Raw genomic sequence first — 57,671 nt, 5'->3', positions numbered from 1 at the left:
ATTCCGCCAAGCAATATGACTTAAGTGAGCAAATATTAAGAGCCATTACCCGGGCCTCGAAACGCAACCAGTTATCCACGAAAGCAGAACGTAAGGCTGCAGAGGAGGAAGAATTGGTGCCTGAAATAAATTACGAACTCGAAGAGCGGGAAAGGGCCTTACAACAGAAAAAAGACGAACGTGAAAGTGCCATAGAGAAACGAAGACAGGAAATACTGGCGGCACGGGAGGCTAAAAAGAAAGCTGCCGAAGAACGACGTCAGAAAATATTGGAAGAACGTGCACAGGCAAGGGAGGAAAAATTGGATGACCGAACGGTGAGAACGAGCGATAATACTGCCAATGTCTCTGAAAAGGAAAGTTCAGAAACGGTTAAAGACACGACCAGTACGGATGCCCCAAAAACAAGAGAGCAGATTATTGAGGAAAACAGACAAAAAAAATTAGCGGACAGAGAGGCGCGTAAAAAAGAATTGGAGGAACGCAAAAAGCGGATCTTGGCGGAACGTCAAAAGGCTTTAGAGGATCGCCAAAAAAAGAGAGATTCATTAAATAATAATTAACAATTTATTACATAACACATTCAATAACATTTAAAAAAATGAAACATTTCAAAACTATTTTATTTGCAGCGGCACTATGTTTAGGAACGGTGAGCTTTGCGCAAGCCCAGAGTAAGGTTGCCCATATAAATACCGCCGAATTGATTCAGGCCATGCCGGAAATGAAGGCAGCGCAATCTGAATTGGAGGCTTTAGGTAAAACATATCAAGCCGATATGCAAGCCTCTATTACCGAGTACCAAAACACGGTAAAACAATATGAAGCAGAGGCAGCGACAAAAACAGATGAAGAAAATCAAAAAAGAGGATTAGAGCTTCAGGAAAAACAACAGCGCATACAACAGTTTCAGGCAGATGCACAACAGGATATGCAAAAAAAGGAAATCGATTTGCTCAAACCCATTACCGAAAAAGCAAAGTCGGCCATCCTTAAGGTAGCCCGAGCCCAAGGCTTCGATTATGTTTTGGATTCATCACAAAATATCGTCATTCTATCCGATGGTAAAAATCTGTTGGACGACGTTAAAAAAGAATTGGGTATTTAATATTGCCTGCTTTAGCAGGATGCATTTGAGCAGCACAACTTTATACATCGCTATTAAGCCACTTTATAGTGGCTTTTTTATTGGGGTAATGTCATATGGGACCATATTATTCTAAACTCTGAGAAATAGGAGTGCTCTAAACTTCACTATGAACCTTCAGAGGAATAGGACGACCGAGGTTGTACTATTACACATGGTTATGTGCTTGTTAGGGTGAGCTCCCGCCTGACAGTCGAGCCTAGCAATGACAAAAATAATTCTAGTCTTAATTGGAATAATCCAATAGTAAGAATATAAGCTCAAAAGCTTGGAAATACAGGAGCGAAGCGACGCCAAGTTTTGAGCTTGGTTCACCACAGGTGAAATTCCTACTATTGGTGTCCTTTTTTTTTGGTTCATTTTTTTGGACAAGCAAAAAAAAGAACATGTCTGAGCTTTAAGGATCTATCCTGCGGATGGATTTAGCAAAGGGGCGAGCTGGCGAGTTGGCATATCGCGTGACAGGGAGTTTGACTCTATGTTTAGTTTGTTTTTTCATAACCCTCCGTCCCACACCTGCGGCGTGATCCACCTCCCTTAAGCTTAAGGGAGGAGCAAGATATAATAATATTAATTGTTCCCCTCTTCAGAGGAAGAGGGGAATGAATCCCGATGAGTATTCGAGAAGGAACTCGCAATTTTCCGACGCGCCACCTGGCTCCTACGCTAAAACAGTCTACCAGACTGTTTCTTTACGCTTGGCCCGGGAAGAATAGGATAGAATAAACTTCCGTCTTACCCTAACAAGTTGAGAAAGTCCATAGTAGCTGGCAGGCGAGTGTCAATCGATTGAAAAAGGCGTAAAAATCCATGTTGTTTGACGACCATAGGGAGGAGTTCATGGATTTTAGACTTTAAAATTGAAATTGACCGCCGAAGCTATGAGGACTAGACCTTTTTGGTTCTTTTTACGGCAATGGGAAAAAGAACAATACTTAGGATTAAAAATCTATCTATAATGGAACTACATGAGAAATTAGAATTCAGTACTCTGATTGTATCGACAACACTATTCTAGAATTTCTGAATTGAACCGGAAATGCAAATAAAGCCCGTTAAAATCGGAATTATATAACATCTTATGTCAAAAGTTACTTTTGATGCAATCCCTTTTTTATTTTTGTCAAGGTAAAGGCTAAAATAACAGCATTTAAATATGAGTATAGAACCTATAGGCATATTCGACTCCGGTATTGGAGGCACCTCCATTTGGAAAGAGATTCACGCGGTATTACCATTTGAGAACACCATTTATCTTGCCGATAGTATCAATGCCCCTTATGGCCTTAAAAGCAAACAGGACATCATTGATTTAAGTGTAAAGAATACGGAGTTCCTTTTGAATAAAAACTGTAAACTCATTGTGGTGGCCTGCAATACCGCCACCACCAATGCCATAGATTATCTCAGGCACAACTATAAGGTCCCATTTATTGGCATCGAACCCGCTATAAAGCCCGCAGCACTGAAGACGCAAAATCGGGCTATAGGTATTTTGGCCACCAAAGGCACCCTGAGCAGTGCCTTGTTTTCCAAAACAGCAACATTATTTGCAAGTAATATTCAGGTGGTAGAGCAAATTGGTGATGGTATCGTGGAACTTATAGAGGAGGGAAAATTACATTCAGATGAAATGAAATCCCTGTTGAAACTATACCTCAAACCCATGCTGGAAGCCAATATTGATTATTTGGTTTTAGGCTGTACACACTACCCCTACTTAATACCCTTGCTCCTGGAATTATTGCCTAATCATGTTAAAATTATTGATTCCGGTGAAGCGGTAGCACGACAAACAAAAGCTGTATTGGAACAAAAGCAATTAATCAACACTCAACGTACCATACCAAAAACCCTGTTTTTTACTAATGGACATCCGGAGGTGATGCAACAGCTTTTAGGGCCGGGTCTCAAAGTACAGCATCTTCATTTTTAGGTTCACAACAGGCCCTTTTTGCTCGCTTTGACCGATTATCACGTCCTGTAATCCCCTTAAATTGTCCTGATTCATTAATCCGAACTTTTCCCCTGTCCTAAACTGATCAAAGTATTGAATTTTTTACAACATTTGCCTGCGTAATCGAACAGCACATCTTGAAGTGACCCCAATTCGAATCTTTAAAAGTATGTTCTTTATAGTATCAGTTTTTTGTTAGTAGCGTTGTTCGCTAAATATCTCCTGCCCTTTGTGGCAGGGGGTGTTTAGTTTTTGTGTCCACAAGATGACCGATCGACCTGCCCATCCCTCCAAACCGATCAGTTGGCTGTAATAGCACCCAAACAGATCAGTCCCAAACCTAAATAAATGAAACCCTTTTTGCTTATCGTTTTTGCTCTCATTACCGGTATTTCCCTTCCACAGGAAGGCGTTTCATTTTTTGCCTTTCAGGATGTACGATTGTCGACCGTAGGTGACAACGACCACCATTATGAACCATTCACCCTGGACCTCTATGTCGGGGCAAAACTGCAACTCAAACAGGATCGTTACGGTTACGGCTACCTGCAGCCCAGCTTCGAGTATGCGGATCTGAAAAGTCCCTATAAACGGTATGCCGTCAATCTGGGTTATTGTTTCAATTCATTACTCATTGATCACCTTGAGGCCAGCCTCTCCGCAGGATATGGAAAAATAATAGTAAAATCAGCTTCTTCAAAAAGCTACGGTTTCGATGCGACCCTATCCTATAAATTGAACGCTAAACTAAAACTGTCTTCTTGTGCCCAGTTCGTCGATAGAACGGACCTGGCCTGGCAATGGAAAGAAGCAGATACCTTAAAGTTCAGCTGGTTCGCCGGTATCGAGATCAAGCTCAAGTGAATACTACCTCAAGTTAGCTCACTGTACAAGACCATCGTTTTTTGTCAAAAAAGCATTCTAAAACACCCCTTTTTAAACTTCTTGGCAGGACACCTTTTAAAGGATCCAGACGAAAATAGCAACAGGTCCAACGCATAAAAATACACCAAATAACGGGAAGTAAAGACGGTAACTTTGGCCGAAGAGACAAAGCTTAGGCATTGATTACATCATCAAACCTGTACGAATTCATGAATCCGAATTTTTTACCGGTTTTTTAAAGCCTTTACTTCCTCTTTTTTTTCAAAATTTGTATTTGTAAAACCCAGCGTATACCATTCTAATGAAACACAAACCACCCCCTTATGTTCCTGCAATTCCCGTCCTGGTTCTGGTTTTGAATTTGTTCTTTACGCGACCGGAATACGACATCCTTTTCGCAGCCTCACATTATATCTCAAAGAAGCCTACCCTGCCGCATCACCACAATCAGGGGAGCACAACGTTAAACATGAGTCCTAAATGTAACCGACCTCCGAAAATCTTGAAAAGGGCGAACTGCAAGCCTGAGGTTATTGACCTGAACAGCATACCAAAACCATCAAATCAGGGCCCAACTGCCCTTGACATCCAAAACCTTAAAAGCAAAGATCTCTCCCTCAAAACGTCAGTTATATAATTAAAAGTTTTAGTTAGTAGTGCTGTTCTCCAAATATCTCCTGCCCTTTGTGGCAGGGGGTATTTGGTTTTTTTATTGCAAGGTGCTTATTTACATTTAGTTTCTCCTAAATAATTTTGGTCTAAGTCAATCCAACCATTTCCCCTGAAGCCTCTCTAAAAGAGGTTGTAATAGGTCCATCACCATTCCAAATCAATCATTTGGATGTCTCGAAAGGATACGCTAAAATACAACTTCAACCTTCCAAAACACCAGTGTTTATGGGGCCTCAAAAACATGCTTGGGAAATATAATTTTATGCCATTGTTTTTAGCTTTTCATGCTTAATAAAAAACAATTTTGTGAGTATCCTTTTTGGAAGATCTCAGCAGGTTTCTAAAGTAATAGGAAGCCAATGGATAGCTTCAATATTCGGGTTTCAGGTTTTTAACATTAAGGGGCCTAAAATGATAGGGGAACCCATCGCATCAACATCCCGGACGGATATCGAGCTCTAAACGCCTGTCCGTTGAGGAAGGCAATTAATTGCATTAATCAAACACCAATTAGAACCCACATCTGGCTATTTGAACCAACTCGAATAGCGTATATAATTATTGGCTATTCTATGGATCTCACCGGAAATCAGGTCCTCATCTATATCCTTTATTTTCTTTGCAGGTACACCCGCATAAATACTTCCGGCCTCAACTCGTGTGTTCTGAGTAACCACGGCTCCGGCAGCTATGATGCTGTTGCTTTCTACTACACAATCGTCCATAATGATACTGCCCATCCCTACCAGGACATTATCATGTATGGTACAGCCATGTACTATGGCATTATGACCAATGGAAACATTGTTGCCAATGCGCGTCGGTGACTTCTGGTAAGTCGCGTGGATGACCGCTCCATCCTGGACATTGACCTTCTCTCCCATTTTAATGAAGTGCACGTCACCACGTACCACTGCATTAAACCAAATACTGCATTGGCTTCCCATGACCACATCCCCAACTATGGTGGCGTTTTCCGCAATAAAACAATCCTCAGGTATCCGGGGTGACTTTCCATTGACAGGTTTTATAATTGGCATAACTTATTATTTAACATTATCGTGTTTACCTTGCTTCAATCTGTTTCTCCTAACTTTTAAAATTTTTAAGACCTTCCCCGACTAACAGAGGGGCGTAACAGTAAGTGACAAAGCTATTTAAAAAATTGATACCTCGTAATAATCCTAAGAAGCGATACCCCTTAGGTTTTTAAAACACATTAAGGCATGTGGTTAAAATCATTAAAAATAAATCTTAACACTAAAACGAAGTGGACCTATTGTTAAGCGTTTTCCAGGTCTAATTCACTGCCGGGCAATGGCAATCGTATCGTTCGCGTCGGCAATTGAAATTATAACCCAGGGTAATCTGATGGAAGCCTCCATTTGTAAAGACCAATGAATTCGATTGGTAGGTGTAATTATAGGCAAACATAAACTGATTGTAGTCCACCCCTAATATGGGTGAAATGAGTTGCAGTTTCTGACTACTCACTCCCGAACCATCAAGGTATTCTGCACCGTCAAAACTTCGGCGATAAGACAGGCCTCCCCATATTTTACCAAACTCCATCTCCTTGTATACCTTGCCATTTAAATCAATGGATGCCTCCTGTGTACCGTCCTTGTACTGGAACATGATCGACGGCTCATAGCTCCATTCACTGTCCAGTTTTCCGAAAACACCGCCAACTGAAAGTAAATAACGTCGTAGGTTGCTGGTAATCTCTATATCGTTATTAATCCCTGAATTCTTCAGGACATTTTTTACCGTACCATGGGCATAAAAATCTAAAAAATGATAGGAAAAGCCAAAATCGATGTTAAAGTTGGTCTCACTCTCTACTGTACCTGAAATAATAGGATCGGGGCCGTCAAAGGGGAAGGTGGTCTCATCCAATTTATACTGAATGAATCCGACACTCAAGCCGAAGGACAACATATTAAGATCGACCTCATTCCGAGAAAACATGATGTGGTGTGCATAGGTGGCATAGGCCCCGGTCTGCGAATGGTAGCCATTCTTATCGGCATACAGAATACCGCCAAAAGCTGAAGGGGTATCACCAACCCGGCCATTGAGACTCAAGGTTAACAGTTTGGGCGCGTCTTCATGTCCAAACCATTGCTGTCTCGCTGTAAGACGCACTTTAGAGCAATTGGCAGCTCCCGCCATCGAAGGATGTATTAAATAATAATTATCGGTCAGGTAATCGGTGTACACCGGCAGGCCTTCCTGTGAGGAACCATATTTACAAAATAATAACACCGTTAACAGTGCTAGTACATATTTTAATTTCATTCGTGCTTTTTGTTGTAGGTTGTATGCAATCCAAACGCTAATAAAGTAATTAAATTACATTAACTATATCATCATTTCCATTCAGATATCCTCAGATGTCATTCAACAAGTCTCAAATATATGGATATCTACGTTTTCTTTTAGTATTTTTGCAAAAAAATAGCCAAAATGCAGACATACAAGGTTTCAATACGAGAAACAAGCAATAACGCCATCATTAAATTTGAAGTCAATCAATTTATCACCAATCATCAATCTTTTGAATTTGAAAATATTGACGATGCCAAATCATCACCCCTGGCCCAGCAGCTGTTTTATTTGCCTTTTGTTAAAAAAGTCTATATCTCGGGGCATTTTATCGCGGTGGAACGCTTTAATATTGTGGAATGGTCGGATGTACAGGATGAGGTGGCCGAACAAATTGAGGCCTATTTAAATGACGGCGGTATTGTTATAACCTCCTCGGAGCCTCCAGGTAAAAAGGTCCCGGTTACCATTTATGCCGAAAGTACCCCTAATCCTTCGGTGATGAAATTTGTTGCCAATAAAAAAATAGTAAATGCACTTTTTGAATTTACGTCCATTGATGAGGCTCAGCATTCGCCTTTAGCGACAGCGCTTTTCCATTTTCCATTTGTTAAAAGTGTTTTTATTGAAGAAAATTACGTCTCGGTTACCAAATACGATATGGCCGACTGGCAAGACATTACAATGGAACTCAGAGAGTTTATTAAAAACTTCATTGCAGATGGCAAAGAGGTAATAAAGGCCCAAGCAGTAGAAGCCATGCAGCATAGCCATGCGCAGTCGGAACAAAAATTCGAGGCCTTGGATGATACCTCCAAAGCTATTGTAAATATTCTCGAAGAGTACGTAAAACCTGCTGTTGCGAGCGACGGTGGCAATATCCAGTTCATCTCCTATGACGCTTCGCAAAAAAATGTAAGTGTCTTGTTGCAAGGGGCTTGCAGTGGATGTCCTTCGTCTACCTACACTTTAAAAAGTGGTATTGAAAACATGCTAAAGCAAATGATGCCGGGCAAGGTAGAGACCGTTGAAGCCATTAATGGTTAAACCCATGAAGTACAAAATCTATTTCAACTTACTTTTATCGATCGCATTAATAAGCTGTAAAGGAGAGCACCAAGCGAATATGGAACACAAATACACCAATGCCCTGATAAACGAAACCAGTCCTTACCTCCTGCAACATGCACATAACCCTGTAGATTGGCATCCATGGAATAATGAGACCCTCGAGAAAGCAAAAACCGAAAACAAATTAATGCTTATAAGTATCGGTTATGCAGCCTGTCATTGGTGTCATGTCATGGAACATGAAAGCTTTGAGGATAGCCTAGTGGCACAGGTTATGAATAAAAACTTCATTAACATTAAAGTGGACCGTGAAGAACGTCCGGATGTCGATCAGGTTTATATGAATGCCGTACAACTCATGACCGGTAGTGGCGGTTGGCCTTTAAATGTTATTGCTTTGCCAGATGGAAGGCCGGTTTGGGGTGGCACCTATTTTAAAAAAGAACAGTGGATTAAGATCCTTGATCAAATCTCTACACTATACGAAGAAGAGCCTGAAAAGCTTTACGAATACGCCGAAAAGTTAGCGAAAGGCATAAAATCTATCGATGTGGTTCAATTAAATTCGGAGGCTCCAAGTTTTGATAAGGCATACATCGAAACTACCATTGAAAATTGGTCGGAAAAGTTCGACTATAGTTTTGGAGGTCCAAACAGGGCTCCAAAATTCATGATGCCTAACAATTACCACTTTTTACTGCGGTATGCCCATCAGAACAACGATACGGCTCTTATGGATTATGTTGATCTAACACTGACTAAAATGGCCTTTGGTGGGATTTTCGATCATGTAGGTGGCGGGTTTTCGAGATATTCCGTCGACACCAAATGGCATGTACCACACTTCGAAAAAATGCTCTATGACAACGCACAGTTGGTTAGTTTGTACGCAGACGCTTACCTCTTAACCAATAAGGCATTGTATAAAGACGTCATTGAAGAGACCCTGGAATTTATTGCCACAGAAATGACCAACGAGGAAGGCGCATTTTACTCTTCACTGGATGCCGATAGCAACAATGCTAAAGGCGAACTTGAAGAAGGGGCTTTTTATGTGTGGACCAGGGAAGAACTCGAGACGGTTTTAAAGGAGGATTTCCAACTTTTTTCAGACTACTACAGCATCAATGATTACGGGCTGTGGGAACATGGTAATTATGTTCTTATCCGACAAATAGACGATAGCACACTCATTGAAAAGCACAATCTCGATGCGGTACAATTAAAAGAGAAAAAAGAACTCTGGGAGGCGAAACTGAACGACCTTCGCAATAATCGGGACAAACCACGATTAGATGATAAATCCCTGACCTCATGGAATGCCTTAATGATAAAAGGCTATACCGATGCTTATCGCGTGCTAAACCGAAAGGAATACCTTGTATCAGCCCTAAAGAATGCCAATTTCATTTTGCAGAAACAGCTGCGCCCGGATGGAGGATTATACCATACCTATAAAGACGGCAAGAGCACTATTAATGGTTATCTTGAAGATTATGCGGCCACAATAGCTGCTTTTTTAAGCCTGTATGAATCGACCTTAGATCGAAAATGGTTGGATGCATCGCGGGATCTGGCGAATTATACCTTCGATCATTTTTTTGATCAAAAAAGCCGAATGTTCTTTTTTACATCTGATGATGACCCTTCCTTGGTTACCAGAAGTATTGAATATCGGGATAATGTCATCCCGGGAAGTAACTCGATCATGGCGAAAAACCTGTTTCGACTCGCGCATTATTTTGATAACGCATATTTTGCCAACGCGGCCGAAATCATGCTAAACAATGTAAAACCCGAAATGCAGACCTATCCTTCGGGGTTTTCGAATTGGTTGGATTTAATGCTTAATTATACCAATCCGTTTTACGAAGTGGCCATTGTCGGCACAGCGGCTGAAGAAAAGATTTCAGAGCTGAACAGGAGCTACCTCCCCAATACGTTGATTGCGGGAAGTACCGTGAGCAGCAACATGCCCTTATTGGAAAATCGCTTTAACCCAGAGGACACCTACATTTATGTTTGTGTCAATAAAGCCTGCAAACTACCGGTGACTCAGGTTGATCAGGCCTTGAAACTTATAGAAAAATGAATACCATAGCCGTTTTCTTAATAGCTCTTGTGGCCTTTGAGCATGTGTACTTCCTCATACTTGAAATGTTTCTTTGGACGACTCCCAGGGGCATTAAAGCATTTGGTCTAAAATCTAAAGCCCATGCCGAAGACACGAAAATATTAGCGGCCAATCAGGGATTATACAATGGCTTTTTAGCTGTAGGTTTGTTGCTATCGCTTTTCGATAGCGATTTGAAAATGGCCGTATTTCTTTTGATTTGTATTACTGTAGCAGGTGTTTATGGCGCATACACAACAAAGAAAATAAAACTATTGTACATACAGGCTGTACCTGCCATACTAGCACTAGCAGCAATTTTAATTTAAACCTTATATAACAAGACACTATGGATTTAGAAAATGTAGACACTGAAAAATGGCTAAACCTCGCCACGGATTACGGATTAAGAATAGTAGCGGCAATCATCATTTGGATTGTCGGTATGTGGATTATTAAACGTCTTCTTAGAGGTACCAAAAAAATCATGGCCAAAAGCAATTATGAAGAAAGTCTTCAAAAGTTTTTGTTGAACTTGCTGAGCTGGATCTTAAAAATATTACTGATCCTTGCCATATTGGCTGAATTAGGTGTGGAAACGACCTCTTTCGCTGCTATTTTAGCGGCAGCCGGTCTGGCGGTAGGCATGGCTTTACAGGGATCTCTGGGCAATTTTGCCGGTGGTGTTTTAATCATGATTTTTAAACCTATTAAAATAGGAGATTTAATTGAGGCGCAAGGTGAAATTGGTGTCGTTAAGCAAATTGAAATATTCACCACCAAACTCACGGGACTTTCCAACAAAGAAATCATCATTCCCAATGGGGCACTTTCCAATGGGAATATTATAAATTATACGACAGAAGGCACGCGTCGTGTGGATTTAGTTTTTGGTGTTGATTATGATTCGGATATCAAAAAAACCAAGGACGTCTTGATGGGTGTTTTAACGGCTCACCCCAAAGTCCTCAAAGAACCTGCTCCGGCAGTAACGGTCCTGGAGTTGGCAGACAGCTCAATAAACTTCGCGGTTCGACCCTGGTGTGAAACCGCAGACTATTGGGCCGTATACTTCGACGTGACCGAGCAGACTAAAGAAGCTCTTGATGCCGCTGGTATTGAAATTCCATACCCGCATCAAGTGAACATTCGAAAAAACGAATAAGCTTTTTCACTAATAGACCCAATACAACCCCGAACAGGTCTAGCGGGAAGAACCCTTGGGTTTAATAGCCACAAAATCCTTTAAATAATAAGGCTCAAAATAGGCGACATCTTCATGGTCGCCTTTTTTGTATTTGTCATAGGCCAGGCGTCCCATGGTATTTGCCGAAGGCAGTCTACCTTCAATGAATACCGCATTCGAATGATGAATGAGGGCTTTTGTTTTTTCAACTCCATTACCTATAAAAGACACCTTATCCCGTTCTAAGTAGTCCCTGAATGCGACCGCGTCTAGAATTTGAGCTTGAGTCTCCCTAATCTGGTTGTGCCGAACATCAAAAACTGCCGCATACACTTCCTGTCTTCTTGCATCTAACATGGGCACAATAACCCCATTCGAAGGATCCACCTGACAGGCTAAGGCTTCTAATGTCGGTACGGAAATTAATGGAATATCCAGGGCATAACAGAGTCCCTTTGCCGCAGAAACCCCAATCCGCAATCCCGTATATGAACCGGGTCCTTTACTTATGGCAATGGCATGCAATTCATCCTTCTTAAGGCCACTTTCTTTTAAAACAGCCTCAATATAGACATGTAACCGTTCGCCATGAGAATAGCCTTCATTATAATCTTCCTTAAGAACAATGGTTTTGCCATTTTCACTCAGGGCAACAGAACAATTTGTCGTTGCCGTTTCAATACTTAAAATATATGCCAATTAATCTAAGGTTATTGTTTTTCCGATGTAAAAATCCAAAACTTTTGTCTTAAAAACAAAATCATACTTCGCATTTATTAAAGAGGATTGAGCATTTATAAGCTGTACCCTGGACTGTTCCAGATCAAAAGCTGTCATGTTGCCCAGATCATATCGCTCCTTGGCATTATTAAAGGCCAGTTTTTGAGATTCCAGGGACTTGATGGCCGCCTGATAGGCTTTAAATGCAGCTTGAGCATCGGTATAGGCGCTTTGAATTATGGATTCTAGGTTAATTTTAGCCTGTTCTAAGTTGAGCTTGCTGTTTTCTTCCTGAATCTTCGATTTGGCCACGGAGGTTTTATTTTGATATCTCGAAAATATGGGGATATTGACATTCAGATTAAAGCTGTGGCCTTTGTTCTCATTAATCTGTTGAAAAAAGGAATTAGAACTATTCAAATTGGAGAAATTTGCTCCCGTATTAAATCCATAACCCAGGCTTACACTGGGGTAATATCCGCTTTTAGATATTTCGGTATTCAGTGCTGCATTTTCAATATTCTTTTCAGCAACCTTTATTTCCACCCTGTTGGCCATGGCATATTCTAAAATCGGCGATACATCCGAATACAACAAGGTTTCCGATGGTGTTCCAACATCTATCACCTCAACATCGAATCCTTCGAATGGGAGCAGTAATAACTGGGACAAGTTAAGCAATGCCAGTTTGAGATTGTTTTCTGCAATGGTCACCTGCTGAGCATCCCGGCTCAAGGTGGCTTCAGCATCATAGATATTAGCTTTTGGCTGTACCCCGGCGTCAACCAATACTTTTACCTGATCCAATTGTTGTTCGCTAAAGTCGTATTGTGCTTGTGCCGTTTCCAAATTTTCCTTGTTGAACAATACATTTAAATAGGCATTGACCACATTTAATGATATGTCATCTTCTATGCGCTCCAATTCCAACTGATTGGTTTCTAAGTTTAACTGCGATTGCCTGTAAACGTTGCTGTTTCTAAACCCGTTGAAAACAGTTTGTGACACACTTAATCCGGCACTTGTCGAGTGGAAGGTTCTGTCTACAAAATTACCCGGAAACAACTCGGCCTGACCAAGGCTCAGGGATTGCCTGAGTCCCACCCCCACAGAGGGCAAAAAATTACCTTGAGATGCTTTGATATCCTGCTTATTTAAGAGCAGGGTGTTTTCGGCTTGTTTCACTGTTATGTTATGCTCGAGGGCATAATCAACACATTCCTCTAAGGTCCATTTCTTTTCCTGGGCATATGCCATCAGGCCTAAGAACAGTGCCATGAGTACCAACCTGAAATTAGTCATTGTCTTCCTCCTCTTCATCGTCTTTTGATGCTTTATTCCACACTTTGATTTTGTCGCCTTCTTCAACACCATCTAATATTTCTACTATGATGCCGTCTGAGGTACCAAGCCGAACCTCTTTCTTTTTAAAAGTCCCGTCCTCCTCTAGAACTTCTACAAACGGATTATCGGTAAACCTGTTAAATTGGACAAGGGCCTCTTTAATAACCAAGACACTATCCTTGTTTTCAACTTCTATTTCGGCATTGGCGCTGTATCCCGCCCTTATATTTTTCGAGGACGCCACTTCAACATCAGCCTTTATGGTAAATTGTACGGCTCCGTTCTCTTCTACGCCTTTAGGTGCCACAAAGGTTAATTTTGCGGGAAATTCCTTTTCGTTAATTGCGCCCAATACCACCTTAATGTCTTCCCCCTCCTCTATTTTACCGACATCGGCCTCATCTACTTTTCCTTCAAAAATCATAATACTCATATCTGCAACCGTGGCGATTGTCGTCCCCGCATTGAAATTATTACTCTGTATGACCTGATCGCCTTCACGAACCGGTATTTCCAATACAGTTCCCGATATCTGGGCCACAATATTCGTATTGGCAGAACTTCCACCGGACAGGGATCCTTGTTTAATGATTTGAAAATCGTTCTGAGCCTGTAACAAATTCTCTTTAGACTGGTTAAAGGACAGTTCACTATTCTCGAAATCCTGTTGTGAAATCACCCCTTTTTCAAATAAGGCTTTATTGCGCTTAAATACGATTTCAGCATTGTTAGCTGCCAATTGCGCGGTCTTAATACGACTGGCAGCACTGGCCAGATTCTGTTCGTTGGGGACCACCCTTATTTTGGCAATTAAATCCCCTTTCTGTACGATATCGCCCTCTTCCACAACGATTTGATCAATGATACCGGACACCTGTGGTTTCAATTCGATTTCTTCTTCCGGATTTAATTTACCGGTGGCCACCACCTTAGTTTTTACCGAATCGTAATACGGTGTCTCCGTAGTAAACTCTTCAACTCCCTTGGTATTCGATTCTTTAAAATATTTGAGTACGTAGGCCAGCGCCAAAATGGCAACGATAATCAGACTAATCTTTAAGGTCTTATTCATTTTATATGGATTGATTTTATTATTCTTCTCTCAGCGCCTCAATGGGTCTCACACTTGTGGCTTTAAATGCAGGTATCAGTCCGATTAGTGTTCCCAATATGATCAGTATCAGCAGTGCTAAAAAGACAATGGCTATGGATACAGAGGCGTTGACCAAAGTGGCATCATCGCCCTGACCATAATAATAATCCAACAGGATGAGGATCCATCCCCCTGATATGATTCCGAAAATACCGGCAAAAAGGGTCAAAAATACAGCCTCAGTTACGATTTGCCTTTTTATTTCAAATGGTGTTGCACCAAGGGCACGACGCACACCAATTTCCTTGGTGCGCTCTTTAACGGTAATCAATAAGATATTGCCAATGGCAAAAACACCCGCAATCAGGGTCGCGATACCCACAAACCAGGTTAAAAACTGCATACCGGTTAAAAACCCTGTCACCTTATCGAAATTCTCACCTAAATTAAAACTGCCAAAGGCACGATTGTCCTTAGGATGAATTTGGTTTAAATTTCTTAGCAGTAACTTCGCATCCAGTTCGATCTGCTTTATATTGTAATCCGGTTTCCCGGTGACCATAATCCATCCGATTTGATCCCCCTGATTATATACCTGCTGGAAGGTAGTAAACGGAATATGGATATCGGATCCGGGACCCATCCGCACATTACTCTCTTCAAAAACCCCAATAACGGTAAAATTCATCCCGTTAATTTGCATGTAGGCCCCAACGGGATCTTCTTTTATTTCGAACAGCTGTTTATAAACATCCTCTGAGATAACCGCAACCTTCTTTTTATGATCAATATCGTTCTGGTTGATGAACCTGCCAAATACTAATTTCTTCTTTTGAACAACATCTAATAAAGGATAATCGCCCGCTACATTGAACCTGCCCGACAAAAAGTTCCTCACAACGGTACCCTGATTCTGATTTCTGGGTACTACAAATTCGATGCCTTCAATATTGTCTTCCACCTTTTTGGCATCGGTCAGGGATAGCCTCACGCGCCTTCCTTCCTGGAAGCCTTTAAATGGTCGGCTTGTACTTTGTCCCCAGATAAAAACACTGTTGGTGGCAAAGTCTCCAAATAATCTGTTAAACGAATTTTCCATCCCACGCGCAGATCCCAGCAATCCGATAAGTAGTAAAATGCCCCACCATACCCCGATCATTGTAATAACGGTACGCAGCTTATTTTTACTCAAACTATCGTAAACTTCCTGCCAGGTGTCCCTATCTAATAAATATCTGAGCATGGTTAGTCATTTCTTAATGCTACAATCGGTTTAATATTCGAGGCCTTTTTAGCAGGTAAATACCCGGCCAAGGCTCCGGCGCCAATCAGGGTTAATGTTGCCGTGATGATGATGGACGGTTTAACGGCGGGATCCGTAATAAAATAGTCCTTTAGGCTCGGCCCTATCCATTCTAAGACGCCGACGCCTATTAAAAGTCCAAGGTAGCCTGCTACCGTGGTAATGATTATGGATTCTATGAGGATGATAGAGACTATAGATCCCGGAGTGGCACCAAGTGATTTCCGAATACCAATTTCCTTGGTGCGCTCCTTAACTATAAAAATCATTATGTTACTGATACCCACAATACCCGCTATTAAAGTCCCTAAACCGATTATGAGAATAATGATACCCAAAACGGCATTCATCTTGCTCACGCCTTGAGTTTGACTGGCCATATTAAATACGCGTATGGCTCTTTGATCTGAATTGGCCACTGAAAACCGGTTTTTTAGTTTCCTGGTGATATCGTTCCCGAATCTAATGGCCTGATCAAAATTCATTTCGGGCTGATAGGTCAGGTTTATCTGGTCTATATAATCGTTATTGCCATAAATTTGTTGCGCTGTGGTTACCGGCATGTAGATGAGCCGTTCTTCGTTATCGTTGCCCTCGTCTTTAAAAACCCCAACGACTTTATACTGAATCCCATTGAGGTTTAAATACTTTCCAATAGGATCTTCCTTAATAAATAAATCCTTTGCCACTAACCTGCCGATAACGACAACCTTGGTTTTATTATTAAGATCATTCTGATTAATATAGCGCCCTTCTTTCATTATGGTGCGCTCTAAATACTGATGGTCGGGATGTACGGCTCTAAGATTATAGGTATTGTGTTCATTCCTGTAAATGGCCGATACGTTTTTGTATATTCTTGCAGTAATGAATTCGATTTTCTCATCAAACTCATCGATCATATAATCGAAATCCTCATTTTTAAACTGAATTCGCCTTCCCGCCTGCAGGCCTTTATGAGCCTTGGTCGTTCTTCCCGAACGCACAAAAATGGCATTGGCAGCATCATCGGCAAAGGCTTCCTTGAAGGTGTTTTTCAATCCATTGGCTATACCGAATAAAATGGTAAACAATAAAATGGCAAAGGTAACGGTAAAGCCCGACAAGATGCTTCGGGTTCTGTTTTTATTAATACTTTGAAATATTTCCCGCCAAAGGTCTAAATCAAACATGTTATTCTGCTGTCCAGTTCAACCAGTTTGTCCTCCATTATAATACCATCGCGTAACTTGACGATACGTTTGCACATATTGGCAATATCTTCCTCGTGCGTAACCATTAAGATTGTTTTTCCTTCATCATTTAACTCCTGGATAAATGCCATGAGATCATAAGAGGTATGGGTATCCAGAGCACCGGTTGGCTCATCGGCCAGTAGTAATTTAGGATTTGCCGCCAGGGCTCTCGCAATGGCTACACGCTGATTCTGTCCTCCGGATAATTCTTTGGGCAGGTGATGTGCCCAATCGGCAAGGCCTACTTTTTCCAGATAGAACATGGCTTGTTCCTGACGTTCTTTACGTTTCACCCCTTGATAGTACAATGGTAGTGCAACATTCTCCAGGGCATTCTTATAGTTTATCAGGTTGAAGGATTGAAAAATGAAGCCTAAAAATCTGTTGCGATAGAGGGCTGCCTTCTTCTCCGTGAGATTTTTTATGGGTATCCCGTCCAGAACATAGGAACCGGAATCGGCCTCATCGAGCATGCCGATAATATTGAGCAGGGTCGACTTTCCTGAACCTGACGACCCCATGATGGCCACCATTTCACCTTCTTTAACAGATAAATTAATTCCCTTTAACACATGTAAGCTGGAATCGCCTATAGGATAAGATTTGTGAAGTTCTTTAATTTCGAGCATGATTTCTTTGATTGATAAAATGAGCCGAAAGCCTTAATAATTAGACTATCAATACAAAGAAATGTTACAAAAACTGTACCTAAAACTTTTTATTATTTTTTTAACTTATGGTAGGATTTATAAATCACAAAGGCCACACCTCCAATGAGGAGGTATGGAATAAGCATTAAATACACAATGCCGTCATTAATGCCTTGGGCAGCCCCCTGCCCTTCCTCGCTTTCCAATACTGCCCTGCACATAGCACACTGAGCATTTGCATTGACAAACACGATAACAGAAAATATAAAAAAGAAAAATTTGCCCTTCATAGTCTTATATTATATTGCCCCTTTTTCACACGGTATCATTACCCCATTTTAAATGACAGCCCTAAATACTTCATAGCGGTTTTCGTTAGTAGTATGGTGAAATCATTACATACACAATAACGCCGGTTACAGCAACATAGAGCCATAAGGGAAATGTTATTTTTGCTATTTTTTTATGGCTTTCAAAGTTCCTGGTTATGGCCCTGACATAGGTTATAAGTACAAATGGAATAACCGCGATGGATAATACAATATGGCTTATAAGCACGAATAAATACAGCGCTCTTAAATTACCCTCATAAACGGTCGAGTCGCTCGTCATATGATATAATACATACATGATCAAAAAAACAACCGAGCACCACAGCGCCGTAGTCATCAGGTTTTCGTGTAAAACGATTTTTTTATTTTTGATGGCAATAAAGGCAATTACTAAAATAATGGCAGTAAAACCATTTATGGTGGCATAAATTGGTGGCAAAAAAACAGGGAGTTCAAAGTCGAGCCTCACCTTAAACAATACAGCCACCACAATGGGTATGGCGATAGACAGGGCTACAATAAATCGGTTATACTTCTTATCTTCCCTACTGACTTTGTTCTTATTCATTCCGAGTACTTATTATGTGGACTATTACCACCGTTCCAAAAGTAGCAGGGCATAGTCCCCTTATATTATTCATTGAGTAATTTTAGAATATCATCTTTTAATAAACTTATTTCCTCTCTTTCACCGTCTTCACCCGCAACCTCAGCCTCTGAAACAATGCCCCTGTAGTATATAATGGGGTTACCATAACTGTCCGTTCTCGAACGGATGAACCCTTTTTTATCGATTAATGCAAAGTTTCCCGAATGCTCAAAACCACCCAGGACATCTTCATTTTCAGCGGCATATATATAGAAACCTTCATTTGCGAGCTTATAAATGGTCTCTTTGTCTCCAGTTAAAAAATTCCAATTGGGATGTGTCACGCCGTATTTTGTGGCATAATCTTTAAGGACTTCCGGCGTATCACGCTTTGGATCTATCGTAAAGGACGCTATTCCAAAATCGTCATATGCCTTAAAGGCCTCCTGAATGGCTACCAGATTGGCATTCATACGCGGGCAAATGGTTGGGCAGGAGGTGAAAAAAAATTCAATGACATAGACTTTGCCCAAATAATCCTTGTTCGTAATGGTTTCCCCATTCTGATTTGTAAAACTAAAATCCGGAACCTGTCGTTTTATCCCCTCATTTTCAATGTAGGCCAATGTGGTACCGCCACCTTTATTCTCCTTTGCATAATCCGTTCTGCTTTCATTTCTAATCACATCGTTGTTTGAAATACGATCTACAATTTTGGGAATGAATAGAATGCCAAAAACCAAAATTATAAAGGCAATGCCGATATACGAATAATTTGTCTTTTTACTCATTTTAAATGCTTTACTTAACGCAACATACTTTTTAAAAAGTACCACTGTCCCATCTCATGAACTTGCGATCCATTTAATCCTTTAAATCTTTCGCACGTCTGATGTCGGAGTTAAAATTTCCTTTTCGCTTTTGACGATATTCCGTTAAGAGTATACGCAAATCGTCATTCATTTTGTTCTTTATTTCAGACACTTCAATACAGTCGTAGCTGTACAACATATAAGGCGTTTCATCCTTTTCAACCGCCTTCTCGCTGCGGTCATCCAATCGTCCTCGCTGGTTTAAATCTTTATCGATGACAAACACCTGATCTGTGCTTAAATCACTCTCCAGATTGCTATGCCACTTCAAACTGCCATATACATCCAAAATAGCATCAGGTTCTCCAAATACGTAGTGCCAAAATTTCAGATCTTCATAAGAACTTATTTCGGATTCTAATTCCTTTACAGCAGACTCGATCCCTTTGGGAGCTACAACAACGATCTGAAACTTCTTAAACCCTTTGAACTTATCATAGACCAGTTCTTTTAAGTTAGACAGGGCCACCAATTGCTGCTCTGGATTCCTGCCAATAAAGCCTAAAACGGTTATGTGATCTTTAAATACCACGCTGTTCTCACTTAGATCTTCGAACTGATAGATATCCGCCACATTGGTATTCACAATATCCAGAGGGGTGTAATTATGAGTCGCCGGATATAGAAAGAGTAAAAAAGTAACGGGAAGAAAAAAGAGTATCCCAAGTACCGTATACCGTTTGACCTTTTTATAATTCATCTTTGTTTTCCTCATCATTTACAGCTTTGCAAAAATAAAAAAAGGCGGTCTAAAAACCGCCTAATTATATATTATTTAACCTTAAAATACCTGATTAGAAATCTCTTTTTACGTATCCTGAACTGTATACATCGAATACATATCCACCCTCTTGTAATAAGATGAAAATAAGATAAAGGATCAGGAAAATAGCGGTCCATACCACCATTCGGCGCAAGGCTTTGGTTTCATCGCGCATATGCATGAAATCCCAGGTAATGTAATAGGCCTTTACAATGGTTAATATGATGAATATCCAGTTGAGTAATTTCATTCCCAGTACCTTTATCATCAGACTTTCAGGTTTGTAAATACCTAAAGCCACTTCAACCGTTGTTACAATTGACAACAGGATTAAAACCCCCCAGATTTTCTGGGTATTGCTCTTGAATTTAATTAATCCTCTTAATATCGCTAAATTATGACCGTGTCCCATTTTTTAAATTGTGCTTTATTTTTTAAACCAGATAGAAGAATGTAAATACAAATACCCATACCAAATCTACAAAGTGCCAATACAGACCCACCTTCTCTACCATTTCATAACTTTTTCGTCGCTCGTAAGTACCCAGAATCACATTAAAGAAAATGATGATATTTATGACCACCCCAGAAAACACGTGGAAACCGTGAAATCCGGTAATAAAGAAAAAGAAATCTGCAAACAGTGGAGACCCGTATTCATTAACATGAAGATTAGCGCCTTCAACAACGGCCTTACCGTTTTGCTTCAATTGTTTCAACGATTCCTCACGAGAGAGAATTGTTTTTTGGCCATGTTCATCCAATAACTGGGTTCTTACCAATATGTTTTCATGCGTCTCTAAGCCAGCTATAACTTCTTCAACGGTATAGCTAGGAAGCGTCCCTTCCTCAACAAACCATAAACCATTTGTTTTATCATGAGCTGTTCGTTCCTTAGGTTCGACAACGGCAAAATCGCGAAGTGCTACACGATGTCCTTCCGTATCCACGAATTGTAAAATATTGCCTCCTTTGGTTTGTATGGCTCCGTAATCTCCTTTAATGAATGTAGCCCATTCCCAAGCCTGCGATCCAACGAAAATAAGACCGCCAAGAATGGTTAACAACATATACAGTGTTACCTTCGCCTTATTCAAGTGATGCCCGGCATCTACTGCCAACACCATGGTAACGGAGGACATAATAAGTATGAAGGTCATAAACGCCACGTAAATCATCGGCAATTCCTGACCGTGTAAAAATGGTACGTGGGTAAAAACCTCATCGGCTATGGGCCAGGAATCAATAAACTTAAATCTTGAAAAGCCATAGGCCGCCAGAAATCCGGAAAAGGTTAAGGCATCTGAAACAATGAAAAACCACATCATCATTTTACCATAACTGGCATTTAAAGGCCTGTTACCGCCGCCCCATGCTTTACCTTCTGTTCCAGTATTTACAACTGTAGTACTCATAAGTATTGGTTGTTTTTTTTAAAGTTGCACAAAAATAATCATTTTATTCGTTATCTAAAGAAATATAAAAACAAAAACAGCAGGATCCAAAGGATATCCACAAAGTGCCAAAAAGTAGCTGCAAGTTCGAATCCGAGATAACTTGTTGCCGTATACTTTTGTTTAAAATGATTATAAATTACTACCAACAAACATATTAAACCAACTATGACATGCAGCACATGCATAAAGGCTATCACAAAAATAAAGGTCATTGTAATATTACTCGTAGGTCCGGTAAAATGATAGCCACTTCCAATGATCTCATTAAAGCCCTGAAACTGATTGTAAATAAAAAGGAAACCCAAAACGAGTGTTAGCCCTAAAAATAAGGTGGTTTGAGACCTCTTGTCCTTTTTCAAAGCATTTTTGGCCAGAATAAGGGTAAAACTGCTCAATACAATAATAGCTACACTTAACAGGAATGCATCCGGCAAATCAAAATTGTTAAGCCAGTCGGGCCGCGATTTACTGACAATATAAGCACTGGTCCAACCTGCAAAGGTCATGACCAGTGATACAATACCAAACCAGAGCATCATTTTTTTTGCCCTGATTTGCTTTTCTTCTTGTGTTCCTTGAGTTAAATCCATTTTTAGCTTATAAATTTATCAACCACATAAACCAGTTGTACTATCGAGATATAAGACACGCTCACCAGCATGAGCTGTTTGGCAGCCTTTTCTGTCATCTTATTGAATAAGCGTACCGCATAGTACAACATCCATAACCCCAAAAGCAGTACCATTATAGCCCCTATGACCGATAATTGTAAAGCACCAGTAAATCCAAATACCGGTATTATCGACACCAAAATGGTCCATATGGTATACATGATGGTCTGTACAGCAGTTCCTTTATCTTGCTTGCCTGTAGGCAACATGTAGAATCCTGCCTTTTCATAATCATCGAACAAAAACCACCCAATTGCCCAAAAATGGGGAAATTGCCAAAAAAACTGGAGGGCAAACAAGGTCCCTGGTTCAATCCCGAAATCGTCTGTAGCGGCAACCCAACCCAGCATAAAGGGGATAGCTCCCGGAATGGCACCCACAAATACGGCCAAAGGTGTTTTGGTTTTAAGGGGGGTGTAGACACAGGTATATAAAAATATAGAGATCGCCCCGAACATGGCAGTTTGCTTATTAATGGTATACAAAATAACGATACCCAACAAAGTAAAGATCGCAGCGATCCAGAAGGCAGTGGTAACGGTCATCCGACCAGCCGGTATCGGTCTGTTCCTGGTCCGAACCATTAAAGCATCCAGGTCTTTTTCAATAATCTGATTGAAGGCATTCGAGGCCCCTACCATGAAATAGCCCCCCAAGGCCAATAAAATCAGCGTCACATAGTCCACCGTACTAACCCCTAAGAGATAGCCGGCCAGTGATGAGAACACGACACTTAGGGAAAGTCGCATTTTTGTAATTTCCTTAAAATCTGAAACTATGGCGTGAATTGATAATGAAGACTCTGACCTGTTCAATGTATTTCCTATTGCTCCTCTTTAAATGGCGAGTGCAAAGATACCTTTTTACTGTATTTTGAGCAATGCTTTTAAGCCTTATTTAGTTCCTGGCGACAGCGCAATAATTTTTGTATTTTTAAACCACATCATGATTTTACTCTATGAACCATTTATTCAGGACCATTACCCCATTCCTTCTTTTATTATTTTTTACAACAGGTGCACAAAACAATGCTGTAGTTATTAAGACCCTGAAAATGGCCGAACACATTTATATGCTGGAAGGTCAGGGAGGCAATATCGGGATCTCTGTGGGAGATGAAGGTGTTTTAATGATCGATAGTCAATTCGCGCATGTCACCCCTAAAATACGCGAAGCGATCAGAGCGCTAAGTGACAAACCTATAAAGTTTTTAGTTAATACACATCACCACGGCGACCATTCAGGTGGGAACAGCAATATAGCCAAAGGGAATACGACCATAATTGCACACGACAATGTGAGATGGCGCATAGAACATCAGGAAAAAGACGCATTGCCCGTTATTACCTACAGCGACAAACTCCATATTTACCTGAATGGAGAACAGGTTTTGGTGGTACATTTCGATAATGCCCATACCGATGGGGACAGTATGCTTTATTTCACTGATAGCAATGTCCTGCATACGGGAGATGTATTCTTTCACGAACGTTATCCTTATATTGATTTAACCTCGGGCGGTAGTGTAAACGGGTATATTGATGCCGTTAAAAAGGCCTTAATTCTAATTGATGAGGACACTAAAATTATACCGGGGCATGGTCATCCCTCCGATAAAAAAGCGTATCGATTCTTTTTGAGTATGCTCGAAGATCTGAGAACAAAAATTCTCCATGAAATAAAAGACGGAAAATCCGAGGAAGAGGTTGCTGTCAATACCGCGCTTACAAAGGCATATGATGACCTTGGCTACAGTTGGAATTTTATTTCCTCAGAAAAAATCAGAAGGACCTTTTATAGGAGTTTGAAGGAGTAATGTGAGCTGGGGCCTCAAATGACCCTATTCTGTTTGGTAAATAGGAATTGGATTTTATTTTTATTTTTCGATCATGTATTTTCAAACTCCCCGTCACGCGATATGCCAACTCGCCAGCTCACCCCTTTGCCAAATACATCCACAGGATGTATTTTGAACGCTCGGTCGCCCTCTTCCTCTGAAGAGGGGAACAAGAAAGATTATTGCAACTGGCTCCTCCCTTTAGCTTAAGGGAGGTGGATCACGCCGCAGGCGTGGGACGGAGGGTTATGAAAAAACAAACTAAACTTAAAGTCAAACTCCCCGTCACGCGATAGCGTGACACCCCTCTTGGTCTCAAGAGGGGAACAAGTAGTATTAATATATCTTACTCCTCCCGGGCCAAGCGTAAATAAACAGTCTGTAGACTGTTTTAGCGCTGGAGCCAAATGATACCTAGCAATGAGATATAGTTCCAACCCCTAACATTGGGTTCTGGATAATTTGATACTAAGGTTAATTGTTCTTTTTCCCATTGCCGTAAAAAGAACCAAACCTGCCTACCTGGCGGATGGCAGGCAGGAAGGTCTAGTCCTTATAGCTTCGGCGGTCAATTCTAATTTTAAAGGCTAAAATCCATGAATTCCTCCTTACAGTCGTCAAGCTACATGGATTTTTACGCCTTTTTCAATTGATTGACACTCGCCTGCCAGCTATTAGGGACTTTCTCAACTCGTGAGGGTAAGACGGATGTTTATTTTATCTTGCTCCTCCTAGGACAGGCGTGAAAAAACAATTTACCTTTCTGGTTTATAGGCTTAGCCATTGTATTTAAAAGGGATAGGCAAAAGGGATATCAAAGGTAGTTAGACTTGTTTCATTTTGTAAGCATCCAATCGGCAAATTCACAGGACAATTTTGAAAATTCACAGGTGTTTTTTGAAAATTCACAGGAGAATTTTCAATCATCGTGCTTAGGGATTAGTAAAGGAATACGCACGGCATTGGCGTCTTTGAGGTATTAGAAATCGAAATACCAATTGAACAGGTCGGTCCTCAGCCCAAGGTTAAACCAAACGGTATCACTCTCTAAAGCCGATGGTGATGCTGTATCAGGATTAAAGTTTCTTATTGTAATGTCTGCAAACAGTTTTAAATTAGAAACCGGATTGATGAGATAACCCCCCTGTAAATTCCCATAAAATGTGTTCACAGCATTACCCTGACCCACTTCAATTCCCGTATCGAAGGGACGTTCGTTATAGTCTCTGTAAATATCTCCACCATAGCTAAAGTTATCGGTGCCATTATTAAAGTCGATCCCCCGCTTTCCAAAAATAAGTTTCGCATCCGCAAACCAACGTTGGTACTGATAATGACCTATAAGTACCAGCTCACTTAAATTGGCGCCCCACAAATGGGCCATGGATTGGTTGTTGTGGCCGTAATTCAATACGATGGTATTATGCGAATAGGTATAGGGTCTGATGCGATTGTATTCCATTTGAAGCATTAAATTATCAACATGAAATGCGTTGTAATACTTAAGACCTAATTGGTATCCATATTTGTTTTTCCAACTTTTTTCACCCGCCTTGATATCATTCAGGGAAAATTCATCCAGAATAAATTGACTGTAGAGGTTCAGGTTGTCATTAAGCTTATACTTCGCAGATGCACCAACAATGGCATTACCGGCACCCTGACCTGTTTCGAACTCTATGGCGCGATAAAATATGATCGGATTCAAATAATTTATATCGAAACCGCGATCGTTGGAATTGGTCCATAAGACCGATTCGAAAAACCCTAAATTTAACCGTTTGGAAACGTTCCAGCTCAAGAAATGATTCGCCATATACTTTGTTAAGAAGGCCCCATCTTCATTGACCTCCGGACGCACATCCTTTAACCACATCCAGGTGTTGGTGTATTTAATTTTCCAGAAGGTGGTATTTAATTTTAAAAAGGGACTTGGGCTTGCCACATCACTTAAAAACAATGAACGGTAACCGTCTCCTATAAAATTTTTACCATGACCAAACTGCATATTGATAAATTTGGTCGGGGTATAGGACAGATAGGCCTCTGCCACCGGATAGTCATATGAATCGGTTTTAAACCGTTTCGCTATGCCCCGTCCCGGAATTATGGCAGGATCCGGACCAAAGGCTTTTAACCCTTCTGAATACTCATTAATATATTCAGCAAAGCGTCCCTGACTCTCAAAAACGGATGTATAAAAATTAAGTTTATTCCCCAATCCTCCCTGTACCAGGATACCTCGGGTATTATTGTAGGTAGAATTAAAATCGGCTTCGGTATCCTTACCTACCTGCAGATCGAATATCGGGTCGATGGTAAACCAGTAATCCTTACTTTGAACCTGCACTAAATGTTCATTCCATAATTTTCTCGCCACCCAGGTATTGGCCTCCTTTTTGAGACGCTCCTGTGCTGCCTCAAAATCATAATAGGTCGCAATGTCATCAAATAGAAATGGTTTCGACGCTGTATGGCTGTTGGTACCTACAAGATTGAGATTCCTGTCGAATTGTGCGTAATAACTATGTGTGAAGGGAATATTAAGCTGACTCGAAAAGCGTTTGTTCTCATAGGGTCCCAACGAGGAGGTCATGCTGTCGAATTCTCTTTTGGAAGCCAGTTCCAAAGCATTAACTTCCGCTACGTCTTCTTCTTTTATAAAGTAGGTCTCGCTCTTTGTTAAGAAGGGCATCTTAATTGACATGGCATACTGCTTGTATGTTGGGCGTCCATTGTAGGTGGCTGGTTCTATTTGGGGAAAGGATGAAAAGACGCGTTTGGTCTCCTCTTTTAATGTCTCGTAGAGCGCATCGACATAAACCAGCTGAAACGTTCCGGTTGTATCGACTTCAAACAATACAGAGACCTCACCGGTATAGCTGTCATTACTGACCTCATCAGGGACCTTAAAATTGGCATAAATGAATTGGTAAACATTTTTATCAAAACAGTCTTGCAGGGCATCTAAACCAATTCCTTTGCATGTATCAAAAACAGGAGGTTTCTCATTGTACAAGGTACTTTGTGAAACAATGGAATAGGGAAACATACCCAGTAGGAAAAGTATAGAAGCACTAATTCTGATCATTTAGACTCGGCTATTTTTAAAGTTGAAAGATACTATATTTTGAGAAGACATAAATATAAAAAAACCGATATCGTTTATTTGATATCGGTTTTTTATATTATCTCTTTTGATATACGTACTAATCCTGAACCTGAAAGATAATAGGTAATGAATAAGGCACTGTAACGGGTTTACCACGTTGTTTTCCCGGTTTCATTTTAGGTAACATATTAATAACTCGTGCTGCTTCTTTCTCCAGGCCTGGGTGGGGTGCTCTGGCGCGCACACCAGTTATATTTCCTGTTCTATCAATTTTAAAAATAACGTTAATTCGCTGTCTTCCGGATAACCCTAAATCGCTTGCCAGCTCTGTATTAAATTTTCTGTTGACAAACTTGGAGATTTTATCAGACATACAATTTCGTTTGGCCGTATTATCCTTCTCATTTTCACATCCTGGGAATACAGGCACATTTTCAATCACTGCAAACGGGACTTCAATATCCTCCTCAACCTCTTCTACTTCCACCTCCTCTACTTCAACAATCTCTTCTTCCTGATCTGTCTCAGTCGATTCGATTACGGTTTCTTCCACTTCTTCTTCATCTTCTACGATTTCAATAACCTCAGGAGCTGCCGGTGGTGGTGGCGGTGGTGGTGGCGTTTGGATCTGCTCTGTAATTGGAATTTCTTCATCGTCCAATTCATCTAAATTCAACTGCCCTATATCGATATCTGTTTTATCGTAGGTCTTATAGTTTATGGCAAAATTTGCCAGAAACAACATTAAGGCTAAGCCGACAGCAAAATAGAGCGAACTGTTGCGACCAACATTGGCTTTAGGATTTTTCTTTGGTTCCATATTATTATCGTTTTATCAGGATTGCTAAAATAACCATTTATTTGTCAAAAAAACAAGTGATCATCTATTTTTAACGTGTTTCGTATTGTAAATGACTAAAGTAAATATGGCCAGGAGTATGCCAAATGCATTTGCCATTACATCATAGATATCTGCCGTTCTTGTTTTTGTAATCACACTTTGTAACAACTCAATAATTATACCAAAAACAAAGGCCAGAACCACAGCCATTCCAATAGCCCGGTTTTTCGTCTTATTTCCGTTGATAAATACATTATACCACACACAGACCAGCACAAAATAGGAAAGACAATGAAAGAGTTTATCGCCTGATTCCACATCAATTTCGGGTAATTCACTCAGATTAACAATGCTGAGCGTTGCTAAGCCAATTGAATACAGGATGGCAATATATAAGGCATAGTCCTTAAGCACCAATCAGGGTCTTATAGTCCTCAGCAGACATAAGGGTATCCACCTGCGACAGGTCGGAACACTTCACTTTTATCATCCACCCCTCACCATAGGGATCGGTATTCACCTTTTCCGGCTCGTCCTCTAAGGATTCATTAAACTCAATAATTTCCCCTGAGAGTGGTAAGAACAGATCGGATACTGTCTTTACGGCTTCAACAGTGCCAAAAATTTCTTCGGCATCCAGCGTCTCGTCAACCGTTTCTACCTCAACATATACAATATCTCCCAATTCGCCTTGTGCAAAATCTGTAATACCTATTGTAGCCACATCACCTTCTATTTTAACCCACTCGTGATCCTTGGTGTATTTTAAATCTGATGGAATATTCATTAAAAATGGTTTTAGATAATTTCAGCAAATGTATCTATTCAAAATATAAATTCAAATACGTTTTGTTCTTTTAATTTCCAAAGTTATAGCGCAGGGTCAATCCGGATCGGATTGTAGTCTGTGGGAATGCCGTTGAAATAGCATATTCTGAAAAGGCATAATCGAAGTAGAATATGCCGGTTAAATTCTTACTGAAGGCATAATCGGCAGAATATTTCAAGCCCCAAATGGTCTGTCCGGAGGTCACCTGATTGTTTTCTAAATCCAGATATCTTATAATTGTCTTATTATCTCTTATTGAAATATCTGCCTTCATGTTTAAATCACTTACTATCCGCTTTCTCGGACCAGCCAATTGGGAGCGTATGCGCACATCCTTTATACGGTATCCCAGACCGACAACATATTCGCTGCCCTGAATTTCGGTTACTAAATTATTATCAAAACTCAAAGACAATAAGCGATCCTTTTTAACCTCGGCCAAAATTTTAATGGCATTTTTCATTTCAAAATCGATACGAATCAGCGGACTGAACATTTCTGTTAAATTAACATTACTGTAAAGCGTTTTATTCTTATAGTCTCCTGATTGATTTTTGGTTTCCGGGTCCTGACTGGCATAATCTAAACTAAAATCCGGCGCTGTATAATCAAGGTTCGATTGGAACTGATTGATGGTATAATTGGAACGGTAGCCATGGGTGATCGAAAATCGTCTGAAATGCTTTTTAAACCAATTAAACTTCATAAAACCGGAATACTTCAGATCCCAATTTGGAATTGGCACATCACGAAACGCCGAAGTCTTTATGCTGTTGGCGTCCTGCCCTGTGTACGCCGCCAGGAATGCCGGTAATAGCACCGCCTGACTGTTTTTACTGAAGCCTAAGGGGTAGCCGTCGGCATCGACATCATTAAGATCGGCTCCACTTTCCTGGGCCAGGCGTCTTGCAACGATTAAGCGATTGTCCCTGAATTCGTCGAACGCTTCAGAACCGGTCTCATCACTTTTACTGAAGGCCGTTTTTATTAGTAGGGTTGAGATGTTAAAATTACCAAAGGTATTTGGCGTGAGCGACTCATATTCCAGGTTACCCCCAACATCATTCACACGATAGTTCTCATTGAAATTTTCATAATAGGTTCGGTTCGCAATCACATCGATCTTGAGATCTCTGAAAGGCTCTAAATTCGCAGAGATATCCAACGTTTTTGTATGGGTTTCGGTATATTGCTGGTTAAATTCAGGAAAGAGGGTTAGCCAACCATTTCGCGCTGCCAGATATCTGATATCACTTTGACTGCCAAAGGTATAACCGAAAGTTGGTTTTAGGGTTCCAATAAATCCAGGTGTTCTTAAATAGCCTGGCATGAAGGTTCCGTTGTTTTCAGAATAATTAACCTGAATGCGCTTAACACTGGTTAAAATATCGACTCCCGCATTCCATATTTTCGTTCCCGTATTATTTTTGGGTTTCGGCTGATTATTGTCCTGATTCGCTCCCGGAGGTCCAGGTCTCGCGGTTGTGGTTCTCGTTCTTGCCCCTCTGACCGGTTTCTTGACCAGTCCGAGATAACTGTACAATCGATCCATATTCAAGGATGAATTGATGTTATGGGTATTGGCATTCTGAATTGTATTTCCCAAATTGTAGGTCTCGCCTTCAATTTCTAAATTACCATAAAGATCCGATCCTTTTTGCCATTGAAAATCGCCACTATACTGATAGGTCGCATCTAAAAAACTAAAGGTCGGAATCTTGTTAATGGGCAATTGATAGGTTATTCCCAGCTGCTGTGTTTGCCTGTTGGGATCGCCCACATCAAAGAAACCGTCCCAGACATCTAAAGTCGGGTCTTGTTCACCATTAATGATATTATCCTTAAAGTAATTGCGAACAATATTATTATTGGCCGCTATAAAATTTAACTGTAAGGCATCGGTGATGTTATAGTTTATGGTATACTGAAAATCGAAGGTGTAATTCCTGCGGAATAATTCCTCGATCCCAATATTGGCCCCGCCAAGGTCTATCTCCCGAAACTTTTGCTTATTGAATTGTCGGTTTATATCGGTGTTTACCGTAAAACTGGTTGGCAATAAGTTGAAGTTGAAATCCTTCAATATTTTAAAATACTGGCCTTTGAACAAGGAATCGTTCTTCTTGAAAGGCTCTACTTTTATCGGGTTAAAGTTAAACGCGTAATTAGCGCCAACGCGTACGGTTTTGTTTACCAGGTTTTCGATTTCAAAATCCCGGTGCTCGAGCTTATTATAGGAATAGTTGAAGGTTAAATTCTCCACATCGTAAAAGCGGGGAATGGCCTCTTCATTCGTTCTGATTTTCCGAACACCAATAAAGTTGATGCTCTTTCGCTTGGTATAGTCTTCTGACTGCCGTCTTATGGTTTCCTTATCTTCCGCGGTATCAGCTGCCGCAATTCGAGAATCCAAAGTGAGGTCTTCATAAAACTGGTCGTATTTTGGTGTAATCAATTCTTCGCTCTGGGCATAATTAAAAGGCAATTGTACACCCCACTTTTTCGGTAACAGCTGTCCTATATTAACATTGGTTACCACATCGTACTGCTGCACGTCCTCCAAACTTCGCTGACTCGGCCCTTGCTCTAAGGATCCAAATCCGGCAGTACTTTGTCGTCCTGTGGCACTTATGGTGGCAAAATCGGCAATATTGGCATCCATGCTCATTATGGCAGCCCAACCTCCCTCATTGTCCATATCGGACAGTCGTAATTCATTAAACCAAATCTCCGCACATACATCATTGTCTCCGGAAATGTTTTTAACCCCCACCATTAACGTTCTAATGTCCCCGAAGTTAGGATTACCTCTAATAGCAATACGGTGCTGTCCTTCGACATAATCTGAAAACTGGTCGTTCGGCACAGGAACAGGCTCGTCATCGACAACATCATAAAATGTAGGATCGATATTTGTTAAGGTCCCATCGGATATGCCCTGCGCTTTAATTTTACCCAGTACCTCAATGGGCAAGTTAATCTCATTCACTTCAGGCCATAACCCTTCTCTTGAAGCTGATTCAGAAACCTTTAGAGGGATTTCTATTTGGTAAAAGTTTTCAATAAGGTCGTTCCCCATACGAATAAAACCAACAAGCTCATTGTCTGACAATCCTCCAATTTCATCCTCTTCGGCATGCATAAACATACGCATGCGTTTGAACTGGCGCATATCAATATTGATGTTCTTAAATACGGCTCTGGAATCCTCTGTTTCCATATTACAAACGTTAATCACGAGGGACTGTTCGTTTTGTTCGATTACAGAATTGTTGTTAAACAGCTCTTCGGGTTCAATGCCCGGTGGACGTTCATAGCGTCCTTCATTTTCAATGGTTCCGATAATACCCACCGAGAAATCTGTTGGATCGTCCTGAACATTGGGGTCATTTCTGTCTAACGAGAGCCTGTATCGTCGCCAATCGCTTCGTACCAAATCTAAAGTTCCAAAGCGGAAAACCGTTTTTTGAACAAAATCCTTCACGTATACCCGTGCAAAACGAACGGACCGTAAATCATTAATGCCTCCTATGGCCTTGACATGGCTCCCCTCAACCGGAATTCTAAACTGGTACCATCGCACATTCTTGGTTTCTCCGTTGGGCAAGGATCGTGGGCGGTCCTTGAAATCCGTTAAAAAGGTCTTTAAGGGGTTTGTAACTGCTAAATTCTCGAATTCGGTTTGGTCTAAGGGTAAATTCTGTCGGGTGAGTGGCAATTCATACTCAAAATAGCTATCGATCGTGTTCATGGTATTATCACGATTGATATCCTCAACATCGGGTTGCGTATTTGCGCCTCTATCTGTTTGGCTGAAGGTATCCGGCGTATTACCTTCAACACCATTATAGCGCTTGTAACGTTCAAATATATCCCCTGAAGCATTCAGGAAATAGGTGTAGTTGTCGTTTGCGGGATCCTCTCCGAAAGCAGCACCAAAGACCTGTGTCTCTTCGCCATCGTCATAACCATCATATCCGACATCCTGATTGTCGCGTTCCTCTCCTGTAGTATCGAAAGCGTAGATCAAAGATTGGTTTTGCGGCACCACCGTGCCATAATCGGTTGGTAACAATAAACTCACATCTCCATTCTGGGGTAAGCCATTTTCATACAGTTTACGTCCGTCCTTCAGGACATCCTCTGAGATATTACCCAGATTAAGCACCAGTGTCCCTCCCGGGTTAGTCGGATTTTCCTGAAACGGATCCTGTAACCAGAACTCAATGTACTCGACATTGGCCTGTTCTAAATCAGTTGAGGTTAACTGTCTGGTAATACCGGCCCAGGAATTGGCAGGATTATTCAATATGCCATCTTCAGAGCCCGGTTGGAAATTATACGGCCCCCGTTCCTGTGGATAATAGGTTAGATCCAAGGTGAATATGGCCGAGTTCTGACCGGGAACAATATCTCTATTTGGGAATAACTCATCAATAAAAACACGACTGGTAAACAAATCGGACACGTCGTCGTCGTTGACATCGCCCGGTCGCTGACTGCTGTAAAAAATAGGATCGACAGTATACCAGTTCAGCATGGCCCTGTCGTAGCCGTTCTGTATGCCATTTTCGTCCTCGGGCCCATCACTATAGGTTCGTCCCAGCCCCTTGGGTCTACTTGACAAAAACCAGGACTGTTGTGATTTCAGATCGATGGCATTTTGAGAGCCTTCGAAATCATCGATATAAGATGTAGACTCGCCATTTAAATTGGTGCCTTTGGGTGCTCCCGGAGCTAAATAGGCAAACTCACCACGTACGGATAGGTTCGATTCGACATCGGTATCTATGTTCGGTAATTTATTGGCAAGTCGCGTTAAGAACGGCACCTTTGTAGCATAGTTGCCGTTAAATCCAAAAATCGTATTGTTAATAGGTTCTGCACCGTAATTGGCCTTTTGTGTTATGGGGCGTTCATTTAGATTAAGTAAGGTCCCGCCCAAAACAAAATTATCATTGAACTTATGTTCTACATTGATTCCGGAAAAACGTCGGGTTTGCTGACCAAAGACGGCGTTATTTTCTGTTGAAATGTTTATCGGCGTGTTTGAAGCTTTTAGGGCTTCATCCAATATTTGCACACGCCCCAATTGGTAATTCACCGTGTAGTCGATACCCTCCACCAATTGCCGTCCTCCGGCAGTAACCACCACCGATCCTCTGGGGACATTGAAGGCTCCTATGGGTATGCCATCGCCTCCTGCAGATTTATAACGTCCCTTTAATTTGAACTTATTCTTTTCGACTTCATCTAAAGCAGCTGTTTTGGTGCTTTTGTACAGCAGGTCATATACATACTTTTCCTGGTTTGGATTGGCATAAACATCCTGCTCGTAATCTGCTTCGTTGTTGTTTGGATTCCCGTCGTCGTCCAGGACATCGAATAAATACCGTCCAAATGGTTCAACTTTGGTGAAGATAATTTTACCATTCTGAGGCAATACCGTAATTCCGGGGACAAAATCAAAAAATCCATCTCCACCGCCCTGAGGGTCGTTATTGAAGTTTAGCTTATCCAGGTTAAACAGTCGTAATAAGGGTGTTTCTTCTATTTCCCTATCGTCATTTGGATTGGTAGGCGTTAAATTATCAAAAACAGGAAAGCTGGTTCCTTCAACGGGTGTAATAAAGTTTAAGGGCGACGCTTCATTATAAAAAATATTGAGTTTAAACTCATCCTGATTCAGGTTATAGGCCCCGGTATCGTAAATATTTTTCATCATGAGGTCCCAGATGGGTTCACCGACGACGGTGACACTACTTTTTAGCATTTTCAGCACCAAGTTAGAATTGACTACAGAAGTGACCTGGCCCTGACTGTTATTGGTTACTTCTGTAGCGTTTACCCCGTCATTGGCAAATTCTCCTACCTGATATACCTGACCCCCCAGGGTGAATTGGAAGGCTACAGCAAGCACCTCGTCATTGTTTAAGCGCTGGTTTAATGAAATATACCCCAATTCACTGTTTAAAATGTATTCTTGCCCGGGTATAAGCTTTCTGGCATTTTCCAATTTCGCATAGTCGAATCCCTCATTAACCCCCGATACTAGAATGCCGTTCTCTACGGTAGCCACATCCCTGACGGCATCGGTTAATTGCGATCCTGCTCCACCGATATTGGTGGGGTCGAAATCGTTGTTTCCATTATCAGGCAAGGCTCCTGGCCCCACATTCACAAAGTTTGCCGGGGGCGCATCCAATCCAATACGATCGCTCTCACCTAAATCCTGAAGCGCCAAAATATTCCTTACATTGTCGGTTCGGTTATTTCGGTTGGTTATCCAGACTTCGATACGATTAATTTGAAGCCCCCTGGAATTTAAATAGGGATAAGTCCTCAAAGCTTCATCGTAGATGTCCCTAAAATAGTGTGCTAAAAAAAAGTGTCTGTTTTCGTCGTAGTCCCTAATGAACAATTCAAATTCCTCAAGTGTACCGCCACCCTGGGCAATAACTGAAGTGGACTGCGACCTTTGTTCAGAAAATACACCTGTTACCGTGGTCCGGCCAAATTGCAACTGCGCTTTAACACCAAATAAACTTTGTGCACCCGTTATAAGCGAACTATTTAATGGCATATTAACATTACCAACCTCTATTTTTTGAATGATATCATCCTCTGTAGGGGTGTATTCGAGTTTAATCAGGTTTTGAAAATCGAAAGTCGACTGGGTATCGTAATTGGCCGTAACCTGTAAACGCTCTCCGACCTTTCCAAGAAGGCTCAAACTTATACGTTGATCGAAATCGAAGGTGAAATTACTCCTGTTTCTGGGTGAGAAAACCGGATTATCCTGTTGAGAAAATAAGATCCCCAAATCCATCTCAACCGATCCCTGTGGCACCACTTCAATGGTATTACCACCAAAAATGGTTTCGAAAAATCCAGAGTTCACATAAAACTCAGGCAACAGATTTTTCTGAGCATCATCCGCGCCTTCCTTTTTCCCATCAAAGGCATCTATTTTTTCTTTGTAATAGTTCTTTAAATTTTCTTTGGCTACCAACTCATAGTATTCCGTCGGGGTTAAAATAACAGGATAGTTGATATTGAAGTCACCAATAGTTTCGGTATAGATATATCGGTCGGTCAGGGCGTCATAAGTATACTTGGATTCTATGCTATTGGGATCCGGAGTTTTAAGTGTTCCCAGGCTGAATCCTGTTTTAATGGAATCCTGAGCAGGCTGCTGGGCATAGGAAGCTAAGCTAAATACACCAACAATTATTAAAACAAAACACTTAGTTATTGGCTTATAACATTTATGGTTGGTTGTGTTCAAAATCTGTTATAAATTTTTTAAGGCTTCTTTTATTATCGTTTCGACATTGGCATCCGGGGTGATCTTTACAATTTTATCCACGATACGTTCTGCTTGTTTTTTCGCAAAACCAAGGACCTCTAATGCAGATAACGCTTCATTTTTATTGGTATTGTCTTGGGGTATTGAAACTTCATCAATATCGTAAATCTTTAATATTTTATCTTTCAAATCTAAAATAACACGTTGTGCTGTTTTGGCACCTATGCCCTTGATGGATTGTATCAGTGCCACATCATTAACCGCAATGGCTTCCCTCACCTGTTTTGGAGTTAGAGACGAGAGCATGGTACGCGCAATATTCGGACCAATACCGCTGACTGAAATTAAAAGCCGAAATATCTCACGCTCTGCTACGGATGAGAACCCATAAAGCGTATGAGCATCCTCCTTTACCTGTAAATGCGTGAATAATTTCAGATTTTCCTCGTTCGGGATCTGGGAATAGGTATGAAGGGAGATGTTGAGCATATAGCCGACACCGTTACAGTCTATAACAACATGGGTTGGATTTTTTTCGGTAAGTTTTCCTTGGATATGTGTTATCATTAAACCCCTCGTTAACCAATCAAATGTAATAAAATAATTAACAAAAAGGCTATTTTACCTCAGCGTTTTCTTGTTCCCACTTTTCTTTATACTGAGCATCTATAACCGCTATGGCAGTCATGTTGACAATTTCATCGACACTTGCTCCGAGTTGAAGGATATGTACCGGCTTTCGCATTCCCATCATAATGGGTCCTATGGAATCTGCTTCGTTTAATTCCTTTAGCAACTTATAGGTAATGTTTGCCGAATCCAAATTGGGAAAAATTAAGGCATTCACCTTTTTACCTACCAATTTTGAAAATGGAAATTTTTCACGAAGCATATCATCATTCAAAGCGAAATCCGTTTGCAATTCCCCATCGACATCCAGGTTTGGATAATGTCGGTGCAAATAGGCAACCGCATCGCGAACTTTTGAGGCCCTGTCATGTTCTGATGACCCAAAATTGGAATAGGAAATCATGGCCATTACCGGATTCATTCCAAACATTTTAATGACCTGAGAGGTCATATGGGCTATTTTGGTCAAATCCTTTGAAGTGGGGTCGATATTTATAGAGGTATCGCTTAAAAACAGGGGGCCTCTTTTGGTCATCATCACATTAGTTGTTGCTATACGTGTTGCACCATGGGCTTTACCAATCAATTCCATCATCGGTTTAACAACACTTGGATAACTTCGGGAATACCCTGAAATAAGGCCGTCGGCATCACCTGCATTCACCATCATGGCCGCAAAATAGTTGCGTTCTCTCATTAAGCGCTGGGCCGAATAATAGGTGACTCCTCTGCGTTTACGCTGTTCCCAGTATACTTTGGCATACCTGTCCTTCCGTGGATTCTCCTCCTCTGTCTTCGGATCGATAATGGGGACCTCATCGGCATCGAACTCAATCTCTTTCATCAAGGCCTTAATGGTCTCCTTACGACCCAGTAAAATAGGGAGGGCGATGCCATCCTCATATACAATTTGTGCGGCCTTCAGCACATTTAATTGATCGGCTTCAGCAAAAACGATTCTTTTGGGAGCCAGTTTTGCCCGATTTAAGATGAGTCGAACCAATTTATTATCCGATCCCAAACGTTCCAATAACCCGTCTTTGTATTTTTCCCAATCCGTAATTGATTTTTTCGCCACACCACTCTCAATAGCAGCTTTTGCTACTGCAGGCGGAACCTCTGCAATTAACCGGGGGTCAAAGGGCTTCGGAATGATATAATCACGGCCAAAAGCAAGTCGGGTCTCGCCATAGGCAATATTAACCTGCTCAGGGACAGGTTCCTTTGCTAATTTTGCCAAGGCCTTTACTGCGGCCATTTTCATGGCCTCATTAATTTTGGTTGCCCTGACATCTAAGGCGCCCCTGAAAATGAATGGAAAGCCCAAGACATTATTCACCTGATTGGGATGATCGCTTCGACCCGTTGCCATTATAATATCCTTACGCGTTTCTACCGCAGTCTTGTATTTTATTTCCGGATCGGGGTTGGCCATAGCAAATACAATGGGATTCTTCGCCATGGAAAGCAGCATCTCGGGCGACACGATATTTGCCATCGACAAGCCAATGAACACATCAGCACCCTTCATGGCCTCCTCGAGTGTATCTATTTTTCTATGGGTTGCAAACTCCGCTTTTTCGGCCGACAGATTCTCCCTGTCTTTTCGAATAACACCCTTACTGTCCAGCATCACCATATTTTCCCGTTTGGCTCCGCAGGCCTGGTATAAACGTGAACAGGATATGGCAGCCGCACCGGCACCACTAATAACAATTTTTACCTTTTCCAACTTTTTATGCGCCAATTCTACCGCATTCAATAAGGCGGCTGCCGAAATGATCGCTGTACCATGTTGGTCGTCATGCATTACCGGAATGTCTAACTCCTCCTTTAAGCGTCTCTCAATTTCGAAGGCTTCCGGGGCCTTTATATCCTCTAGGTTGATTCCTCCAAAGGTGGGGGCAATATTTTTAACGGTTTGAATGAATTCATCAATATTCTCGGTATCAACCTCAATATCGAAAACATCTATATCGGCAAAAATCTTAAAGAGCAAACCTTTACCCTCCATTACCGGCTTGGACGCTTCCGGACCTATATTTCCTAAACCCAATACGGCCGTTCCATTAGATATGACCGCAACCAAATTTCCTTTGGCTGTATATTTGTAGGCCTTATCGGTATCCTTCTCAATTTCTAAACAGGGTTCTGCCACACCAGGTGAATACGCCAGAGACAAATCTCTTTGGCTTGCATATTTTTTAGTAGGAACTACCTTAATTTTACCGGGGGTTGGTTTGGCATGATATATTAGGGCCTCCCTTCTTTTACTTTCTTCGCTCATAATAAATTAAGTTAGTTTGTTTGTTTTTGCCTGATTCATAGTCCTATGAATTGCCATGGTATTTTAAATGTACAGGAAAAGAAAGAAACTTTCGTTATGCACTAATTTCGTTTTTAGTAATTCTGTTCCTATTCATCACTCCTCTTAAACCCACAAATATAATGATAGTATTAAGAAAAAGTTGATTCGACCTAAAATTTGACATGCGCATTAGAGCATCCATTAACCTGTTCCCTCTATTCAAAATCATTCCTAATCTCCCGATGGTATCTCAGTGCAAACCGCTCTCCCAGTTCTAAAATACCCAGGGTATTGAAATGCACCACATCGTTGGGTAAAGGTGAGTCAGGTTCATCACGTCTCAGGGGCAGATCATCCGTATGTACCACAAATGCCCGATTTACCGACAGCACATCTCCGGAATTTTGATCGACCATCTTCTGTGCATGCCTAACCTCTTCCCGACCCGTGAATCTTGGAAGTGGTTCAGGTATGACATAACCGTAAATGAACAGCATGTTCTCGACTTCCAGCTGCTCTCGGACCCGTTGTATAAAGCGCTTTAATCTGCTGCCATAATGCGTGGCATTTTCTATTCCTGCAATATCGCGGGCGTCAGCTTCTCCTTGCTGCCAAAACATGGCCCTGATGGTTGGCTGGTATCCTTGGTTCTTCAGTTCTTCAATGCCACGCTGTACGGTATGAATGAACTTCTTGTATTCCTCTCCAAAATGGAGGGTATCCTGGTTGTTCTTACCCGGATGCCATTGCTCGTATAAATTGGACCCCGATAAAGCGTGCTTTATAATGGCACATTTACGATCTGGATAAAGTTGCTGAAGTCTGGACCCCAAACTTAATTCCACTCCAAATTTATCTGGTGTTTCCGAGGCCTGACATAATGGTTGCCAAGCCATAGGCTGTCCATGGCCACCAAGCCATTTTGAATAGTAAAACAAAACCGTCGTGTCAATTTTAAACGATGTCGGTATATTTTTCATATACCCCTGGCCTGTGGCATTGGACTGCCCCCCAATAAGGAACACATCTATTGCTTTTGATCTTTCGGATGTGCATGAATTTATGACAACTGCAAAGGAAATGAATATCAGAATGTTATACTGCTTTAAACGGCACAGTACAGTCGCTCTTGAAAGTTGTATTGTCAGGTTCACTAGTTTTCCAGATTTCATAAGTCAGATAATTTGATCTGTTCCGAGCCTAAATCAAATCCATTTAGATTGTGCCATGGTTTGCATGTTGAATTCATTTAAATCCTATCTGGGATGTAAAAAAGCCTCTACCTCAGCGCGTTCTATTTTTGGATTCGCTCCCTCACTACGTGCTACCAGTGCTCCGACCGCACAGGCAAAGTCTAAAGCCTTCTGGGGCTTTACGTCGTTTAACAACTCACTGGTCAATGCACCCAAAAAAGAATCGCCGGCCCCAACGGTATCCTTGACCTGTACCAGAAAGCCGCTGTTATAGTACAAGGTGTTGTTGTATAATAAAACGGCTCCATGAGCCCCTTTGGTTACACATATTTGATCTGTTTTTGTTTTTTCGGCGATGAACCACAGATTTTGCTCCAGGGAATTGAATTTTGATCCGAGGGCATGGCTAACTTCATAAAGCTCATCATCATTGAATTTAATAAAATCGGCACGACGCATCAGATGGTCTAATACCTCCAGAGTATAATAAGGTGGTCTGAGATTTAAATCGAAAATTTTAAATTTAGCACTATCCAATAAACTGTAAAGGGTTTGTCGAGAGGTATTGTCTCGGGCAACTAAACTTCCAAAGACAAAGGCATCTGCCTTTTCAACCTGAGCCCGAATATCCTGGGTGAACTGAATTTTATCCCATGCCCGCGGGAACATGATGTCATAGGAAGCCGATCCCTTGGCATTCAGCGTGACATTCACCATACCCGTTTTATAATCATCTGTTACCTGAACACCATTCACATTTATGTCCTGGGCCTTTAAATAAGCCAATAGCTCCTCACCTAAATGATCACGGCCGATGGCACTGATCATTGCGACCTGATTACCAAATGACGTCAAGCGGTTCGCCACGTTCAATGGTGCTCCTCCTATTTTTTTGCGGGTTGAAAAAACATCGAAGAGAACTTCTCCAAAACAAACTATATTTACCATGTTCTAAAGTTAAAACAAACTACCAACATAGCAAATGGGGTTTAAATTCTTAATTCGAAATTTAAAATGTCATGGTCTCGACGGATCCTGAATCCGTGAAGGTTATGATGAAGTCGAAATTTTTCAGGTCGGCCTGTAATCGGGCAAAATCATCATGGAACGACCACTTCAAGTCCAGCTTATCTTCAGTGGAACTCTCAATATGCAGTGACCCATTAAAGGCTTTGGATGTGTTTCTCAATCGCATCATATGAAGCTGACTTTGGACAACCTCCTCCTTAAGGGCCTTTCTAATGGCATCCATACTGAGATTGGTCCTGTTAATTTCCTTATGCCCTCCACTTCCTGCTTTATCGGCTGCAGCGTAATCATTCTTCCCTGCAAATAGATCCAAATACCAAATCTGTGGAATCCCCGGCATAAACAATTGAATTGCCCTGGCCAGCACTAATTTTTTAGGAACCTCACCCAACGCACTGAAAAAGGTTGCGTTAATCTGGTAATAGGACAGTTTTTTACCCGATGCACTGTAGAGGTTTTTAATTCGTCCTCCGCGCTCCAGGATGACCTGCATGATATGCTCAATTTCCGTTTCACTGAGCAGTCCTTCCCGATATTCGCCCGCCAGGTCTTTTCCCTTGAGATCCAACACCGGGATGCCGTCATGGCAACCTAACATGTTTACGGTTTTATAACCCTTCGAAACAAGTTCTCTTACCCATTTCAACAGGGCGGTATTCGAGGCCGTCTCCAGGGTATGGATCATTAAACCCGGTAAAAAGAAATCGTATATCTGGTAGCCTTTGGAGGCCACCTCATCATGCAAATGCAATCCGTACTCGGCATGTATTTCCGGCAAAACCATCAATTCATTGTTACTCGCTATCTGTTTGATGCGTTCCAGGTATTGCCATGTACCCGGCGTATTGAAAAAATTAGATTGCCCAATTTCCTTGTGTAAATAGGCAAAGGCATCCAAACGCAGAATTCTGCAACCAAATCCTTTTAATTTTTCAAGCGTTTCTTCATAAAAATCCCAAACCAATGAAGATCGGGCATTTACATCCATTTGACCTAAATAGCTCCTGTTCTGATGGACGATAGCAAGGACCTGTTCTTTATAAACCTCAAGACCATTGAAATTAACCGCATTTAGATCCTCACCGCTATCAATTGCCGAATTAACCCTATTGCAAATTAATTCGGCTTGATCTGAAGTTAATCCCTCAACTTTTTGTAAGTCATTGATAGCTATGTTATGATATTCTATCTTTTGATAGAAGGTATTCCAATAGGGTTGTTCAGAACCATCAGGAAGCCCTACCTTCAAAATTGGCAGACCCGATTTCCTCATGAACAATTTGTCCAAATATTTGGCCTCGGGAATGATGATGCCATTTGCATCCATTTCCCCATGTCCCTGCCAGAAGGTATTCCAGTTGATAAAAAAGTCTTTGTATGGTGATTGCTCTCCATTTTTCAATACATCCTGAAATTGTGGTGAGGCCACTGAGAGATGATTCAAGACGATATCGAATTTCAACTTTATATTCAGCGCATTTAAGGCTTTCAGATCCTCCTCAGACACCAGATCTTCATTAATATTGTAATCAATTATTGAAAACCCCCTGTCCAAATCGCTATTAAAGAATGTCGGTAATATATAGAACAAAGAAAATACATCCTTAAATTCAGGCAACTCTAGGAGGGCAACTGTATCACCCAAATTTTCCCCAATGCTGTCGGGATATGCATTCAGCATGACACCATTTAAAACGCTACTCGAATCCTGATTCATGGTTTACAGTTAAAGGTCTATAAAAGTTCTGATAATACATCGATGTTATCCGGAAGCCTGCCAACATTTTGGAGTTTTAAAGCCGCAAGTTTTAAGGCGATGTCCAGACACTCTTCAATTGGTTTTTCTTTAATGTAGGCAAACAAGAACCCGGACCAAAAGGCATCTCCTGCTCCGGTGGCATCCATGACTTTTTCAATTCGCTTTGCAGGCAGCTGGATGATCTCGCTTCCATGTTGGGACAATTTAACACCACTACTTCCCAGTGTTAAGCAAACGGTTTCAACACCGTTGTCATGAAAAAATTGGAAGATCTCCTCATGAGGCAGTTTCTTCTCAAAAAAACGGAGCATGTCATCCTCGCTAATTTTAACCAAGGGGTTAAATTTACAGTAGGCTTTGATGACATTTAACGCATCTTCCTGGTTTTTCCATAACTTTTTGGCGTAATTGACATCGATACTCAATTTGCATCCCATCTCATAGGCTTCCTCTGCCTTTTTCAAAATTGTAGATTGGGCCGGTTCCCGACTCAAGGCAAAACAGGTGGTATGAAAAATTTTTGTCTTTTTAAGTATTTCCGTCGTTATCTGATCTTCATAAATGCAGCGATCAGCCTTACGAAAAGGGATAAAATCCGGTGTGCCATCCGTTCGAGATACAAATATGACACTCGTTGGTTTATCGCTAATTTTTTTGATGTAATCTGTTATGACACCCACTTCGGAAAGCCGTTGAAAAATATATTCACCCAATCCGTCATCGCCTACTGTAGACACTAAAACCGGTTTTAAACCCAATCGTGCCATGTTCATGGCAACATTTGCCGGTGATCCTCCCAAATATCTATGATAATCACGGGTATGGTTTATTTGAACACCCTGTTGATGCCCAATAAAGTCTATTAAGACTTCTCCAACACTTATTATGTCGATCGTATTTAAAATAATAAATCTATTTTTTAAGGAAATCGTGGTGATCTTGAGCTAAGTTACAATTCCAATCCGTTCTTTTTCCTTTATCGTTTTAAAAAGCTTTTTTTAATTCCCGAAATCGATTTCGAGCTATGTATGATTCCACAAAAACCAGGAATTCCAGGGGTTTTCATTATTTAATATTCTACCATTTTATATTGAATTTCCAACGATCTATACTCTAAGACCTATTCAATTTTTCATATCTCAGTTTCACAAAGGAAACGATAAGCGCCAATACCGTGAGTCCCAATAAGGTTAAAAAACTTTTTACAAGACTGAAGGCATTGGAAATAAATCCAAGCACAATGGGCCCCAACAAAAATCCCAGGAAGCCCATGCCCGATACAAATGAAATGGCAGCAGAAGCCGAGATGCCCTTTGCTTTTCCAGCCATTCTGAATAGTTCCGGAATAATAACTGACAAACCGGATCCAATAATTCCAAAACCAATTACGGCTACTGCAAGTTCCTTATATAAAATTAAAAGATACCCTGCACAGGCCAGAAAACAACCCATAAGAATCGTTTTTACTGATCCTATTCTAGCACTTATGCCATCACCAAAAAACCGTCCAATGGTCATGGCCACTGAAAAGAAAATAAAGCCCAGACCGGCTAGATTATCGCTTGATACCTTCACCACTTCAACTAAATATAAAGCACTCCAGTGTTCGATAGCCCCTTCACTGCTCATAATCACAAATGCGATGAAGGCGATGACGAATAAGGGTCTGAGTTTATGGATACCTGAACGCCTTTTTTCTTGAGTCGCATCCCTCGTTTCAATGATATTAAAGTAATGCTTCGATAACCATAGATTCAAAAGAATCACTAAAATGGCCATGACCACCATATGATATACAGGTTTCGAAAAAAATACCATTAAAAACGTTCCAATGCTTCCCCCAATAACCCCACCAAGGCTAAAAAAACCATGGGCTGAGGACATCATATTAATGCCCTCCTCTTTTTCGATTTGAGACACCACAGCATTCATAGCCACATCAGTAGATCCTGAAAATATACCAACCAAAAACAGGGATGCACACAACAGAGTATAATTGACAGCCCACAGCGGACCTGTAAACGCCACTGCGAAGAGAACAATCCCCAAAAGCGTATACTTGCCTAAACCTACCTTTTTTGTCAGGTACGGCACCAAGGGTAAAAACAACAAAATACCTAATGCCAGACAAAATAGAGCAATGCCAATTTGAGCATCGTTCAGGCCTAACTTATCCTTTACATAAGGAATATACAGGACCCAGGTTCCAATCATAATATTCAGAGAACAAAACACCCAGGCAATGGAAAAATAACGAAGGTCTGACAAGATAAGTTTTAAAGAACCCATGTGTGATCTAAAAAATTGAATCCGGGTTGACCAGGTTATTTAAGTTTTGAATATGTTCTCGGTCCAGCAGTGAAACTCCATATTGGTAAGACGCATTCATCCAACCGAAGCCTCCCTTAGGATAATATTCGAATTCTGTGCCCACATTTCCATATTCCGAATAGACCTTGAGTGTCGCCTCGACAACGTCATATTTCTCCGGAATGGTTCCATTATAATCTACTGCATTCCTTGTGATCATATACAGCCAACGGTATATAAGTTCCTGTGCTTCCCGGTTAAAGCCATAATCAATCAATCCTTTCCATATCATCATCTGGTGCGGGGCCCAACCATTTGGATAATCCCATTGCCTATGGGGCCTGGAGGCATTGATTTCACCCCTGCTTTCTTCTGTACTACCTGCTATACCTCCTTTTTCCTTTAATAGCGGTAACGCCTGATTCACAAGACTTCTAGCTTGTTCCTGGCTTGCCAGGCCAGCCCACAAGGGTGTAAAAGTAGTAGCCGAGACAAAATTGGATTGTTGTTTTAAAACATGATTGTAGTCCAGGTATAGGCCCTTTTCCTCATTCCAACAGTAGGTATTCATCAGGACCTTGCGCGCTTCAGCCTTTTCTAACCAATACCTGCCGGTATAGGTGTTGGTCTTATACTTAAATGTATCTCCAAAATGGTCCTGAATGAGCTCGGCAAAGTCGATCTCGTATTTATATAATAATACATTGAGTTCGACAAGATTGAGATCGGCACAGTTACCCTCTATTCTGTAGGAAGTGTCATGACCAGATTCCCTTACTGTTCTGTCATGCAAAAAATAAGCATCTAAGTCTTTGTTCTCAATTTCATTGTTCTGATACCTGGCAACATAGTCCTCGATTGAACAATTGAGCTGCTCAGCATAGGGCTTTAATATGGCATCATAATGGCCTTCTTCAGCCTCCGGTGTCATTCCTATGCCTTCGGCCAGATACCTGTTCAGACCGTTTTCAGTGAGACGCTTCCCATGAACCATCCAAACTGTTTCGTATTCCTTAATAGCTGTTTCAAGATGACTTCTTAACCATTCAACATCCTTTGTAACCGCAAAAACCTCTCGAATGAGACGCGTATAGAACGGGGGTTGTGTTCTGGTTAAATAATAGGACCGATTGGCGTTCAGAATCTTTCCATAGTGTTCAATTTCATACTGAAAATTATCGGCCATGGCTTTGGCCAGTTCCACCCTGCCATCGCAAATCAAACCGACGGATTCAAAATAACTGTCCCAACCATACATTTCATTAAACCTACCCCCCGGAACAACAAAAGGCACACCCGTAACCGTATGGTTATGACGCTCCAGTTTCAATGACAAAATACCAGGCTTTTTATTGATGGATTTTACATATTGCGGTGTTATTTCTTCGGGCAACCTCCTTGTTACTATAGGATATTTAGCCTCCAGGTTAGTATAATAATCAAAAGCCATGGTATCGTGGTACGGCACATATATCGGCAATTTGTCTGCGGTTAAGGACTCGTTCTTGGTATCCTGAATCAGGTTTTTTATCCCCGACTCATCCATATACCGCGTCAATAGATCCCAATAATAGGATTTGATCATTCTGGAAATCCGATCCACAGGAGGCTCCTCGATTTGAGACAATGGCAGCTCAACAAATTCTTTGTCTTCATCTAGAGCAATGGCCAACTCCTGCAGTACATTGGATACATAATAGGTTCCTTTTACGGTATAGGTCCGACCATCCGTTGCTTGCAGATCAAAGCGTCCGGGTCCCTCATCGTCTATGGTGATTTTTTTATCTCCAAGGGTATCTTCCTGAGCTAGAAGCTCTTCCAGTGTTGTCTTTATATGAAGCTTAAATTTCATGATATGCTAATGGCTTTACGTTTTGACATTCTATCGATAATCAAAACAAAAAGAATGAGCAACGCCATGGGTATCAACAGAAAATAAAAGGCATTGGCCCCTCCAATGTGCTCAAACAATTCGCCGACAATACGTGAGCCTAAAGTTCCTCCTAAGGCTGAAAAAATAATGATCAACCCGGACATCGGTGAGTGCAGATTTTTAGGTAAAGCACTTAAAACGGTTGAATTTAACAACGGATATATGGGAGCAATAAACAAACCAATTAACGGTAAAACGAAGCCTAATACAGGGACCTCGGCAATACTTTCAATTTGTGCCAGATTGTTCACATCCACCTTTAACTGGGGTAACACATATAACAGAATACCTCCTGAAATGATGATACAAACGATGACCAGAAAAACCCATGACATTCTTTTGGTTAAGTAGCCGGCAACAAACCGCCCTAAGGCTAATGACATGGCAAAAATAATGGCCATTCTTACACTCAATTTTTCTGAAAACAAAAATATCTTTTCATTGAATCGCGGCAACCAGGTCATGATCCCCTGTTCGATCATGACGAACAGAAAGGCTGAAATAATAAAAACCAACACCAAAGGCACCACTATTAATTTACCCGACATGATCAAATCCTCCTTCAGGCTGGAGCCAATGGCCTCCACCTCGTATTCAATTTTCGAGAACAACAGGAATAAAAATGAGATGACTATTAACCCGCACAACAGATAATACACATTGAGCCATGAGTCCTTGTTTTCAGAATAAAATAAAGGGAATAGGATATAGGCCAGTGCAATTCCGACCATAAAAAAGCCCTCAATTGAACTCATTAATGATGAATGCTCCTTTTTGGAATCGGTTACAATTCCAATTAAAGAATACACGGATAGTTTAATTAAGGCAAAACTGACCCCTATGGACAAAAACAGGATTTTAGTATAAACGAAAGAGTTTCCATAGATCATTAACAGGCACCCAAAAAAAACAATGGCCAAACCGCATAGCATGCTCTTTTTGTAACCAAATCTCGGTAGAAAGGAAGCCACAATAAAAGAAACAATGGCAATGGGTAAGTCTTTGAACGCTTCTAAAATAGAGGCTTGTGATTCGCTTACATGATATACGTTTATTGATTTTGCAATAACAATCCCCACACTGTTTAACAAGATGGCAAAGACGAAATAATTAACAAATATTGAGATTTTAATACTGGTATTTTTCATGATTTCCGGATATTATTTTAATGTCCACCACCCCCTGCAAAGATGGCAGGATCGTCATCATCAGATTTTGGTTGTTTAATACGCAGGGCTAAAACCCCCGCAATGATAAAAAATACACCCCCAAATAAAATGGCGTTCACAGCACTGTCATCCAAAAGGTTTTTCACAATGAATCCGAAGGTTAAGGTTTGGATGCCCATAGGTATAACGATCATCATGTTTAGTATTCCCATATAAACACCACGCCTTTCATGTGTCACCACTTTCGATACCATGGAATAGGGTATTCCCATCATGGCCGCCCAACCAATACCGAATAATACCATGGGAAGCACGACTAAAAGCGGATCGTGAATATGTGGAATGCTGAGCATTGCAATTCCCGTCAGGAACAGACTGAACACATATACTTTTTTACCGCCAAATTTCATGGCCAGGGGCACCAATGCCATAGCAAAAATAACCGTAGAGATATTGTATGTTGTATTCATCTTCGCAGCCTGACTCAAGGCCTCAGATGCATCAAAGTTCATACTTTCCCTGAACATGGGTGCAATGAATTGCCAATACACAAACAGGGCATACCATTGGAATAAATACACTGCAGACAGTTTCCACATGAGTTTTGGCATATCCTTGATCGCTTCAACTATTTCCTTGAAAGGTGTTTTAATTCGATCTATCAAGGGCATGGCATTGTGCTTCTTAATCTCCTCATATTCCTCTTCCGAAGGTGGAATTTCCGGTGTTTTTAGAACAGACCATAGGATCGTTGAAACGGAAAGCAGCGCTCCTAAAAAGAATGAATAATACAACCATTTTGGAATGCTCTGTGTTGTTTGAACAACTTCCTCGGTTCCACCAAACCAATCCTGAAAAAGAAAAATAGAGGCATTCGCCAATACAATACCAGCACCGACAAAAAGACTTTGCATCTGGTATCCAAAACTCACTTGCTTGTCCGGCAGTTTATCACCCACAAAGGCGCGATAAGGCTCCATGGCCATATTGTTACCAACATCCAGGATCCATAACAAACCCACTGCAAACCAAAGCGACGGGCTAAAGGGAAATGCAAACAAACACAAACTCCCTATGATAGCACCAATTAAGAAGAAGGGTTTACGCCTTCCCCATTTTGGTGACCAGGTTTTATCTGAAATCGCCCCGATTATGGGCTGAATAATTAAACCCGTAACCGGACCGGCTAAATTTAAAATGGGTAACTCATCATGATGTGCCCCCAGGAATGAAAAAATGGGATTCACTGCGGTTTGTTGCAGTCCGAAACTGAATTGAATTCCCAGGAATCCGACGTTCATGTTAAAGATTTGCCAGAAGGACAGGGTTGGTTTGGTTAGTTTCATCTGTTTAATTTTTAATGTTTACTTCGGTTGGACTTTCCTAACCGTTGGCAGTTACAGTACACCAAGAGTCATCCAGTGAGGTATGCCTATCCAATATGGTGCATTTCATACCATCAATTTGTTGGTCTCTTTTCTTATAAGCGTCACCGAAATTTCTATTTTCGCTCCACAATGCTTATTGCAAATCCGCCTCCCGGAGCCATATTTATTGTTACATCAGACGCTTTTGTAAGCTCCATCTTTTCAATGTCATAATCTTGGGGGTTGTTATCCCAATGGGCATCCGCTCCATCCCTATAAAGTGTAGCATCATAGGTTTTTCCCTCCTCAAGAAAATTAAAAGACACCGATTGTTCTCTTTCATTTTCATCTGTTATGCCTCCAACAAACCAATCTCCTGTATTGCGCTCTTGTCTTGCAATAACTACGAAATCACCAACCTCACCATCTAAAACTTTTGTTTGCTGCCAATCCACACCCACATCCGAGATGAATTGAAATGCAGGATGAATCTTTCCGTCAAGCATATAATGTTCCGGTAGATCACAGGCCATTTGAATCGGACTGTAAATGACCACGTACAAGGCCAACTGATGTGCCAGAGTCGTGTTCACCTGATTGCTTTCTTTGTATTCATTGAATTTTATATTGAAAACACCCGGAGTAAAATCGATCGGTCCCGACAGCATCCGGGTAAAGGCTACAGTGGGTAAATGACTCGGTGGATTTCCCCCATCCGTGGCCCAGGCGTTGAACTCTTGTCCGCGAAGGCCTTCCCGAGCAATCGCATTGGGATAGGTTCTTCGCTTTCCAGTAGCCTTAATGGGTTCATGTGCATTCACGGCAATCTTCTTTTTAGCCGTCTCAACCAAGACCTTATGGTAATGATTGACCATCCATTGGCCGTGGTGGTATTCTCCTCTTGGAATTATTTTACCAACATATCCGGTTTTCACCGAGTTAATGCCATTCGATTTCATAAAATCATAGGCCTGGTCCATCTGTTTTTCATAAGTGAGCGGCGCTGCTGATGTTTCGTGGTGCATGATGATTTCAACGTTCTTTGATTTGGCATAATCTCTTACATCATCAAAGTCGTAATCGGCATAAGGCGTCATGAAATCAAAAACACCCTCACGGTCATTACTGATCCATTTATCCCATCCCGTATTCCATCCTTCAACCAGCAGACCTCTTATCCCATATGCTGACGCAAAGTCAATGTATTTTTTTGCATTCTCCGTCGTAGCTCCATGTCGAGTCCCACCTTCTTTACCTTCCATCCAGGTGCTCATATCCTGACTGCCCTCCATATCCCAGGTAGATTTTCCAATATGCATTTCCCACCATATGCCAACATATTTCATTGGAGTAAAATAATCGACAGCTCCAATTTCGTTGGGATCGTTAAGGTTAAGTGCGAGCTTGGACTCTATGAGATCGCCGGCCCTTTCCGCTATTTGGATGGTTCGCCAGGGGGTGTTAAACGGTACCGTTAATTTGGCTTTGGCTCCCAATCGTTCAGAACCGACCAATTCACTTACCATATCTAAATTTGAATGGTCCACTTTTAAGGTCATGCCCGAATAATTGGTTAGATCAGCTTCATGGAAACTTAAATAGAGGCCCTCGTCAGTTTTCATTGTTACCGGCGTATTTACGGCATTTTCTGGTATATATGTCGCACTTAAATTAGGATGGTTCTGCTTGGTAATCGCATCAATTTCAGAAAATTTGGTTTCATTATAGACGTGTTCATAGATGTCCCAGTCTCCGGGAATCCACCACACCTTATGGTCTCCGTTTAGATTAAACTGCGTGTTTTCATCTGTTATTAAAACCTCATTAAGATTAGGTTGTTCCGGAAATTCATAGCGAAAGCCCAAGCCATCGTCATAGACTTTAAAATGTATGCTTAAACGTCGTTTTGCTTCAGATTGCTCCTCTAAATTTACAATGAGTTCGTTGTAATTGTTTCTCACGCTAAGCTGTTCACCCCAGGGCATATCCCATGATTCATCAAAGGTACCGGTAGCCGTATTCACTATTTTAAAATTATCTTTTAACGACGGTAGGTCCTTAAAATCGAAACTCATAAAGGAGGTATCAATAACCGTCTGGTCTTTATAATTTACCCTATAGTAAGGTTGCCCCGAGTTGGACAGAGCGAGGTCTACGACAATGTGACCATCCGGGGAACTAACACTGTAGTCCGTTTGCGTTTCACGACATCCCGTAATCGCGAGTGCCACACATAATAAAAAAGTGATCTGTAATGTTGCTATTTTCATAGTATTGGTGTTTTTTAATGATTTATAGAAATGATAACAGCTTGATACGGCTTTAAATTCACCGTATTTGCCTTGGTTACCAAGTCCTCATAATTGTTAATTAGAATTTCGCCAGTGTTTTCAATTAATGGTAAGGTCACCTCCGATTCATGGTCTGTAAAGTTTAAAAGGACCAGGACCTTTTGATCGTCAAGGGTCCGTGTAAAACTGTATACCTCTTCATTATCCTCATCCAACAGCGTATAGGCACCATACACTAACACCTCATTATCCTTGCGAAGTTTAACCATCCTTTTAAAATGGTTCAATACACTGTTCGGGTCTTTTTCCTGAGCGGCAACATTGATGGAGGTATAATTGTCATTTACCCGTTTCCAAGGTATTCCAGTGGTAAATCCGGCATTTTTTGAATCATCCCACTGCATTGGGGTACGAGCATTTTCACGAGAATTATAATTGAGCATTTTCATGAACTCTTCCATGTCTTCACCTCTGGCTTTGGCCATGCCATATTCACCGATTGCCGATACATCGACATATTCTTCAATGCTAGGCATGTCGATATTGGTCATGCCCAATTCGTCACCATAATAAGTATATGGTGTTCCTCTCATACTGAGCAAAAACGTATTGAGCATTTGTGTCGATACCCTTCTGAATTCCGGGCTGGGATTACCAAATCTATTCACCAATCTTGAGTTATCGTGGTTGGATAGGAATATGGCTAACCACCCTTCTTCGGCAAATTCCCTATCCCATTTGGTAAATACTTCCTTAAACTCTGATAAGGTATAGCCTTCAAGAGTTCTCGAGAGGCCAACATAATCGAAATGATAGGCCGTCTGCAGTTCATTTCGATCCGCATCAACTAAGTCGTGCGCGTCCTGAAACGTACTTCCCGCTCCTTCGGCAACGGCAAACACATTGTAAGGCTCAATAACTTCCTTATACATTTCCTTTAAGTAGTCGTGCAAGTGTGGCCCCATACCGTACCACTTGGCAAAATCCTTTTCATGGCCCTTGGGAAATTGAGGGAATGTCGTATCCTTACTTACAAATTGAAAGGCATCCATTCGAAACCCATTCACCCCTTTTTCAGCCCAGAATTTCATGATATCGTATACCTCCTGACGTACTTTTGGGTTTTCCCAGTTTAAATCGGGCTGTTCCTCTGCAAAGGTGTGTAAGTAATACGAATTATTCGATTCAACGTAATCCCAGCCCCCCTCAGGATCGAAAAGACTATGCCGATGTGGCGGCTTTCCTTTTTCAGCAGGCCACCAATGATAGTAATTGTAGTATTTGTTATCCCTTGAACTGCAGGCCTGCTTAAACCACTCATGCTCATTACTACTGTGGTTTACCACCACATCGAGAACAAACTTGATGCCACGGGCTTGCATACCATCCATCATTTCCTGAAAATCCTCCATAGTTCCATATCGCGGATGTATGGCTTTGTAGTTGCTCACATCATAACCGTTATCCACCAGAGGGGATTCAAAAAAAGGATTCATCCATACCATAGTGATGCCCAAACGCTCCAGATAATCCAGTTTTTCAATAACACCCCTAAAATCGCCAAATCCGTCACCGTCTGTATCATTGAAACTCTGAGGGTAAATCTGATAGAGCACGCCTTCCTTCCACCACTTTTTAAACGTATCGTTCCTGGCTATCTCTGATGTTACATCAGTTTGATCCTGAGTCTTTTTTTGCTTTGTACAACTCATAATTATCATAATAATTAGTAATGTCGGAAGTATTGATTTCATAAATAATGTGTTTGAATTGGCATGTATATTTCGGCTTCCCATTCGAGCTCGTCTCCACCATTGTGAGGATCGTTATAAAATATCTCTGTAGGTAATTTATGGATGTCTATATGATTCCTCTCGGCATAATCGATAAGGTTAAACCAGGCACAATCGGAAATTCTGTAATTGCCATTGAATTTGATCCTAAGGGCTGACTTTTCATCCGTTTTCTTAAATTTGATGTCCTCATATTCCTTATATGTCCGGTTGCTATCCACTGGAAAACAAAAATTGAATTTTAAATAACCCTCCTTTTCATTCCATTGTGTGACCTCCAAAAAAGGAGGTCCGACAATTTCAATGTTATTATCCTGCAAATACCCCAATATATAAGCATTATTAGCCATCATTTGATTCGCCTTTTCTTCTATTTTGGATTCCAAACTGATATAGGCACAGAACTGTTCAGGTATTTTTGCAAATTCTATATGGCCTGAATAGTATCGCTCATGCAGGTCATTCAGGTCCCTTTGAATCCGCTTAACGGTCTTCAGACTCCGGTTGACAAAATCAGTTTTCACAAAGGGCACCATCAATCTTTGCATCAATCCATTTTTTCTATCCGACCAATACGCATTTACCTGACATACTGAATCTGAAATCCTCTTTATTTTCCATCTGATGTCGAAAATTGAATCATTAAGGATGAATTCCTGTTTTAATTCTGAAAATGGTATTTTATCAAAGGTTTTTACGATATCCTTATTCACTGTTTGCCAATTGTTCCATCCCATAAGGCTTTGGTAAATTATCCCAGATGCCTGGGTTGTTTTAAAGCTTATTCTGTAGTCATAAGGTTTAAAAAAGACATACCACAAAGCCGCTATGGTCAAAACCGCAATACCTCCTATTTTCAAATACCTCAACATCCTAATTAAATATTGACAAACCGTAATTTATCGTTAACCAATTTTCCAACCTGCTTTCCCTGACCGATGCCTTCCTCTACGGCAGCCCTGTAATGAATCCCCCCATACATCCTGCTAATTGCCGCCTCTTGAGCCGCCTGATTAAAAGATTGGTAGGTTCTAATCGGTAGACCATATCTTAATTCACTGTCGTCTAAAAAGTAAAAATCATCACCAAATATATCGGTGAGCACTGTTGCCGCCGCTCCGGAAACAACGGAGTGTCCGCTCGTATATTCCGGAAATGGGGGTGTCTGCAAGGTCGGTTTCCACTCATCATCAAAATATTTATTTATCAGGGTCTCCGGTCTTACGAGATTACTTCTGTATTTTTCATCCCAACAGCTAATAAATGCATCAGCAATAGCTATAGCCGTCTTTGTATGTGCGTAAACGGTCTTATCGAAATCGGCATTACTGCTTTCGCTAGCTATTTTTGTAATTAAAATCCAATGGGCACCCGGTGTGATTTTTTTAGTGGCAAACATGAAGTGCCCCCTATTCACGGATACATAAGGATTGCAATCCCAAAATTTAGCAATCTGTACCTCCTCTGCCTCATCGCCTACTTCAACCATCGTATTGGTGATATCATATACCTCCTTAAGTTCTTTGTAAAACCTCGAGTTTTCATCCATGGAGAACTCAGGCGGAGGAACAGGTTTGAACTGGGATGCCGAATCGAGTACGAAGGGACGAATTTTATTCCAGTTTGGTTCAAGGCCATCCATGTAGGCAGGCGGTGTTGGTTGCCAACGACTTTCATCATCTGTTGCCACCCGGAACTTCGGCATTGTTCTTGTCTGAAGATAATTATCCTTATTCATCCATTCCACAATAAAATCGACCACCTGATCTGCATAAACTTTTGAGTCTTCAAATTGTTTTGAGTTTTTGTCCTGCCAGACCATATAGAGACTATCCTGATACACCTGTAGCGGCTCTTCGGAAAAAATAAGGCGCTTGCTCATATCCAAATAAGCCATGAGAGCGGCTAACCTGTAATTCAAATTTTCGGGTTTTTGAATCTCCGGCAGTTTTCCGAAATGTTGAATTTGTCCACTCAGGGAACTATACGCACTGTTGTTCTCCGCAATAATCTCGTAAGCAGCAATATCCGGATAGGCAAAAACGCGACTGGCCACGGGAGGTGAAAAAATATCATGTACCATGATGTCAATAATTTCATCCAGGACATCATGAAAATCACTTGTGGTAATATCGATTTGTTCTTCTTTTTTAGAACATGAAACCGAAAGCATTAAAGTTGCTAATAAAATAAAAAGTGTATGTCGCTTCATCATCATAAAGTTAATTCAATATTTGGTACACCTGAGCCCTGTCATCATTCAAGGTCACTAACAAATAGGCCTTTTCGTTACATTTAATAATGTTTAATTGTCTCGCAGATGCATTGCTTAAATTGAGACCTAATCTATTCCCTAAAACGAATTCCGTATCACTTCTGATTACCGCTCCTGGAAAAGAATCGAATCTTCCATGAAAGGGTGTTACCCCAAAATAATTTCCAGCCGTTAGGACTTCATCCTGACCGTCACCATCGAAATCATACTTCAAAAAACAGGTCAGTGGCGAAATCTGCAACTCATTTTCAAAAGGCACAAACTGAAATGTATTCTTATCGTTTCTTAAATATCCTGATCGTAATTCATGAACTTCCAAGAGTTCTGCTGTCCTCAAGGCTTTTTTATCAATGACCTCGTCTATGGGTTTTCCGGCAAAATCCTTGTAATTGACAAATTTCTTTTTCAAACTGACCATTTGCCCGGACAAATCATCCATACCCAGCAGCGGGAAATAGTTTCCATTCTTTTCCGTACATACAATGGTTTCGGTGCTTCCATTCCTATCGAAATCGCCATAATACATTTTCATTGGATCTTCAATGGAGGCTTGAAATTTTGAATTCGCCCCCCAATTCCCCAAAAGGTAATCGGTATCCCCATCCTGATCTATATCAAAATCAATGATCGTTCTCCAAAGTCCGTTTAAGGGACGGGGCAACCGGTCGATTTCTACAAATTCACCATTACTGCTTTTAAAAAATTTGGGTGACATCCATTCCCCAACCACTATTAAGTCGGTTGCCCCATCATTATCGAAATCATGCCATAGCGCATCCGTTATCATACCCGCCTTTTGTATTGCTTCATTTTTCATCAAGCTGAACACACCGTCCTTATTTTCTAATATATAGGAATTTGGAATTTTACCAAAATCGTTTGTAACCACATTCCCTCCAACGAACAGATCCAGGTAACCATCGCCATTGAAGTCAAAAGGTTTCACCACAGAGGCATTTTCAAAATAATCGGGAAGTTGTTGTGCAACAAAACCGGAATCATTCTGCACATAATAACTGTCGAGCAAGGGCTTCATTTGGGCATAAAAGTCGGCACCTCCAGAGCCTATAAATACATCATTTTTTGAGTCATTGTTAAAATCAGCAATTACTGCAGCAACGTCCTCTTTGATTGAATCTCGGGCAATATCGGGAATGTGATGCGCAACAAAAGCGGTATCAACAGATAAAAACACCTGTGATTTACGGTGTTTTGAACCTCCGAAGAACAGGTCCGTACGACCATCATTGTTTAAATCGCCCAAGGCTGTGGCCGGTCCCCTATCTGAGAGTTTATAG

At 41.1% G+C, this 57,671-nt stretch carries 45 protein-coding genes (2 of these 45 running past the window's edge); 9 read left to right on the top strand and 36 right to left on the bottom strand.

The genetic code is table 11. The features are described 5' to 3' along the window. The 4 genes from MR041_RS05905 to MR041_RS05890 form a co-directional block, all read left to right on the top strand. Positions 1 to 563 carry the 3' portion of an OmpH/Skp family outer membrane protein gene (locus tag MR041_RS05905; protein ID WP_242092677.1) on the top strand. The gene continues 466 nt to the left of window position 1, outside the view, so 563 of the gene's 1,029 nt are visible here — the last part of the coding sequence; the start codon falls outside the window, past its left edge; it ends in the stop codon at positions 561 to 563. Between the two features lie 38 nt (positions 564 to 601). Next, positions 602 to 1,108 (top strand): OmpH/Skp family outer membrane protein, encoded by a 507-nt coding sequence (locus MR041_RS05900; RefSeq protein WP_242092676.1) that lies wholly within the window; start codon positions 602 to 604, stop codon positions 1,106 to 1,108. Positions 1,109 to 2,303: 1,195 nt separating this feature from the next. Continuing rightward, positions 2,304 to 3,083 carry a glutamate racemase gene (murI, locus tag MR041_RS05895; protein WP_242092675.1) on the top strand — a complete coding sequence of 260 codons (780 nt, stop codon included), beginning with the start codon at positions 2,304 to 2,306 and terminating at the stop codon, positions 3,081 to 3,083. 369 nt (positions 3,084 to 3,452) lie between these two features. Next, the gene (locus MR041_RS05890; RefSeq protein WP_242092674.1) at positions 3,453 to 3,968 is read left to right on the top strand and encodes a hypothetical protein; all 516 of its coding nucleotides are present in this window, start codon (positions 3,453 to 3,455) and stop codon (positions 3,966 to 3,968) included. A gap of 1,220 nt (positions 3,969 to 5,188) precedes the next feature. Here the strand turns inward: MR041_RS05890 and MR041_RS05885 are convergent. Both MR041_RS05885 and MR041_RS05880 read right to left on the bottom strand, forming a co-directional pair. Then, positions 5,189 to 5,701: a gamma carbonic anhydrase family protein gene (locus MR041_RS05885; protein ID WP_242092673.1), complete on the bottom strand. Its 513-nt coding sequence runs from the start codon at positions 5,699 to 5,701 to the stop codon at positions 5,189 to 5,191. A gap of 259 nt (positions 5,702 to 5,960) precedes the next feature. Continuing rightward, on the bottom strand, positions 5,961 to 6,962 hold the full coding sequence (locus MR041_RS05880; protein WP_242092672.1) for a PorP/SprF family type IX secretion system membrane protein: 1,002 nt from the start codon (positions 6,960 to 6,962) through the stop codon (positions 5,961 to 5,963). A gap of 168 nt (positions 6,963 to 7,130) precedes the next feature. On the opposite strand from MR041_RS05880, the gene MR041_RS05875 reads away from it, so the two are divergent. From MR041_RS05875 to MR041_RS05860, 4 genes are read left to right on the top strand one after another with little or no spacing between them, the layout of a single operon-like run. After that, positions 7,131 to 8,036, top strand: a complete 906-nt coding sequence (locus MR041_RS05875) for a NifU family protein (protein WP_242092671.1) — start codon at positions 7,131 to 7,133, stop codon at positions 8,034 to 8,036. Positions 8,037 to 8,040: 4 nt separating this feature from the next. Further along, the gene (locus tag MR041_RS05870) at positions 8,041 to 10,152 is read left to right on the top strand and encodes a thioredoxin domain-containing protein (protein ID WP_422613565.1); all 2,112 of its coding nucleotides are present in this window, start codon (positions 8,041 to 8,043) and stop codon (positions 10,150 to 10,152) included. Then, positions 10,149 to 10,502 carry a DUF1304 domain-containing protein gene (locus MR041_RS05865; RefSeq protein WP_242092670.1) on the top strand — a complete coding sequence of 118 codons (354 nt, stop codon included), beginning with the start codon at positions 10,149 to 10,151 and terminating at the stop codon, positions 10,500 to 10,502. The genes MR041_RS05870 and MR041_RS05865 overlap by 4 nt, the downstream gene beginning before the upstream one ends. 20 nt (positions 10,503 to 10,522) lie before the next feature. Beyond that, positions 10,523 to 11,338, top strand: a complete 816-nt coding sequence (locus MR041_RS05860; RefSeq protein WP_242092669.1) for a mechanosensitive ion channel family protein — start codon at positions 10,523 to 10,525, stop codon at positions 11,336 to 11,338. A 39-nt stretch (positions 11,339 to 11,377) separates the two neighbouring features. On the opposite strand, the gene tsaB is transcribed toward MR041_RS05860, so the two are convergent. The 14 genes from tsaB to cyoE form a co-directional block, all read right to left on the bottom strand. Further along, positions 11,378 to 12,058 carry a tRNA (adenosine(37)-N6)-threonylcarbamoyltransferase complex dimerization subunit type 1 TsaB gene (gene tsaB / locus MR041_RS05855; RefSeq protein ID WP_242092668.1) on the bottom strand — a complete coding sequence of 227 codons (681 nt, stop codon included), beginning with the start codon at positions 12,056 to 12,058 and terminating at the stop codon, positions 11,378 to 11,380. Then, entirely contained in the window at positions 12,059 to 13,381 is a 1,323-nt protein-coding gene (locus tag MR041_RS05850; RefSeq protein WP_242092667.1) for a TolC family protein, read from the bottom strand. Further along, positions 13,374 to 14,495: an efflux RND transporter periplasmic adaptor subunit gene (locus tag MR041_RS05845; protein ID WP_242092666.1), complete on the bottom strand. Its 1,122-nt coding sequence runs from the start codon at positions 14,493 to 14,495 to the stop codon at positions 13,374 to 13,376. The genes MR041_RS05850 and MR041_RS05845 overlap by 8 nt, the downstream gene beginning before the upstream one ends. A 19-nt stretch (positions 14,496 to 14,514) precedes the next feature. Then, positions 14,515 to 15,759, bottom strand: coding sequence for an ABC transporter permease (locus tag MR041_RS05840; RefSeq protein WP_242092665.1), 1,245 nt, complete (start codon positions 15,757 to 15,759; stop codon positions 14,515 to 14,517). A gap of 2 nt (positions 15,760 to 15,761) precedes the next feature. After that, entirely contained in the window at positions 15,762 to 16,991 is a 1,230-nt protein-coding gene (locus tag MR041_RS05835) for an ABC transporter permease (RefSeq protein WP_242092664.1), read from the bottom strand. Continuing rightward, positions 16,979 to 17,683 (bottom strand): ABC transporter ATP-binding protein, encoded by a 705-nt coding sequence (locus MR041_RS05830; RefSeq protein WP_242092663.1) that lies wholly within the window; start codon positions 17,681 to 17,683, stop codon positions 16,979 to 16,981. Before MR041_RS05830 ends, MR041_RS05835 begins: the two co-directional genes overlap by 13 nt. A 92-nt stretch (positions 17,684 to 17,775) precedes the next feature. Beyond that, the gene (locus tag MR041_RS05825; RefSeq protein WP_242092662.1) at positions 17,776 to 17,994 is read right to left on the bottom strand and encodes a hypothetical protein; all 219 of its coding nucleotides are present in this window, start codon (positions 17,992 to 17,994) and stop codon (positions 17,776 to 17,778) included. 85 nt (positions 17,995 to 18,079) lie between these two features. After that, a complete protein-coding gene (locus tag MR041_RS05820; RefSeq protein WP_242092661.1) occupies positions 18,080 to 18,604 on the bottom strand; it encodes a DUF420 domain-containing protein in 525 nt (174 codons plus the stop codon). Between the two features lie 65 nt (positions 18,605 to 18,669). After that, complete coding sequence (locus MR041_RS05815) at positions 18,670 to 19,416, bottom strand: SCO family protein (protein ID WP_242092660.1); 747 nt, start codon at positions 19,414 to 19,416, stop codon at positions 18,670 to 18,672. 73 nt (positions 19,417 to 19,489) lie between these two features. Then, positions 19,490 to 20,197 (bottom strand): hypothetical protein, encoded by a 708-nt coding sequence (locus tag MR041_RS05810; protein WP_242092659.1) that lies wholly within the window; start codon positions 20,195 to 20,197, stop codon positions 19,490 to 19,492. A 94-nt stretch (positions 20,198 to 20,291) separates the two neighbouring features. Then, positions 20,292 to 20,672, bottom strand: a complete 381-nt coding sequence (locus MR041_RS05805) for a cytochrome C oxidase subunit IV family protein (protein WP_242092658.1) — start codon at positions 20,670 to 20,672, stop codon at positions 20,292 to 20,294. 22 nt (positions 20,673 to 20,694) lie between these two features. Next, entirely contained in the window at positions 20,695 to 21,675 is a 981-nt protein-coding gene (locus MR041_RS05800; RefSeq protein WP_242092657.1) for a cytochrome c oxidase subunit 3, read from the bottom strand. A 50-nt stretch (positions 21,676 to 21,725) separates the two neighbouring features. After that, positions 21,726 to 22,307 (bottom strand): cytochrome c oxidase subunit 3, encoded by a 582-nt coding sequence (locus MR041_RS05795; protein ID WP_242092656.1) that lies wholly within the window; start codon positions 22,305 to 22,307, stop codon positions 21,726 to 21,728. 2 nt (positions 22,308 to 22,309) lie between these two features. After that, positions 22,310 to 23,203, bottom strand: a complete 894-nt coding sequence (cyoE, locus tag MR041_RS05790) for a heme o synthase (protein ID WP_339328750.1) — start codon at positions 23,201 to 23,203, stop codon at positions 22,310 to 22,312. 143 nt (positions 23,204 to 23,346) lie between these two features. Between cyoE and MR041_RS05785 the strand changes: the two genes are divergently transcribed. Next, on the top strand, positions 23,347 to 24,204 hold the full coding sequence (locus tag MR041_RS05785) for an MBL fold metallo-hydrolase (RefSeq protein ID WP_242092654.1): 858 nt from the start codon (positions 23,347 to 23,349) through the stop codon (positions 24,202 to 24,204). A gap of 1,000 nt (positions 24,205 to 25,204) precedes the next feature. Here the strand turns inward: MR041_RS05785 and MR041_RS05780 are convergent. The 20 genes from MR041_RS05780 to MR041_RS05685 all read right to left on the bottom strand — a co-directional run. After that, the gene (locus MR041_RS05780; protein WP_242092653.1) at positions 25,205 to 27,316 is read right to left on the bottom strand and encodes a gliding motility protein RemB; all 2,112 of its coding nucleotides are present in this window, start codon (positions 27,314 to 27,316) and stop codon (positions 25,205 to 25,207) included. 118 nt (positions 27,317 to 27,434) lie between these two features. Next, the gene (locus MR041_RS05775; RefSeq protein ID WP_242092652.1) at positions 27,435 to 28,157 is read right to left on the bottom strand and encodes an energy transducer TonB; all 723 of its coding nucleotides are present in this window, start codon (positions 28,155 to 28,157) and stop codon (positions 27,435 to 27,437) included. A 60-nt stretch (positions 28,158 to 28,217) separates the two neighbouring features. Next, on the bottom strand, positions 28,218 to 28,592 hold the full coding sequence (locus tag MR041_RS05770) for a VanZ family protein (protein ID WP_242092651.1): 375 nt from the start codon (positions 28,590 to 28,592) through the stop codon (positions 28,218 to 28,220). Next, complete coding sequence (gene gcvH, locus MR041_RS05765) at positions 28,585 to 28,965, bottom strand: glycine cleavage system protein GcvH (protein WP_242092650.1); 381 nt, start codon at positions 28,963 to 28,965, stop codon at positions 28,585 to 28,587. The genes MR041_RS05770 and gcvH overlap by 8 nt, the downstream gene beginning before the upstream one ends. A gap of 70 nt (positions 28,966 to 29,035) precedes the next feature. Next, positions 29,036 to 36,295: a T9SS outer membrane translocon Sov/SprA gene (sov, locus tag MR041_RS05760; protein WP_242092649.1), complete on the bottom strand. Its 7,260-nt coding sequence runs from the start codon at positions 36,293 to 36,295 to the stop codon at positions 29,036 to 29,038. A gap of 6 nt (positions 36,296 to 36,301) precedes the next feature. Next, positions 36,302 to 36,883 carry a Holliday junction branch migration protein RuvA gene (ruvA, locus tag MR041_RS05755; protein WP_242092648.1) on the bottom strand — a complete coding sequence of 194 codons (582 nt, stop codon included), beginning with the start codon at positions 36,881 to 36,883 and terminating at the stop codon, positions 36,302 to 36,304. 49 nt (positions 36,884 to 36,932) lie between these two features. After that, complete coding sequence (locus MR041_RS05750; RefSeq protein ID WP_242092647.1) at positions 36,933 to 39,233, bottom strand: NADP-dependent malic enzyme; 2,301 nt, start codon at positions 39,231 to 39,233, stop codon at positions 36,933 to 36,935. 236 nt (positions 39,234 to 39,469) lie between these two features. Then, the gene (locus MR041_RS05745) at positions 39,470 to 40,426 is read right to left on the bottom strand and encodes a sialate O-acetylesterase (RefSeq protein ID WP_242092646.1); all 957 of its coding nucleotides are present in this window, start codon (positions 40,424 to 40,426) and stop codon (positions 39,470 to 39,472) included. An 84-nt stretch (positions 40,427 to 40,510) separates the two neighbouring features. Beyond that, positions 40,511 to 41,395, bottom strand: coding sequence for a carbohydrate kinase family protein (locus tag MR041_RS05740; protein WP_242092645.1), 885 nt, complete (start codon positions 41,393 to 41,395; stop codon positions 40,511 to 40,513). A gap of 61 nt (positions 41,396 to 41,456) precedes the next feature. Next, positions 41,457 to 43,193, bottom strand: coding sequence for an alpha-amylase family glycosyl hydrolase (locus MR041_RS05735; RefSeq protein WP_242092644.1), 1,737 nt, complete (start codon positions 43,191 to 43,193; stop codon positions 41,457 to 41,459). A 17-nt stretch (positions 43,194 to 43,210) separates the two neighbouring features. Then, on the bottom strand, positions 43,211 to 44,140 hold the full coding sequence (locus tag MR041_RS05730) for a carbohydrate kinase family protein (protein ID WP_242092988.1): 930 nt from the start codon (positions 44,138 to 44,140) through the stop codon (positions 43,211 to 43,213). 208 nt (positions 44,141 to 44,348) lie between these two features. Continuing rightward, on the bottom strand, positions 44,349 to 45,524 hold the full coding sequence (locus MR041_RS05725) for an MFS transporter (RefSeq protein ID WP_242092643.1): 1,176 nt from the start codon (positions 45,522 to 45,524) through the stop codon (positions 44,349 to 44,351). A 7-nt stretch (positions 45,525 to 45,531) separates the two neighbouring features. Then, positions 45,532 to 47,397 (bottom strand): trehalase family glycosidase, encoded by a 1,866-nt coding sequence (locus MR041_RS05720; protein WP_242092642.1) that lies wholly within the window; start codon positions 47,395 to 47,397, stop codon positions 45,532 to 45,534. Next, a complete protein-coding gene (locus MR041_RS05715) occupies positions 47,394 to 48,626 on the bottom strand; it encodes an MFS transporter (protein ID WP_242092641.1) in 1,233 nt (410 codons plus the stop codon). The genes MR041_RS05720 and MR041_RS05715 overlap by 4 nt, the downstream gene beginning before the upstream one ends. A gap of 17 nt (positions 48,627 to 48,643) precedes the next feature. Next, on the bottom strand, positions 48,644 to 49,993 hold the full coding sequence (locus MR041_RS05710) for an MFS transporter (RefSeq protein ID WP_242092640.1): 1,350 nt from the start codon (positions 49,991 to 49,993) through the stop codon (positions 48,644 to 48,646). A 155-nt stretch (positions 49,994 to 50,148) separates the two neighbouring features. Beyond that, positions 50,149 to 52,284: a glycoside hydrolase family 97 protein gene (locus MR041_RS05705; protein WP_242092639.1), complete on the bottom strand. Its 2,136-nt coding sequence runs from the start codon at positions 52,282 to 52,284 to the stop codon at positions 50,149 to 50,151. Positions 52,285 to 52,298: 14 nt separating this feature from the next. After that, complete coding sequence (locus MR041_RS05700; RefSeq protein WP_242092638.1) at positions 52,299 to 54,059, bottom strand: glycoside hydrolase family 13 protein; 1,761 nt, start codon at positions 54,057 to 54,059, stop codon at positions 52,299 to 52,301. Next, positions 54,056 to 54,970, bottom strand: coding sequence for a GyrI-like domain-containing protein (locus MR041_RS05695; RefSeq protein WP_242092637.1), 915 nt, complete (start codon positions 54,968 to 54,970; stop codon positions 54,056 to 54,058). Before MR041_RS05695 ends, MR041_RS05700 begins: the two co-directional genes overlap by 4 nt. A gap of 5 nt (positions 54,971 to 54,975) precedes the next feature. Continuing rightward, positions 54,976 to 56,310, bottom strand: coding sequence for a vanadium-dependent haloperoxidase (locus MR041_RS05690; protein WP_422613567.1), 1,335 nt, complete (start codon positions 56,308 to 56,310; stop codon positions 54,976 to 54,978). 10 nt (positions 56,311 to 56,320) lie between these two features. Next, positions 56,321 to 57,671, bottom strand: partial view of a VCBS repeat-containing protein gene (locus MR041_RS05685; protein WP_242092635.1) — the 3' portion only. Its footprint extends 1,856 nt past the window's final position; the window shows 1,351 of its 3,207 coding nt (coding positions 1,857-3,207); the start codon falls outside the window, past its right edge; the stop codon is at positions 56,321 to 56,323.

The sequence above is a fragment of the Aestuariivivens sediminicola genome, from assembly GCF_022662015.1.
GTDB classification, from domain to species: Bacteria; Bacteroidota; Bacteroidia; order Flavobacteriales; family Flavobacteriaceae; genus Aestuariivivens; species Aestuariivivens sediminicola.
Note: the sequence above shows the minus strand (reverse complement) of the source record. Positions and strands in the feature narration are given on the sequence as shown.

Bases quoted from the DNA above. Each gene is read 5' to 3' on its own strand.
- MR041_RS05720 (WP_242092642.1), bottom strand. From the start codon at position 47,397: ATGAAATTTAAGCTTCATATAAAGACAACACTGGAAGAGCTTCTAGCT.
- gcvH (WP_242092650.1), bottom strand. From the start codon at position 28,965: ATGAATATTCCATCAGATTTAAAATACACCAAGGATCACGAGTGGGTT.
- MR041_RS05830 (WP_242092663.1), bottom strand. From the start codon at position 17,683: ATGCTCGAAATTAAAGAACTTCACAAATCTTATCCTATAGGCGATTCC.
- MR041_RS05875 (WP_242092671.1), top strand. From the start codon at position 7,131: ATGCAGACATACAAGGTTTCAATACGAGAAACAAGCAATAACGCCATC.
- MR041_RS05885 (WP_242092673.1), bottom strand. From the start codon at position 5,701: ATGCCAATTATAAAACCTGTCAATGGAAAGTCACCCCGGATACCTGAG.
- MR041_RS05850 (WP_242092667.1), bottom strand. From the start codon at position 13,381: ATGACTAATTTCAGGTTGGTACTCATGGCACTGTTCTTAGGCCTGATG.
- MR041_RS05795 (WP_242092656.1), bottom strand. From the start codon at position 22,307: ATGGATTTAACTCAAGGAACACAAGAAGAAAAGCAAATCAGGGCAAAA.
- MR041_RS05835 (WP_242092664.1), bottom strand. From the start codon at position 16,991: ATGTTTGATTTAGACCTTTGGCGGGAAATATTTCAAAGTATTAATAAA.
- MR041_RS05840 (WP_242092665.1), bottom strand. From the start codon at position 15,759: ATGCTCAGATATTTATTAGATAGGGACACCTGGCAGGAAGTTTACGAT.
- MR041_RS05780 (WP_242092653.1), bottom strand. From the start codon at position 27,316: ATGATCAGAATTAGTGCTTCTATACTTTTCCTACTGGGTATGTTTCCC.
- MR041_RS05805 (WP_242092658.1), bottom strand. From the start codon at position 20,672: ATGGGACACGGTCATAATTTAGCGATATTAAGAGGATTAATTAAATTC.
- ruvA (WP_242092648.1), bottom strand. From the start codon at position 36,883: ATGATAACACATATCCAAGGAAAACTTACCGAAAAAAATCCAACCCAT.
- MR041_RS05785 (WP_242092654.1), top strand. From the start codon at position 23,347: ATGAACCATTTATTCAGGACCATTACCCCATTCCTTCTTTTATTATTT.
- MR041_RS05890 (WP_242092674.1), top strand. From the start codon at position 3,453: ATGAAACCCTTTTTGCTTATCGTTTTTGCTCTCATTACCGGTATTTCC.
- MR041_RS05815 (WP_242092660.1), bottom strand. From the start codon at position 19,416: ATGAGTAAAAAGACAAATTATTCGTATATCGGCATTGCCTTTATAATT.
- MR041_RS05775 (WP_242092652.1), bottom strand. From the start codon at position 28,157: ATGGAACCAAAGAAAAATCCTAAAGCCAATGTTGGTCGCAACAGTTCG.
- MR041_RS05695 (WP_242092637.1), bottom strand. From the start codon at position 54,970: ATGTTGAGGTATTTGAAAATAGGAGGTATTGCGGTTTTGACCATAGCG.
- MR041_RS05820 (WP_242092661.1), bottom strand. From the start codon at position 18,604: ATGAATAAGAACAAAGTCAGTAGGGAAGATAAGAAGTATAACCGATTT.
- MR041_RS05880 (WP_242092672.1), bottom strand. From the start codon at position 6,962: ATGAAATTAAAATATGTACTAGCACTGTTAACGGTGTTATTATTTTGT.
- murI (WP_242092675.1), top strand. From the start codon at position 2,304: ATGAGTATAGAACCTATAGGCATATTCGACTCCGGTATTGGAGGCACC.
- MR041_RS05725 (WP_242092643.1), bottom strand. From the start codon at position 45,524: ATGGGTTCTTTAAAACTTATCTTGTCAGACCTTCGTTATTTTTCCATT.
- MR041_RS05865 (WP_242092670.1), top strand. From the start codon at position 10,149: ATGAATACCATAGCCGTTTTCTTAATAGCTCTTGTGGCCTTTGAGCAT.
- MR041_RS05735 (WP_242092644.1), bottom strand. From the start codon at position 43,193: ATGAATCAGGATTCGAGTAGCGTTTTAAATGGTGTCATGCTGAATGCA.
- MR041_RS05710 (WP_242092640.1), bottom strand. From the start codon at position 49,993: ATGAAACTAACCAAACCAACCCTGTCCTTCTGGCAAATCTTTAACATG.
- MR041_RS05900 (WP_242092676.1), top strand. From the start codon at position 602: ATGAAACATTTCAAAACTATTTTATTTGCAGCGGCACTATGTTTAGGA.
- MR041_RS05715 (WP_242092641.1), bottom strand. From the start codon at position 48,626: ATGAAAAATACCAGTATTAAAATCTCAATATTTGTTAATTATTTCGTC.
- MR041_RS05740 (WP_242092645.1), bottom strand. From the start codon at position 41,395: ATGGTAAATATAGTTTGTTTTGGAGAAGTTCTCTTCGATGTTTTTTCA.
- MR041_RS05690 (WP_422613567.1), bottom strand. From the start codon at position 56,310: ATGAAGCGACATACACTTTTTATTTTATTAGCAACTTTAATGCTTTCG.
- MR041_RS05825 (WP_242092662.1), bottom strand. From the start codon at position 17,994: ATGAAGGGCAAATTTTTCTTTTTTATATTTTCTGTTATCGTGTTTGTC.
- MR041_RS05845 (WP_242092666.1), bottom strand. From the start codon at position 14,495: ATGAATAAGACCTTAAAGATTAGTCTGATTATCGTTGCCATTTTGGCG.
- MR041_RS05860 (WP_242092669.1), top strand. From the start codon at position 10,523: ATGGATTTAGAAAATGTAGACACTGAAAAATGGCTAAACCTCGCCACG.
- MR041_RS05810 (WP_242092659.1), bottom strand. From the start codon at position 20,197: ATGAATTATAAAAAGGTCAAACGGTATACGGTACTTGGGATACTCTTT.
- MR041_RS05700 (WP_242092638.1), bottom strand. From the start codon at position 54,059: ATGAAATCAATACTTCCGACATTACTAATTATTATGATAATTATGAGT.
- MR041_RS05870 (WP_422613565.1), top strand. From the start codon at position 8,041: ATGAAGTACAAAATCTATTTCAACTTACTTTTATCGATCGCATTAATA.
- MR041_RS05750 (WP_242092647.1), bottom strand. From the start codon at position 39,233: ATGAGCGAAGAAAGTAAAAGAAGGGAGGCCCTAATATATCATGCCAAA.
- MR041_RS05705 (WP_242092639.1), bottom strand. From the start codon at position 52,284: ATGAAAATAGCAACATTACAGATCACTTTTTTATTATGTGTGGCACTC.
- MR041_RS05745 (WP_242092646.1), bottom strand. From the start codon at position 40,426: ATGAAATCTGGAAAACTAGTGAACCTGACAATACAACTTTCAAGAGCG.
- MR041_RS05800 (WP_242092657.1), bottom strand. From the start codon at position 21,675: ATGAGTACTACAGTTGTAAATACTGGAACAGAAGGTAAAGCATGGGGC.